The organism is uncultured Methanobrevibacter sp. (assembly GCF_902784195.1).
Taxonomy (GTDB): Archaea; Methanobacteriota; Methanobacteria; order Methanobacteriales; family Methanobacteriaceae; genus Methanobrevibacter.
Map to the genome: position 1 here is coordinate 1 of NZ_CACZTX010000007.1, position 57671 is coordinate 57671.

Annotated in this window: 51 protein-coding genes (1 of these 51 running past the window's edge); 33 read left to right on the top strand and 18 right to left on the bottom strand. The window is 31.2% G+C overall.

Features of this window, described 5'->3' with window-relative positions; genetic code table 11:
* Positions 1-509: 509 nt before the first annotated feature.
* The 3 genes from QZU90_RS06140 to nifU all read left to right on the top strand — a co-directional run bounded on the left by QZU90_RS06140 (position 510) and on the right by nifU (position 3773).
* The gene (locus QZU90_RS06140; RefSeq protein WP_295605939.1) at positions 510-1826 is read left to right on the top strand and encodes an O-acetylhomoserine aminocarboxypropyltransferase/cysteine synthase family protein; all 1317 of its coding nucleotides are present in this window, start codon (positions 510-512) and stop codon (positions 1824-1826) included.
* A 306-nt stretch (positions 1827-2132) separates the two neighbouring features.
* Positions 2133-3338, top strand: coding sequence for a cysteine desulfurase NifS (gene nifS, locus QZU90_RS06145; RefSeq protein ID WP_295605941.1), 1206 nt, complete (start codon positions 2133-2135; stop codon positions 3336-3338).
* Positions 3339-3398: 60 nt separating this feature from the next.
* Positions 3399-3773 (top strand): Fe-S cluster assembly scaffold protein NifU, encoded by a 375-nt coding sequence (nifU, locus tag QZU90_RS06150; protein ID WP_295605937.1) that lies wholly within the window; start codon positions 3399-3401, stop codon positions 3771-3773.
* A 617-nt stretch (positions 3774-4390) separates the two neighbouring features.
* On the opposite strand, the gene QZU90_RS06155 is transcribed toward nifU, so the two are convergent.
* From QZU90_RS06155 to QZU90_RS06165, 3 genes are all read right to left on the bottom strand, one after another.
* Entirely contained in the window at positions 4391-6724 is a 2334-nt protein-coding gene (locus QZU90_RS06155) for a DHH family phosphoesterase (protein ID WP_296856182.1), read from the bottom strand.
* An 87-nt stretch (positions 6725-6811) separates the two neighbouring features.
* Positions 6812-7321, bottom strand: a complete 510-nt coding sequence (locus QZU90_RS06160; protein ID WP_295596904.1) for a hypothetical protein — start codon at positions 7319-7321, stop codon at positions 6812-6814.
* A gap of 262 nt (positions 7322-7583) precedes the next feature.
* Positions 7584-7964, bottom strand: coding sequence for a desulfoferrodoxin (locus QZU90_RS06165; protein WP_295605933.1), 381 nt, complete (start codon positions 7962-7964; stop codon positions 7584-7586).
* Positions 7965-8369: 405 nt separating this feature from the next.
* Between QZU90_RS06165 and QZU90_RS06170 the strand changes: the two genes are divergently transcribed.
* On the top strand, positions 8370-9296 hold the full coding sequence (locus QZU90_RS06170; protein ID WP_295605931.1) for a DUF2121 family protein: 927 nt from the start codon (positions 8370-8372) through the stop codon (positions 9294-9296).
* 78 nt (positions 9297-9374) lie between these two features.
* Positions 9375-10280 (top strand): MBL fold metallo-hydrolase, encoded by a 906-nt coding sequence (locus QZU90_RS06175; RefSeq protein ID WP_295605930.1) that lies wholly within the window; start codon positions 9375-9377, stop codon positions 10278-10280.
* Positions 10281-10441: 161 nt separating this feature from the next.
* On the opposite strand, the gene aroC is transcribed toward QZU90_RS06175, so the two are convergent.
* Positions 10442-11557 carry a chorismate synthase gene (gene aroC, locus QZU90_RS06180; protein WP_295605928.1) on the bottom strand — a complete coding sequence of 372 codons (1116 nt, stop codon included), beginning with the start codon at positions 11555-11557 and terminating at the stop codon, positions 10442-10444.
* Positions 11558-11867: 310 nt separating this feature from the next.
* On the opposite strand from aroC, the gene hemB reads away from it, so the two are divergent.
* From hemB to QZU90_RS06200, 4 genes are all read left to right on the top strand, one after another.
* Positions 11868-12863 (top strand): porphobilinogen synthase, encoded by a 996-nt coding sequence (gene hemB, locus QZU90_RS06185; RefSeq protein ID WP_296856185.1) that lies wholly within the window; start codon positions 11868-11870, stop codon positions 12861-12863.
* A 13-nt stretch (positions 12864-12876) separates the two neighbouring features.
* A complete protein-coding gene (locus QZU90_RS06190; RefSeq protein ID WP_296856187.1) occupies positions 12877-13776 on the top strand; it encodes a triphosphoribosyl-dephospho-CoA synthase in 900 nt (299 codons plus the stop codon).
* Between the two features lie 216 nt (positions 13777-13992).
* Complete coding sequence (locus QZU90_RS06195; RefSeq protein ID WP_296856189.1) at positions 13993-15540, top strand: phenylalanine--tRNA ligase subunit alpha; 1548 nt, start codon at positions 13993-13995, stop codon at positions 15538-15540.
* A 95-nt stretch (positions 15541-15635) separates the two neighbouring features.
* On the top strand, positions 15636-16412 hold the full coding sequence (locus tag QZU90_RS06200) for an exodeoxyribonuclease III (RefSeq protein WP_295605919.1): 777 nt from the start codon (positions 15636-15638) through the stop codon (positions 16410-16412).
* A 129-nt stretch (positions 16413-16541) separates the two neighbouring features.
* Here QZU90_RS06200 and QZU90_RS06205 read toward each other — a convergent pair whose 3' ends face one another.
* Entirely contained in the window at positions 16542-16772 is a 231-nt protein-coding gene (locus QZU90_RS06205) for a winged helix-turn-helix domain-containing protein (protein ID WP_295605918.1), read from the bottom strand.
* Positions 16773-17184: 412 nt separating this feature from the next.
* On the opposite strand from QZU90_RS06205, the gene QZU90_RS06210 reads away from it, so the two are divergent.
* The 6 genes from QZU90_RS06210 to QZU90_RS06235 all read left to right on the top strand — a co-directional run bounded on the left by QZU90_RS06210 (position 17185) and on the right by QZU90_RS06235 (position 22236).
* Entirely contained in the window at positions 17185-17865 is a 681-nt protein-coding gene (locus tag QZU90_RS06210) for a DNA polymerase domain-containing protein (RefSeq protein ID WP_296856192.1), read from the top strand.
* A 171-nt stretch (positions 17866-18036) separates the two neighbouring features.
* Entirely contained in the window at positions 18037-18717 is a 681-nt protein-coding gene (locus tag QZU90_RS06215; RefSeq protein WP_295605916.1) for a TIGR02253 family HAD-type hydrolase, read from the top strand.
* A gap of 463 nt (positions 18718-19180) precedes the next feature.
* Positions 19181-19558 (top strand): 30S ribosomal protein S8e, encoded by a 378-nt coding sequence (locus tag QZU90_RS06220; RefSeq protein ID WP_292787740.1) that lies wholly within the window; start codon positions 19181-19183, stop codon positions 19556-19558.
* A 323-nt stretch (positions 19559-19881) separates the two neighbouring features.
* Entirely contained in the window at positions 19882-20892 is a 1011-nt protein-coding gene (gene hypE, locus QZU90_RS06225; protein ID WP_292777486.1) for a hydrogenase expression/formation protein HypE, read from the top strand.
* A gap of 50 nt (positions 20893-20942) precedes the next feature.
* Positions 20943-21392, top strand: a complete 450-nt coding sequence (locus QZU90_RS06230) for an RDD family protein (protein ID WP_296856195.1) — start codon at positions 20943-20945, stop codon at positions 21390-21392.
* A gap of 151 nt (positions 21393-21543) precedes the next feature.
* Positions 21544-22236 (top strand): Dna2/Cas4 domain-containing protein, encoded by a 693-nt coding sequence (locus QZU90_RS06235; protein WP_295605912.1) that lies wholly within the window; start codon positions 21544-21546, stop codon positions 22234-22236.
* A 222-nt stretch (positions 22237-22458) separates the two neighbouring features.
* On the opposite strand, the gene QZU90_RS06240 is transcribed toward QZU90_RS06235, so the two are convergent.
* The 5 genes from QZU90_RS06240 to QZU90_RS06260 form a co-directional block, all read right to left on the bottom strand.
* Positions 22459-23286: a winged helix-turn-helix transcriptional regulator gene (locus tag QZU90_RS06240; protein ID WP_295605910.1), complete on the bottom strand. Its 828-nt coding sequence runs from the start codon at positions 23284-23286 to the stop codon at positions 22459-22461.
* 234 nt (positions 23287-23520) lie between these two features.
* The gene (locus QZU90_RS06245) at positions 23521-25017 is read right to left on the bottom strand and encodes a DHH family phosphoesterase (RefSeq protein ID WP_296856198.1); all 1497 of its coding nucleotides are present in this window, start codon (positions 25015-25017) and stop codon (positions 23521-23523) included.
* 40 nt (positions 25018-25057) lie between these two features.
* Positions 25058-25390 carry a signal recognition particle subunit SRP19/SEC65 family protein gene (locus QZU90_RS06250; RefSeq protein ID WP_295605907.1) on the bottom strand — a complete coding sequence of 111 codons (333 nt, stop codon included), beginning with the start codon at positions 25388-25390 and terminating at the stop codon, positions 25058-25060.
* Positions 25391-25493: 103 nt separating this feature from the next.
* A complete protein-coding gene (locus QZU90_RS06255; protein ID WP_295605905.1) occupies positions 25494-26642 on the bottom strand; it encodes a glycosyltransferase family 2 protein in 1149 nt (382 codons plus the stop codon).
* A 62-nt stretch (positions 26643-26704) separates the two neighbouring features.
* The gene (locus QZU90_RS06260; RefSeq protein WP_296856200.1) at positions 26705-27481 is read right to left on the bottom strand and encodes a uroporphyrinogen-III synthase; all 777 of its coding nucleotides are present in this window, start codon (positions 27479-27481) and stop codon (positions 26705-26707) included.
* 174 nt (positions 27482-27655) lie between these two features.
* Here QZU90_RS06260 and QZU90_RS06265 point away from each other — a divergent pair, with 174 nt between their 5' ends.
* Positions 27656-29170 (top strand): B12-binding domain-containing radical SAM protein, encoded by a 1515-nt coding sequence (locus QZU90_RS06265; protein WP_296856202.1) that lies wholly within the window; start codon positions 27656-27658, stop codon positions 29168-29170.
* 211 nt (positions 29171-29381) lie between these two features.
* Here the strand turns inward: QZU90_RS06265 and QZU90_RS06270 are convergent, their stop codons facing one another.
* From QZU90_RS06270 to purC, 5 genes are all read right to left on the bottom strand, one after another.
* Positions 29382-30098 carry a DUF4013 domain-containing protein gene (locus QZU90_RS06270; RefSeq protein ID WP_295605899.1) on the bottom strand — a complete coding sequence of 239 codons (717 nt, stop codon included), beginning with the start codon at positions 30096-30098 and terminating at the stop codon, positions 29382-29384.
* Between the two features lie 375 nt (positions 30099-30473).
* A complete protein-coding gene (cobA, locus tag QZU90_RS06275) occupies positions 30474-31187 on the bottom strand; it encodes a uroporphyrinogen-III C-methyltransferase (protein WP_295605897.1) in 714 nt (237 codons plus the stop codon).
* A gap of 92 nt (positions 31188-31279) precedes the next feature.
* Positions 31280-31933 carry a phosphoribosylformylglycinamidine synthase subunit PurQ gene (purQ, locus tag QZU90_RS06280; protein ID WP_296856205.1) on the bottom strand — a complete coding sequence of 218 codons (654 nt, stop codon included), beginning with the start codon at positions 31931-31933 and terminating at the stop codon, positions 31280-31282.
* 70 nt (positions 31934-32003) lie between these two features.
* Positions 32004-32279: a phosphoribosylformylglycinamidine synthase subunit PurS gene (gene purS / locus QZU90_RS06285; RefSeq protein ID WP_296856207.1), complete on the bottom strand. Its 276-nt coding sequence runs from the start codon at positions 32277-32279 to the stop codon at positions 32004-32006.
* A 126-nt stretch (positions 32280-32405) separates the two neighbouring features.
* Positions 32406-33143, bottom strand: a complete 738-nt coding sequence (gene purC, locus QZU90_RS06290; RefSeq protein ID WP_295605891.1) for a phosphoribosylaminoimidazolesuccinocarboxamide synthase — start codon at positions 33141-33143, stop codon at positions 32406-32408.
* Positions 33144-33512: 369 nt separating this feature from the next.
* Between purC and QZU90_RS06295 the strand changes: the two genes are divergently transcribed.
* Together QZU90_RS06295 and glmS are read left to right on the top strand one after the other, a co-directional pair.
* A complete protein-coding gene (locus tag QZU90_RS06295; protein WP_295605889.1) occupies positions 33513-34217 on the top strand; it encodes a hypothetical protein in 705 nt (234 codons plus the stop codon).
* Between the two features lie 314 nt (positions 34218-34531).
* A complete protein-coding gene (glmS, locus tag QZU90_RS06300; protein ID WP_296856210.1) occupies positions 34532-36316 on the top strand; it encodes a glutamine--fructose-6-phosphate transaminase (isomerizing) in 1785 nt (594 codons plus the stop codon).
* 223 nt (positions 36317-36539) lie between these two features.
* Here the strand turns inward: glmS and QZU90_RS06305 are convergent, their stop codons facing one another.
* On the bottom strand, positions 36540-37604 hold the full coding sequence (locus tag QZU90_RS06305; protein WP_295605887.1) for an acyltransferase: 1065 nt from the start codon (positions 37602-37604) through the stop codon (positions 36540-36542).
* Positions 37605-37752: 148 nt separating this feature from the next.
* Between QZU90_RS06305 and glf the strand changes: the two genes are divergently transcribed.
* The 10 genes from glf (at position 37753) to QZU90_RS06355 (ending at position 51326) form a co-directional block, all read left to right on the top strand.
* A complete protein-coding gene (gene glf / locus QZU90_RS06310; RefSeq protein WP_296856212.1) occupies positions 37753-38847 on the top strand; it encodes a UDP-galactopyranose mutase in 1095 nt (364 codons plus the stop codon).
* Positions 38848-38880: 33 nt separating this feature from the next.
* Positions 38881-39672 (top strand): DUF4422 domain-containing protein, encoded by a 792-nt coding sequence (locus QZU90_RS06315; RefSeq protein WP_296856214.1) that lies wholly within the window; start codon positions 38881-38883, stop codon positions 39670-39672.
* 295 nt (positions 39673-39967) lie between these two features.
* Positions 39968-40918: a hypothetical protein gene (locus tag QZU90_RS06320; RefSeq protein WP_296856216.1), complete on the top strand. Its 951-nt coding sequence runs from the start codon at positions 39968-39970 to the stop codon at positions 40916-40918.
* 84 nt (positions 40919-41002) lie between these two features.
* The gene (locus QZU90_RS06325) at positions 41003-42430 is read left to right on the top strand and encodes a flippase (RefSeq protein ID WP_296856218.1); all 1428 of its coding nucleotides are present in this window, start codon (positions 41003-41005) and stop codon (positions 42428-42430) included.
* 107 nt (positions 42431-42537) lie between these two features.
* Positions 42538-44643, top strand: a complete 2106-nt coding sequence (locus QZU90_RS06330) for a pyruvate formate lyase family protein (RefSeq protein ID WP_296856220.1) — start codon at positions 42538-42540, stop codon at positions 44641-44643.
* A 73-nt stretch (positions 44644-44716) separates the two neighbouring features.
* Complete coding sequence (locus QZU90_RS06335) at positions 44717-45952, top strand: MnmC family methyltransferase (RefSeq protein ID WP_296856222.1); 1236 nt, start codon at positions 44717-44719, stop codon at positions 45950-45952.
* Positions 45953-45957: 5 nt separating this feature from the next.
* The gene (locus tag QZU90_RS06340) at positions 45958-46485 is read left to right on the top strand and encodes a flavodoxin domain-containing protein (RefSeq protein WP_296856225.1); all 528 of its coding nucleotides are present in this window, start codon (positions 45958-45960) and stop codon (positions 46483-46485) included.
* Between the two features lie 193 nt (positions 46486-46678).
* On the top strand, positions 46679-48679 hold the full coding sequence (gene tgtA, locus QZU90_RS06345) for a tRNA guanosine(15) transglycosylase TgtA (RefSeq protein ID WP_296856227.1): 2001 nt from the start codon (positions 46679-46681) through the stop codon (positions 48677-48679).
* Positions 48680-48769: 90 nt separating this feature from the next.
* Positions 48770-49114, top strand: a complete 345-nt coding sequence (locus QZU90_RS06350) for a nascent polypeptide-associated complex protein (protein WP_295606067.1) — start codon at positions 48770-48772, stop codon at positions 49112-49114.
* Positions 49115-49385: 271 nt separating this feature from the next.
* Positions 49386-51326, top strand: a complete 1941-nt coding sequence (locus tag QZU90_RS06355) for a YhgE/Pip domain-containing protein (RefSeq protein ID WP_296856229.1) — start codon at positions 49386-49388, stop codon at positions 51324-51326.
* Between the two features lie 93 nt (positions 51327-51419).
* On the opposite strand, the gene QZU90_RS06360 is transcribed toward QZU90_RS06355, so the two are convergent.
* Positions 51420-52331 (bottom strand): pyrroline-5-carboxylate reductase, encoded by a 912-nt coding sequence (locus tag QZU90_RS06360; protein WP_295606071.1) that lies wholly within the window; start codon positions 52329-52331, stop codon positions 51420-51422.
* A 333-nt stretch (positions 52332-52664) separates the two neighbouring features.
* Entirely contained in the window at positions 52665-53516 is an 852-nt protein-coding gene (locus QZU90_RS06365; protein ID WP_296856231.1) for an alpha/beta fold hydrolase, read from the bottom strand.
* Positions 53517-53806: 290 nt separating this feature from the next.
* Between QZU90_RS06365 and QZU90_RS06370 the strand changes: the two genes are divergently transcribed.
* The 5 genes from QZU90_RS06370 to QZU90_RS06390 form a co-directional block, all read left to right on the top strand.
* Complete coding sequence (locus tag QZU90_RS06370) at positions 53807-55027, top strand: FprA family A-type flavoprotein (protein WP_295606075.1); 1221 nt, start codon at positions 53807-53809, stop codon at positions 55025-55027.
* Between the two features lie 440 nt (positions 55028-55467).
* Entirely contained in the window at positions 55468-55788 is a 321-nt protein-coding gene (locus QZU90_RS06375) for a hypothetical protein (RefSeq protein WP_295606077.1), read from the top strand.
* A complete protein-coding gene (locus QZU90_RS06380; RefSeq protein WP_295606079.1) occupies positions 55772-56152 on the top strand; it encodes a DUF2283 domain-containing protein in 381 nt (126 codons plus the stop codon). Before QZU90_RS06375 ends, QZU90_RS06380 begins: the two co-directional genes overlap by 17 nt.
* Positions 56153-56197: 45 nt before the next feature.
* Positions 56198-56431, top strand: a complete 234-nt coding sequence (locus QZU90_RS06385; RefSeq protein WP_296856234.1) for a hypothetical protein — start codon at positions 56198-56200, stop codon at positions 56429-56431.
* A 234-nt stretch (positions 56432-56665) separates the two neighbouring features.
* A protein-coding gene (locus tag QZU90_RS06390; protein ID WP_295606083.1) for a tetratricopeptide repeat protein crosses the window boundary here: on the top strand, positions 56666-57671 show its 5' portion. Its footprint extends 290 nt past the window's final position; only the first 1006 of its 1296 coding nucleotides appear in the window; its start codon is at positions 56666-56668; the stop codon falls past the right edge of the window.

Sequence of the window (57671 nt, forward strand, 5' to 3'; positions counted from 1 at the left end):
CTCGTTTCGATCCCAGAAGTTAAGTCTTTTCGCGTTTTGTTTGTGTACTATGGGTTTCGGTCTATGGGAATTTCATTTAGCTGCCAGCCTTTTTTTATCTAACATTATTTAGTTTTATATTTTGCGAACTTTTTATTATCTTTTTTTATTATCATTTAGTATGATTGATCTACTTTTATTTAATTTCTTAAACGATTTTTCTATATTTTGCTATTGTTTTTTCTTTATAATTTCTAGAATTATCAAAAACTTTATATACTATGTATAACAATTGTTATATAATGAATATTTTTCTTAAAATTTATTTTTAATAATCTCACTATTTTTAATATTTTTTCATTAAGAATAGAACACTTGTAAATATAAAATATAACAATTGTTATTTTTTAATGATTATATTAAAAATATTTCAAAAAGAATATTTTTAAGAATTTTATTAAATGTCTAATTTATTAAAATCCACTAGTATTCATTATATTTATTAATTAATTTATATTATAGGTGATAAAATGACTAACAAAAATTATGGATTAAGTACTTTAGGATTACACGCAGGACAAGAAGAACCAGACCCAGCAACAGGATCAAGAGCTGTTCCGATTTATCAAACTTCATCTTATGTATTTAAGGATACGGATCAGGCAGCAAATAGGTTTGCTCTTCAGGAATTTGGTCAAATTTACAGTAGATTAACTAACCCTACTAGTGATGCATTTGAAGCGAGAATTGCTGCAATAGAAGGAGGTAATTCTGCAATATCTGCTGCTAGTGGTTTAGCTGCTATTACTTATGCATTATTAAACATTACCCAACCTGGTGATGAAATAGTTTCTGCAGATAATTTATATGGTGGAACATACCAATTGTTTGATTACACTTTTAAAGATTTGGCACGTAATGTTATCTTTGTAGATTCTCAAGATCTTGATGCTTTTGAAGCGGCTATAACTGATAAGACAAAAGCAATTTATGTGGAATCTATCGGAAATCCAAAATTGGATGTTCCTGAATTTGAAAAACTAGCTGAAATCGCTCATTCTCATGATATTCCATTAGTGGTAGACAATACTGCTGCTGTTGGATTAGTAAGACCTTTAGAACATGGAGCAGATGTAATTGCAGCTTCTGCAACCAAGTTTGTTGGAGGTCATGGTACTGCTATAGGAGGATATATTGTCGATAGCGGTAAATTCAATTGGGGAAATGGTAAATTCCCTACCCTTTCTGAACCAGACCCAAGTTATCATGGTCTTAACTATTGGGAAGTATTCGGTGATTTCCCAGGTCTTGGAAACATTGCTTATACTCTTCGTATAAGAGCAAGATTATTAAGAGATTTAGGTGCAACACTTGCTCCTGTTCACAGTTTCATATTCTTGCAAGGTTTAGAAACTTTATCTATCAGAATGGCTAAACATTCTGAAAATGCATTAAAAGTAGCTAAACATTTAGAACAACACCCTGCAGTAAGTTGGGTAAGTTATCCTGGACTTGAAAGTCATCCAACACATGAAACTGCTAAAAAATACTTAGGAGACCAATATGGTGCTTTATTGACCTTTGGTGTTAAAGGTGGTCTTGAAGCAGGAAAAGAATTCATTGATAATCTTGAATTGTTATCTTTACTTGCTAATATTGGTGATGCAAAAAGTTTGGTTATCCACCCAGCTTCCACTACACACCAACAATTAACTCCAGAAGAACAGGAAAGTACTGGTGTAACTCCTGACTTGATTAGAGTATCTGTAGGTCTTGAAGATGTAGAGGATATCATTGCTGATATTGATCAAGCTTTAGAAAAAGTCACTGCTAAATTTGGAGAATAATTTAATTCTCCAATTATTTTTAATATTTCTATACCCTTAATTTTTTATTTTTTTTTTAAATTTTTGTATTTTTTCAATTATATTTTTCACTTAAATTTTTCAATTTTTATAATGCTCTTTTTTAAAAAAGTTAGTTAAACCTAAACTTTATATACTAAAACTTACTAATAATAAATTAGGAAATATAACTATAGTTATATTTTTTAAAAAATTATAATAACGTAGTTATTTTATCTTTAAAATAATTAATATAATTACTAAAAAAATAATTTTTATTTAGAGAAAAAATTGGGAGAGCTAATTATGATATATATGGATAATTCTGCTACTTCTCCAGTAAAAGAAGAAGTATTTAATGCAATGGTACCTTATTTGAAAGAAGAATTCGGTAATCCTTCTACTTTTTATAAATTAGGTAGGAATGCTAAAAAAGCGGTTGAAGAAGCTCGTGAACATGTAGCTAAATTAATTAATGCTGATACAAGGGAGATCATATTTACAAGTGGAGGAACTGAATCTGACAATATGGCTATTAAAGGTGTGGCTCTTAAATTTGAAGATAAAGGTAAACATATTATTACTACAGAAATTGAGCATCCTGCAGTATTAAGAACTTGTGAATTCCTTGAATCAAGAGGATATGAAGTTACTTATTTGCCAGTAAATGAAAATGGTATAATCAGTATAGAAGATTTAAAAAATGCAATTAGAGAAGATACCATTTTAATTTCTGTCATGCATGCAAATAATGAGATAGGAACTATACAGCCAATTGAAGAGGTAGGTAAGATTGCAAAGGAAAATGGAATTATCTTCCATTGTGATGCAGTGCAATCTGTAGGTAAGATTCCAGTGGATGTTAAAGAAGCAAATATTGACTTATTGTCCATTTCTTCCCATAAGATTTATGGTCCAAAAGGTGTTGGTGCAATATTTATTAGAAAAGGAGTTAGATTAGAATTATTGATTCATGGGGGAGGTCAAGAGAACGGTCTTAGGTCTGGTACTGAAAATGTTCCAGGTATCGTAGGTTTTGGTAAAGCTGCTGAGCTTGCTTATGAACATTTGGATGAAAACATTGCAAAACTTACAGAATTAAGAGATGCTCTTATTGAAAAGATTAGTGATAGGATTCCAGAAGCTTACTTAAATGGGGATAGAGAGAATAGACTTCCAAATAATGTAAACTTTAGATTTGCAGCAATCGAAGGGGAAGGTTTGATCTTAAGATTAGATGCTAAAGGAATCAATGGTGCAACTGGTTCTGCATGTTCATCAAAAAGTCTAAAGGCATCCTATGTATTAAGTGCTTTAGGTTTGGAAGATGCTGAGATTCACGGTTCCTTAAGATTAAGTTTAGGTACTGAAAATAGCTTAGAAGATGTAGATGTTGTTGTAGATGCATTGGATGAAGTTGTTTCAGGATTAAGAAGAATGTCCCCATTATGGGATAATGAAAATAATGAATCTTTAGAATTAGATGAGTCTAAGTTTACAGACCCAGATCATTAAGTAAAAATTTAAATATTAGGATTATTTAAAAAGATAATGTAAAGAATAAGGTGATAAGATATGTACAGTGAAAAAGTTATGGACCATTTTGCAAATCCAAGAAATTCTGGTATTATTGAAAATGCAAGTGGTGAAGGAACTGTTGGAAACCCTACTTGTGGGGATTTAATGACTATTTACATTGATGTTGATGACAATGATGTAATTCAAGATATTAAGTTTGAAACCTTTGGTTGCGGTGCTGCAATAGCTACAAGCAGTATGATAACTGAAATTGCAAAGGGAATGACAGTTGATGAAGCTTTAGAGATCACTAGAAATGATGTTGCTGATGCATTAGATGGTCTTCCACCAATCAAGATGCATTGTTCTAACTTAGCAGCAGATGCATTGACTGAAGCAATCAAAGATTACAAATCTAAAAAAGCTGAATAAAAATTTTTATTATTAATTTTTAAATTTTTTATTCTATTTTTTTATTCTATTATTTATTCTATTTTTTATTTTAATTTTTTTCAACTATTTTTTTATAATAATTTTTGAAATTATTTTTTATTCTATTCTTTTAAAACTATTTTTATTTATTTCATATAATTTTTTCAATTTCAATTTTTTAAGATTTTTGTTTCATCTCTTTAAAACTTTTTTTTAAATTTTTTTATAATTTTCATAAAAATCCACATTTTCAAAAAATTTTGATAAAAATTTTCCCAATTTTTCACAATTTCATTTTTGTGCAAAAATTATATAGTAACATTTCATTAAATGATGGTTTATTCAAAATGAATTAATTTAATTAATCATAAAATCAATTTAAATAAATTATATCTTCTGAGTATAAAAATGAATTTAGTATATCTACATCTAACAGTTTAAAAATAATGATTTAATAAATTTTTAATTTTGAGTTATCAGAAAATAGAAATTTTAGAAAAAAGTTAAAAATTATAAAAATTATAAAAATTATAAAAATTAGAAAAATAGAAAATTGAAAAAAAATAATTCATGATAAAATTTATCAAAAAATTATTTTTCTATTGAAATTATTTTTTTTATTCATTAGTCATATTTTGGATTTCACTTAGAAGTTGATTCAATACTTCCTTACCAAGACCTTCAATATATTTTATTGATCCTGCACATTCGTGACCTCCACCATCAATACCTGCTTGAGGTATCTTATCTGCAAGACTAATGACTATATTATTTACATTAAATCCAAAGATCTTATGGACAGAATCAGTTGCCCTTAAAACTCCAAAGTCAGGGCCATGTCCAAGTGTAATGATTGGCTTATCTTCACCAATCTCTTTAACAATCTTATCATGGACAAATCCACAGGTTTTTCCAGGAGCAGGGAATGTAAATTTATGAGCATATTTTTCAACATCCAAAACGTTGAAGTAGATTCCATTTTCCAATTTCACTCTTTTTATATTAGGCAAAGCCGCTTTCATTTGGGTATCTACACGTTTTAGGTATTCTTTATATAATGCTTCAACCATCTTAGGATGCTTGTCAAGATTGTCTACGCCTAAAATGGTATCAATTATGCCTCTACCATTCATGAATCTAAGGAAGTAAGCTTCAAAATCGATACATTCAGCAATCTCCTTCAACTGCTCTCTATCATATCCTTTCTCAGATGCAAGATTTACATATTGTTCCACTTCATCTGCTTCTGCACGGTCTCCTAAAACTGCTATAGCCGGCAAGTGTTTTACTAAATCTTCAACATCTGGATTTATGATGTGTGCAACTTCAGTAGCTAATGCTCCAGCAGTTATTTGTGAATCTCCTCCAACAAGATAAGGATTTACATGAGTGTCAACGTATTCATCCACTGCAACAGTACCTGCAATAATGTCTTCATTGTTGCACTCTGCACTTCCATCAATTGTTTCTCCATTTTTCAATGTTTTTGTAATCAATTCTCCAGGGAAGTGATGGTCAATAACAACTATTTCAATATCATAGATTTTTGCCTGCATCAATGCTACAATGTCTTCCTCAGTGGAACCATTGTCCAATAACACAATCAATGGCAATTTTTGCCCATGTCTTTCAAAGTCTTCCAATGCAAAGGATAAGTCCTTAACCACATCTTCCAATTCATAGAATGGCGCTTTACTAGGAGAACGTTTGAAGTAGTGATATTCTGCATCATTATCCGGATTGAACTCTTTTAATAAGGGGATCACTGCTTTTTCCATTGCAACTCCTGCACAAATACCATCTGCATCTGCATGGTGTCTAACAAGGATAGATCTTCCGTCTAAAATTGCTCTTCTGATAACTTTTGCAGCTTCTCTCATTTTAGGTTTTAACCTATCTAAAACTGGGCTTTGGATTAAGAAATCAACATCATCAGGTTCTGCTTTTTTATCTAAAGCAATATCAATGAATTCCTTCATTTTGTTTGCTTCTTCATCTCCAAGCTTTTCAATGCTGCTTGATTCTATTTGAATTTCACCATTATGCTTATTGACTTCTCCAATTACCTCTACAATGTCCCCTATTTCAATTTCAGGGTACATTCTAACTCCAGGTTCATTAAATGCTGCAGCCCAGGTAATTGCAGTTTCATCAGTGATTGTAAAAATAGTTGGTCCAGATGTCTGTTGGATTTGTATAACTTCTCCATAGACTTTAACGACATTACCCATTGAAGAATCATCAAGTGTTTCGATTTTGGTTCTTTTGATGTTTTTCTTGACTTTTTTAATCACATATTCCCCTTTGAAAACGCTTGCAGGAGCCATATCCACTTCACGTTTTCTCTCTTTGATTTGGGTGATTCTTACAAATACATAATCTCCAACTTTATTTGTAGAATTACGTGTTCTCATGAGTCCCCAAACCTGATTGTTTAAGCTAACAAAAAGACCATATCTTTCCACTCTTGTAACTTTACCTCTATAGATGGAATTAAGCTCTAAGTCACTCATTTCGCATAATCCATCTAATTCATAAACAATTTCCTTTCCAGAAATATCTGATTCCACAACAATTTTTTCTGGATTTTTCTCTCTTTCCAATTGTTTTTTCATTTTTTCCTCTTCATGTTTTTCTGCACATTCATCACAGTAATTCTTATCAGAGTCAATACGTTTTCCACATTCATTGCAAACAGTAATTTCACCAGTTCCATTACAGTAGGAACAGTCTTCCAAAACATCTACCATTCCCTTTCCATCACATACTTCACATGGAACATCCTGATCTGCATCTAAATCAAACTTAGCTCTAGCATTACTGTTTACACCTTTAAAGTGGTTTTTCATTTCAAATGTATCTACATAACCGGTTCCATCACAATTTTCACATATTTTTGTATCTACAGCTATGGAACCAGTCCCATTACATTTTGGGCATGCTTTTTTCATTTTTCCCCCTCATAGATCTTTCTAATAAATTGAATAATTCAAATAAAAATATAAATTATTATGTTGAATAATCCCTATTTTAGATTATTAGATTATTCCTGCTTTTTTGAAAATTTCTGAGTTTTCTTCTACTAATTGATTTCTTTCACCTTGAAGTATCACTGCTTTTTTCATTAGATTATTAGCTGATTGAGCATATGAATTTCCTGAATATGCATCATTATTTGCATAATATTGAATAGCTAAATAAAGCTCATCACTTGCCTGTTTCTTTAATGACACTTCTTCTTTAATCAAATCAATGTACTCTTTATATACACTTTCATTTAAGTCATCTTGATAGTCTTCAATTTCTGAAAGTTTTGTTTCTGCATCATTGAATTTTTCCTTTGCAATTTGAATGTTATTGTTTCCACTTGCATAATCACGGCTATTTATGGAGCTGATTGCAGCATTATAATCGTTATCGCCTTCAGTAATATCAGTGTTCAAATCTTTCATTCTATTGTTTATATTATCAATAGGACTGTTAATGCAACCGCTTATACTAACAACTGCTATCAATACTAAAACAATTAATATAATATCTTTTCTCATGCTATCAAAATTTAATTTTTTTATTTAAAAATTACAGTTAATTATTTTTAGTTTTTATTATAATTTTATTATAGTTAATAATTTTATAAATTTTACTTATATAATATTAATATTATGAATTTCATATTTTATAAAATTTAGTAATTTGATGAAAAATAAGATTATTTTAAGATTATTAAAATTAGGAAAAATAGAGAAATAATTTAAAAAAATGTTTTAAAAAAATAAAAAATAGAAAAGTATTATTTAAAATAAATAATACTTAGGAATGCCATAAACCGTGGATGTTACAATATTCAATAGCTTTTACATCTTCAACTTCTGCATTTACATCGAATACTGCTTTAGGTTCATCACCAGGTTTTAAGTTTGCACGGTAAACTTGGTCTCCTACAATTAATTCAACAAAGTTAATGTAATGTTCCTCTAACATTGGGTGAGCTTCTTCTCCCATAGTTACGACAATTTTGCCGTCTTCTTTAGTGATAACTGGGATGTGTTTTACTCCACCTTCTGGTAATTGTCTAGGTTCTAAAAGTTCCATTGCTTCTCCACAGCATACTAATTCTCCAGCACCTTCAACAATAACTTCTACCATGTTTCCACAGTGGTTACATCTGTAAATTTCATTGATTTTAACCATATTATTACCTCCAAATAATAATTAATTCTACTTTGTCCCTTTCAATATATAAAGTTTTATATTATTGAAACATTTAAGGTTTATGGGTTAAAATTTATGAGATTTTACATTTTTTAGTTTAAATGAGTTCAAATTTTAAAATATTTTATAAAAACTTTTTATATTTGTAAAAATATAAATATATAATAAGATATTAAATTTCAAAAAAGTTTCAATGGAGGTAAAGTTAAGCCTTTCATTTTTAATGTTTTTTATAAGATTTTCAACACTTTTCTGAAATTTGAAATTTTTAATTAATTTAAGAAAATTTAAAATTTAATAGGCATAAGTTGAAAGTATTTGGATTGTAAAATTTGGATTGTAAGTTAAATTTAAGTATGCCTAATGTTTAAGCGATGTGAGATTATGAGTTTAATTATTGCTTATGTAGGAAAGAAAGGATGTGTAATGGCAGGAGATAAGAGAAGAATTGCCTATTTCGGTTCTAAAGAGGAACGTGAACTTTTAGAACAGGAAATTTACACCGGTGAAATTACCAGTGATGAAGAATTATACGCAAGAGCCGAAGAGCTTGGGATAAGCCTTAAAGTTACAGATGATGCAACTAAAGTAAAAAGTGTAGAAAATGTAGCTGTAGGAGAGGTCAGTTCAAGAGGAACTATGGAAACCAAAAGGAAAAGAATTTACGGTACAACCAACGGTTTCCAGATTATTGAGTTAACTGGATCTGAAATAGTTAATTCAAAAAAAGGAGAGTCCTCAATTATCGTATTTGGTAATAAGATTACAAAATCATTAGCTAATGAAATGCTTAAGAAAAGATGGAAACCTAGTTTTAGCTTGAAATATATGGGAGATATCTTCGGTCAAATCATAGATGATATTTCTAAAAAAACTCCTTCTTTAGGTACTAAATATGATGTTGTCATCCAACAAAACAACTTGTCTAAAGACAAAGTTCAAGATTATTTAGATGAAGTAATTGAAAGAGATGTAAATCTTTTAGCTAAGTTTAGAACAAAACTCCGAGAGGATTTATTAAAACAAAATGAGACAATTAAATTAGCATCTACAATAATAGATGAGGGTCCTGTTGGAATTGTTGATTCAATTGATGATAAGATGATTCAAGTGAAATTAAATCCTGATGTAAGGGCATTTGACATCAATTGGAAACTTCTTGCAAAACCTAGTGAAAATGTTATCATGTTTGTTGAAGGTGAAGATGATGCATTATTAAAGGACCAAGTTGTTATTGAAAATGAAGTTTTATGCATTAAACGTAATAAGGCTAATTTAAAATGTGATATTATTTTATGTCATCTTGAATAAATAGTGTTTATTGTCGATTAAGTATTTAGATTGATTGCATTTAGAGTTATTTTATATTTTTTATAAAAGGTGACAATAATGAAAATTACATTTTTAGGCTCTGGAGGTGGTAGATTTGCCACCATCAGTCAGAAAAGAATGACTGGGGGCTTTAGAATTGATGATTTCGGAGGAAAAAATTATCAAGTCGACCCAGGTCCTGGAGCATTGGTCAGATCGTATCAGTTTGGAGTAAATCCAACAAAAATTGATGGGGTTTTTATTTCACATTCCCATACAGACCATTATAATGATGCTGAAATATTTATTGAAGCAATGACAAGGGGAATGACAAAGAATAATGGTATCATCATGGGGAGCCAAACCGTTTTTGAAAAGTTCCAACGTTGGGGTCCTGCTATTTCAAGTTATCATAAAAGCAATTCTAAAAATCTGATTTTAACCCCTAATAAAATAGCACGTTTTCCTTCATTTACCATTAAAGGTACTGAAACAAGGCATGGTGACCCTACAGGTGTTGGTTTCCAAATAGAGAATAATGGCTTTAAGATTTCATATACCTCTGACACTGAATATTTTGATGAATTGCCTAAATATCATAAAAATGCAGACATTTTAATAGGTAGTGTTTTAAGACCAGGCCCAAGATCCATTAGGGGACATATGTGCACTGATAATTTCATTGATATTGTTGAGCAAGTCAAGCCAAGTTTAGCGATTATGACCCACTTTGGTTTCAAGATGATTGCGGCAAATCCAGTTGAAGAGGCAATAAGAGTCTCTAAAAAGACTGGAGTTAGAACATTAGCTGCTTTTGATGGTATGAAAGTGGATATCAATGAGAAATATCCTGAACGTTCTAAAATGATTCGTCTTAAGGACAGGTTTGCAAATCGCATAAAACAAGAGGATGTATATTCCCTTAATTTCGAATCAAAACCCAATAAAAAAAGGAATAATAAGAAAAATAATTATAATAATTAAATTAATTTTCTTATTTTATTTTTTTAATTTCTATTTCTTTAATTTCATTTTTTAATTTCTATTATTTTTCTATTTTTTTAATATAATAATTTTTTATTTTTCAGCTGTTTTTTTTCATTTCATGTAATTTCAAGATTTCTACATGAGATTCCTATTTTGATTTAAATGGATTTATTCAAGTTTGTTGGATGAATAAATCCGCTACTAATCATATGGTCTGCTAAAATTATAGCTGTAGCTGATTCGGCAACTGCAGTTACTCTTGGACAGATACATGGATCATGTCTGCCACTTATTTCAATTGTTGTGTTTTCTCCTTTTTCCAAGTCAATTGTATTTTGGATTTTAGAGATTGAAGGTGTTGGTTTAACTGCAATTCTTGAAACGATTGGCATGCCATTGCTCATGCCTCCAAGGATGCCTCCAGAATTATTGGTTTTAGTTTTTATGCATTTTGCCCCATCATCATTTTCATCATAGCAGAATTCATCGTTAATTTCTGAAGCGGAATATTTTGCACTTTCAAAACCTAATCCTATTTCAACTCCTTTAACTGCATTAATGCTCATTAATATTTGTGCTAAATCACCATCAAGTTTTCCAAATACTGGTTCACCAAGTCCTGCAGGAAGTCCTGTTGCAATTGTTTCAACTATTCCACCAATTGAATCTCCTTCCTGTTTTTTAGAAAGAATCAATTCTTCCATAAGTTTTGCAGCTTCTGCATCGCCACATTTAACGTTGTTTTTTTCAATTGTGTCTTTTAAGTTTTCATAATCTATATTTTTTGCTTTGATATCTCCGATTTGAACTACATGAGATATTATTTCAATGCCTTGGGTCTTCAATAGTTTCTTTGCAATAGCTCCTCCAATAACATGTCCTATAGTGATTCTACCGCTTCCACGACCGCCTCCATTGTAGTCGTAAATTCCATACCTTTCCATCCAGCAGAAATCTCCATGTCCTGGTCTTGGAGTGTTTTTAATGTTTGAATAATCCTTAGATTTCTGATTAGTGTTATAAACGATTCCAGTGATTGGGGTTCCATCTGTTTTGCCCTCAAATATTCCAGATACTATTTCTATTTTATCTCCCTCTTGTCTGGATGTTGTGAGTGCACTTGTTCCAGGTCTTCTTTTATTCAATTCAATTTGAATATCCTCTTCGCTAAGTTCCAAATTAGCCGGACATCCATCTACAACTGCTCCAAGTGCTTTTCCATGACTGGAACCGAAACTTGTAATTGAAAAGATTTTTCCAATAGTGTTTGTCATATTATTCCTCAAAATATTTTATTAATTATTATAAGTTTGTTCACTTTTCCCAATTTTAATTTTCTAATATTAAATATTTTTATTTCCATTAATATAGTTTAAGTTTTTATATGGTTTATTTTAAAATTATTTTAAAATCATTTTAAATTATTTAAAATTATATTAAAATTTATATTAGTAATTTAATATATTAATATATGAATAAGATTAAGATATGAATAACTTTAATTAATGCCTAAAATTGTTCTATTTTAATCAAAATTAAACTAACAATAATTTTTTTATTAACATAATCATTAGAAGTGAAATCATGAATTTTCCAATTACAAGAATGAGAAGATATAGGAAAAACTCTAAAATTAGAGACATTGTACGTGAAACTAAATTGAATAAAGAGGATTTGATTTATCCAATTTTTGTTAAAGAAGACTTAAAAGATGGTGAAAAGGAAGCTATTTCCACAATGCCTGGAGAATATAGATATTCTTTAAATGACTGTGTGGAATATGCAAAGGAATTGGAAGCAAAAGGCTTGAAATCAATCATTGTCTTTGGTATTCCAAGCCCAGAGAAAAAGGATGCAATCGGATCTCCTGCTTTTGCTTCAACAGGTATAGTTCAAAGAACTGTTCGCAAGCTTAAAGAGGAAACTGATTTGGTTATCATTACAGATGTCTGCTTATGCCAATACACTTCCCATGGCCATTGCGGTTTGATTGAAAAGAATGATGACACTGACTTCGGCTTTGAAATCTTAAATGATGAATCCTTGGAATATCTTGCAAAGGTTGCATTGTCCCATGCAGAAGCAGGCGCAGATATTGTAGCCCCTTCTGATATGATGGATGGCAGAATCCAAGCTTTAAGGGAAATCCTTGATGAAAATGGCTATTACAATACAATGATTATGTCCTATTCAGTTAAATTCGCTTCTTCATTCTATTATCCATTTAGAGAAGCAGCATGTTCTTCTCCTTCAGCAGGAAACAGAAAATCATATCAAATGGATCCTGCAAATGCTCTTGAAGCAATTAGGGAAGCGGAACTTGATGTCATTGAAGGTGCTGACTTTTTAATGGTTAAACCGGCACTTCCTTATTTGGATATTATTAAGACAATTAAGGATGAGTTTCCAATGCCTTTAGTGACTTATAATGTAAGCGGGGAATATTCCATGATTATGGCGGCTATTGAAAACGGATATTTATCTGAAGAAGCAATAATGGAATCATTATTATCCATAAAAAGAGCTGGAGCTGATTTGATAATCACTAATTTTGCTCCTTATGCTTTAGACCACTTATAATGGGGGAGTGTTTGTGGAAGCAAAAGAAATTGCTAAATTGGCTCAAATTGCATCTGTTCTTGAAGTGAGTGGTTGGCCAAAACCTGGTAATGTTCACAGAACTCGCAATTTTGATGATATGGTATTTCAGGACTTTGCAATAAGCGCTGTAGTTATTGGAGATACTATGGAAGCTGTTGCAAGTCAAGCTAAAAAAATTGATGATTTGTCCAAAGCAGAATTAGGAAAATACATTTTCCAAGCTGTTGATGAAACCAACAGATGGATTGAAACCAACACTAATTTAGGCATTATGATGATGTGCATTCCAATTGCTGCTGCAGCTTCAATAAGCGATAGCTTTGATGAAATTCAAGAGAATGTAGGTCGTTTAATGGATGCTACAACTGTTGAAGATGCAGTAAACCTTTATGATGCAATCAATGTTGCGGATGCTGGTGGAATGGGCGATCAAGATGAGTTTGATGTTATGAGTGAAAAGGCTAAGGATGAATTGCGAGCAAACAATCAAACAATGTTTGATGTTTTGGAAATCTCCGCAGGTTGGGACAGATTAGCAAATGAACTTACCAATAAAATGCCTGTTTGCTTTGAAATCGGATATCCTTGCTTTTCAAATTTTTGGAAAACCTCTGATGATGTTGATGTAATTAATAAGGCTACAGTTTTAACATTCATGACAATCCTATCTCAAATTCCAGACACTTTAATCTCAAGAAAATACGGCAATGAAGTGGCAGAAGATGTGTCCCAAAAGGCAAGTGAGATTTTGGAATTCAAGGATGATGATTCATTTGTAGAAAAACTATTGGAATTTGATGATTATCTTTATGATAATAAGTTAAATCCTGGAACAACTGCTGATTTAACTGCAGCATCCATATTCTTATCATATCTTGCAGATAATTTCTAATTTCTATTCTTTTTTTATTTTCTTATTTTTCTTATTTTATCCATTTTTTAAAATTTAAAATTCCTATTTTTGAATATATTTATTAATTAGATTAGAGATATATTATAATATTATGAAATGATAGATATTTTGTATAATTTTTCAATTAAATAATCTATAAAATATAATCTATCAATTATTCTTATCAATTAATTATAAAAAACATCTGGTGTTTAGATGAGTGAAGATATTAATAAAATTATTAATGAATTACATATTTATGAAAAAAAGCTATTAAAAGAGTTAGAAATTAATGAAAATGCAACTCCTGATGAAATAGCTGAAAATACCGGTTTAAATATTAAATCAGTAATGAGTGCTGCAGGATCATTAGCTTCTAAAGGAATCATCATTGTAAACAAAGAGACAAAAGAGAAATTTAGCTTGACTGAAAATGGTAAAAAATATGCTGAAATAGGCCTTCCTGAAAGGAGAATCCTTAAGGTATTGCAGGATAAAAAGCAATTGGCCATGAAGGATTTGGCTAGTTTAGAAGGGCTTGACAAGAAAGAAGTCAACATATCCATTGGTTGGCTGGTTCGTAAAAGTTGGGCAAAAATGGATAAGGGAGTATTATCCATTACTGATGTAGGGGAATCCAGCAAAGAAAAATTAGGTGATGATGAATCATTATTAAGAACCCTTATTGAAAAGGCACAAGTGTCTAAGGAGCAATTGGATGAAGATATGGCTAAAGGTTTATCTGCACTTAAAGAGAGGAAAAACCTTATTGCTGAGCAAAAGACAACTCTCCATAGTTTTGAATTAACCGATTTAGGTCGTGAGATTTTAGATATTGGATTCACCATTGAAGAGGAAGCTACTCAATTGACCCATCAACAGCTTAAGGAAGGATCTTGGAAAGACTTAAAATACCGGCCTTATGATATCAATGCAGAGTATCCTATATTCTTCCCAGGTAAAGAGCATCCTTTAAGAAGAATCATTCAGGAAATTAGAGAAATCTTCTTGAATATGGGATTCACTGAAGATAAAGGCGATTATTTGGAGTCTGCCTTCTGGAATTTTGATTCTCTTTTCCAACCTCAAGATCATGCTGCAAGAGAAATGCAGGATACATTTTATGTGAAAAATCCTTTAACTTGTGATTTGCCAGATGATGAGCTTGTTCAAAAAGTAGCAAGAACTCATGAAGATGGTGGAAATACCGGTTCTGAAGGTTGGAACTATGATTGGGATGAGGATATTGCTCGTCAATCTGTTTTAAGAACCCACACTACAGGAATTTCCACTCAAAGATTGGCAAAAGGTGAACTTCCTATTAAGATGTTTTCAGTAGGAAGAGTATTCAGAAGAGAAACCTTTGACTACAAGCATTTGCCAGAGTTCCATCAAGTTGAAGGGCTTGTTGCTGCTCCTGGAATCAATTATCAAAACTTATTGGGTACTCTAAAGGAATTCTATAAGAAATTAGGTTTTGAAGTAAGATTCAGACCAGCTTATTTCCCTTACACCTATCTTTCAACTGAGTGTGAAATCTACTTGGAAGAAAAGGAAAGCTGGATTGAACTTGGTGGTTGTGGAATGTTCAGGCCAGAAGTTTTAGAGCCTTTAGGCATTAACACACCAGCTTTAGCATTCGGTTTAGGTATTGAACGTCTTGCAATGATTAGATATGATTTATCTGACATTAGAATGCTTTATAAAAGTGACATTAGCTGGTTAAGAGAGGTGCCTTTAGAAGAGGGAGTAAAGTTTGATTAATTTCAAGCTTTTATCTTTTTATTTTTATTCTTTTTTTATTTATTTTACTTAATTTTATTTTTTATTTTTCAATTATTGTTTTTAATGTGATTTTTATGACAGATGTTAGACTTATCTCATGGAATGTAAATGGTATTAGGGCTATTCATAAAAAAGGCTTTCTTGATTGGTTCAATGAGGAAAAGGCAGATGTTATATGCCTTCAGGAAACCAAGGCTCAAATAGACCAGTTGCCTAAAAAATTAGTTAATGTTCCAGGCTATACAAGCTATTTCAATTCAGCAGAAAGAAAAGGATACAGTGGAGTAGCCACTTATACAGCTATTGAACCTAAAGAGGTTTATTCTGGAATGGGAATTGAAAAGTTTGATATTGAAGGAAGACTTCAAAGATTGGATTTCGAGGGATTCACTCTTTTAAACATTTACTATCCTAATGGGGGAAGTGGTGATGAAAGATTGAAATATAAGCTTGATTTCTATGATGCATTCCTTGATTATACTAATGATTTAAGGGATAAGGGTCACAATTTGGTGATTTGTGGTGACTTGAACACTGCTCATAAGGAAATTGATCTTGCAAGACCAAAAAATAATGAAGATGTTTCAGGTTTCTTGCCTATAGAAAGAGAATGGGTAACTAAATTCCTGGATAATGGTTATATTGATACATTCAGAATGTTGCATGGAGATGAAAAGGACCAATATACATGGTGGAGTTATAGAACCCGTGCAAGAGAAAGAAATGTTGGATGGCGTTTAGATTACTTCTTTGTAAATGAAGAATTTAAAGACAATGTAAATGCATCATATATCAAATCTGATATAATGGGTTCTGATCATTGTCCTATTGCTTTAGAAATAGAAATATAATTTTATTTTTTAATTATTTTTTTATTATTTATTATTTAATTATTTTTTTATTATTTATTATTTTATTATTTTTTTAATATTTTATTTTTTTTAATTTTTTTACTATTTTTTTTTTAAATTTAATGAATCCTAATTTTGTGATTTCATTAAATTTAAAATTTCTTTTCCATAGTCTGTTAATTCGTATAATCTGCCTCGTTTGGTTTCAGGGTTTAATAAACGAACTAAGTTTTTCTCTCGCAATTGACTTAGAATGCGACTTACATTGTTACTATGGATATTTGTCTTTTTGCTTATATCTGTAGGCTTTAGAGTTTCACCATCTAATGCTTTGAATATTTTCTCTCGATTTTTTGACAACTTGATGAATTCTATAATAATTTTCTCAGAGTCTTTCATAGCAATCCCTTTATCTGTTTTTATTATATTAAACTGTTTTTATTATATTGAACTTTATTATATATATTTTTTATTAAGAATTCAAATTTAGTTTAATATATATTACTATTCTTAATATTAAGTTAGATATTAAATATTAAATGTTTAAGTTCATAATATCTATTTGATAGATATTTGATAGATATTTGATAGATATTTAATAGATATTAGATAGGTATTTGATAGATATTAGATACTTATTATATAGATAAAATTTAGAACATATTTTTGAACATGATTTTCAAATTTAAGGATGATAAATATTAAAAAGATTTATTAAAAAGATAAAAAAGATATTATTGTATATAATATATAATTAATTTTAGGTGTAAAAATGATTGAATCCCCTGAGCAAATAGCTATTGAAAATGAGATAAAGGTGCAAAAGGATAAGTTTTTATCTTATTTCAATGGGTCTTTACCTGATACAATGGAATTGGAATTTGAAGGATTCTATAGAAGAGGGTTCTTTGTAAGCAAAAAAAGATATGCTGTTATTGAAGATGGTAAGATCATTGCAAAAGGATTGGAACTTGTTAGGAGAGATTGGGCTCCAATTGCAAAGAAAACTCAAGAAGATATCTTAATGGCTATTTTAGAAGAGGGTAATGTTAAAAAGGCTGAAAAAATCATCAGCAAAGTTCTAAAGCAAATCAAGTCAGGTAATCTTGATATGAAGGAATTGGTTATCCATACTCAAATCACCAAAAATCTTGATGATTACAAACAGGTTGGCCCTCATGTTATTGCTGCTCGAGAGATAGAATCTCACGGAATCAAGGTAGGTAAAGGAACCATTGTCCAATACATTATAGCTAAGGGAAAAGGTTCAATAAGTCAGAGAGCAGTTCCTTATGAATATAGTGAAGGAATAGAATATGATAAGGAATATTATATTGAAAATCAGTTGATTCCTGCAGTTTCAAGGATGATGGAACCTTTAGGTTATGACAAGGATAGATTAAGGGAATTATCTTCCAATGAAAGGCAACAAAGTTTAGATGCTTTCTTTTAATTCCTAATGAATTAAAATTTACAAATATTTTGCTATATAAATAATTTTCTTTAGGAATTTTTATATAATAATAAAATAAATATATAATTAGAATATAATTAAGAAATTAATATTAAGAAAATGAAATTTCAATGCTTAATTGCTTAAAACATTTTAGTATTTGGTGTAATGATGACAAAAGCAGTATTTTTTGATATTGATGATACTCTTGTAGACACTTCAAGTTTTGCAGATTTGGCAAGACATGCAGCTATTGAAAGTATGTGTAACAATGGTTTACCTTTAGAACCAGAGGAAGCATATGATTTACTAAAGGATATTATTAAAGAAAAAGGTTCAAATTATTCCAGACACTTCAATATCTTAACAGAAGAAGTTTTAGGAAAGGAAGATCCTCTTTTAGTAGCTATTGGAATGACAACATATCACAATGTGAAATTTGCTCTTTTAAGACCATTCCCTAGAACAAGTGCAATATTGATTTACCTTAAAAGTAAAGGATATAAATTAGGTGCAATCACTAATGGAATCACCATTAAGCAATGGGAAAAATTGGTTAGATTGAATTTATACCACTTTTTTGACATCGTAATCACTTCAGAGGAAGTTGGAGTTGAAAAGCCAGATCCTGAAATATATATAGAAGCATGCAGAAGAATGGCTTGTGATGTTAAAAAAAGCATTATGATTGGAAATAAATTGGATGTTGACTGTATGGGTGCAGTTAATGCCGGAATGAGTGCTATTCTTGTCAATTCAACTTTAGATGAAGATGAAAAAGAAAGAGTTAATGAAGAGGATATTGATATCATTGTACTAGATAGTATCTCTGATGTTGATACTGTTTTATAAGATTTTTTATCTTTTCATTTTTTTTATTTTATTTTATTTTATTTTTTGCTCTGTTCCTTTTTTAAATTTTTTAAATTTTTTAAATTATAATATTTTTGATATTATTCTTTAATTTTAAATTTTTAAAGGACTGAAAAATAGTTACCTTTATATATAGTTTTGAATATAAATATATACATTCTTATTTTATCTTGCAGTAAGAATCATTAATTAACTTGCTTATTTATGAGAATTTTATTCTCAATCTTTAAAAAAATAAATCAAAAATAAATTTAATAATTATTGAAAATAAATTTTTATTGAATTTATCTCTTATCAAGCAAAGCGGAAGCTTGTTTTTTGAGTTTCATATTTTAAAAAATTCATTCCATTAGATTACTTTATGTAAATTTAACTTGGATCTTATGGAAAAAATTTAATAATTACATAGGTTACGGAAAAAATAATATAAGGAGATATTGTTATGGCTATTTGTCAAGGAAAATCAACCAGATCTCCATCTGGTGCTAGAAGAGTTGCAAACCGTGGTAAAAGGAAATCTGAATTAGGTAGAGAATCTGCAGAAACCAGATTAGGTGAGAAAAAATTAAGAAAAATCAGAACCCGTGGTGGAAACGAAAAACACAGATTAGCATTCGAAAACCAAATCAACGTTATCGATGCTGACGGTAAAGCTCACACTGTAGAAATCTTAAACGTAATTGAAAACAGTGCTAACCCTAACTACGTAAGAAGGAACATCATCACCAAAGGTGCTATTGTAGAAACCGAATTAGGTCACGCAAAAGTTACCTCCAGACCTGGTCAAGATGGTGTTGTTAACGGAGTTATTGTAGAATAATTCTGTTATTCTATCTTTTTTTATTTATTTTTACTTATTACCCTTTTTTTTACTAATTTTTACATTTATTACTTTTTTTAGTTTATTTTACTTTTTTAGCTATTTTTTAGTTATTTTTTAGATTGCTTTTTTAACTAATTTTTACTTTTTTTCAAATAACTAATTTATTTTTATTTTTTTAAAATAGCAAATACTTATTTAATATTAATTAGATATATTATAATGTTATAAACTATTGAAGATATTACGAATCTTTTATAAGTTTGAGCAAGATATTAATTTTGCTTGTTATTTATTTTAATTATTAACATTAAGGAGATAAAATGAAGATAGGAATGTCACATGGTGCTGGTGGAGAAGTAATGGGAAATTTGATCTCACAGACCATTCTAAATAATTTATCAAAAAAATCAGTTGAAGGAGGATACGGCTTAGATGCATTGGATGATGGTGCAACAATCCCTCTTGGAGATTATGAGATTGTTGTAACAACTGATGGTCATACCGTAAACCCATTGTTCTTCCCTGGTGGAGATATTGGAAGAATTTCAGCAGCAGGAACTATAAATGATGTTTCTGTAATGGGTGCAAAGCCTTTAGCTATTTCAAATGCAATGATTTTACAGGAAGGTTTTCCAATTGAAGACTTGGATAAAATCATAAAATCTTTAAGCGATACCTGTGAAGAAGCTGATGTAGCAGTCATTACTGGAGACACTAAAGTAATGGAACAAGACAAGCTTGATGGTATTGTTATTGTAACTACTGGTATTGGAATTGCTAAAAAAGGAGAAGTAATCAAGGATTCCACTTTAAGTGTTGGAGATAAAATCATAATCACTGGTAGTGTTGGAGACCACGGAATGAGCTTAATGTCCTTTAGGGAAGGTTTCGGATTTGAAACTGAATTGAAATCTGATGTAGCTCCTATGTGGGGAATCATTTCCAAGGCTCTTGAAGTAGGTGGAGTAACTGCTATGAAAGACCCTACCCGTGGAGGACTTGCAAACTGCATAAATGAAATGGCTCGTAAATCCGGTGTTGGAGTCATGCTTAAGGATGAAGCTATTCCTGTTAAAGAGGCAGTTAGAGCAGCATCTGATATGTTAGGTATTGATCCATATGAAGTTGCTAATGAAGGAAAAGTTTTAATGGGTGTAAAAGCTGAAAAGGCTGAAGAAGTATTGGCAGCTATTAAAACCGACAAATATGGTAAGGATGCAGCCATTATCGGTGAAGTTATTGATGATGATAAAGTATTGATTGAAACAGGCATTGGTGGAGTTAGAATCCTAGAAACCCCTATAGCAGATCCTGTTCCAAGAGTATGTTAAATTAAGATTTTAAATTATAGGTTTATAATAAATAATCAGATGGTGATTTGATGGACTTATTCGGTAAAAGAGTTGTAGCATATATTCTCGATTTCTTTGTAGTTTCTGCATTTATGTGGATTATTTCCTATTTCGCATATTTCTTTATAAACTACTTCAATATGTTCCAAATTTACCATTACTTTGTATTTATTCTTCCATTCCTAATTTTAGCGTATTTTACAATTTTAGAGAAGAATATAGGTGCAACTGTTGGTAAAAGATTGATGTTTATTGAAGTTAAATCAGCGGTGCCAAGAAGAGGCAGGCTTGGAAGGGATTATTCCATTACCTATTCTCAAGCATTGATCAGGTCTCTTTCTAAAATTTACTGGTTCCCAATAATTATTGATGTAATTCTTGGAAGAATTGCAGGTAAAACCAGACTTTTAGATGGCATTACCAGAACTACTGTTATTGAAGAGAATACTGATGTATTTTTTAGTAGAAGAAATTATTAATTATTTAATATATTTCATAATTATTTAATAATTATTTAATTATTCTTTAATAATTATTTAATTATTCTTTAATAATTATTTTATTTTTTTCTTGTTTTTTTAAGATTTTTTAATTTTATTTTTTTAGATATTTTTATTATTAGGGGATTCTATGGAAAATAAACTTATTATAGACGAATTCAATATTTTAGATTTTGAACGTCATGAAAATTATAAGATGGTTCGAATTATTGATGAGAAAGCTAATTTTCCAATTAGCTGGCTAAATACACAAGGATATTGCGAATACAGTTTATACCTTGAATATTGCCAAGGAGTTAGCACTGCACCAACTCAAGAAATGCTTGAAGGAACTGAAGGACATTCCCGCTTAGAGGAAAAATTCAAGGAAACCGCTCAGCCATCAACTTTTCAAGATGCTTTTGAATTGTCTAAGGAAGAGGAAATCTTGTCTCGTGAAATGTTTGTGATTGATACTGAAGATGGAATTCGCGGTTTTATTGATGAAGTTAGAATGACTCCCGATAAGATAATCATCATTGACGATAAACCTGGAAACAGGGCTTATCCATCAACAATCAATCAAGTTCGCGCTTACTGCTTGGCATTTAAAAACATGATTGGAGATGATAACCGTACAATCATTGCTGCATTAAGGCAAAGGGGAACAGACAATATATTCTGGAGTGAAGAATTCAATGAAAGCAATGAACAGAATATTAGGTACACAATCAATTTTTTACATAGATTAATTGATGATAAAAGAGACCCGATACCTACTAAAAACCCAAATAAATGTAGAAAATGCAGATTCCAAAGTTATTGTGAAGAAAAAGCTATTTAATTTCTAAATAGTTTTTTTACTTTTTTTTTTTTTTTTAAACTGTAAATATTTTTTAAAAATAGTTTTTTTTATTTTACTTTAGAAGTTTTTTTAAAAATAGTTTTTTTACTTTTTTTAAGATTTTAGAAAATTTTTTAAAAGTAGTTTTTTTTTTTTTTTTTATTGAAAATGTTAAAATATATAAAAAAAGAAGAGAATTTAAAAATATATAAAAATATATTCTTAAAGTTCAATAGTTGATTTTTTAGCATCTATGACTTGATATGGCACATTAGCTTCTTCCAAGTCTTTTGCAATGTTTTTGCTCATATCTCCGATTGAAAGGATCAATACATTCAATCCTTTTCTAACTGCAGATTGAGCTGCTTCACTCACTCCAAATTCAATATCTATTGGCATGCCTAAAGCATTAGCTATTACATGGGAAGTGGTTCCAATTGCTGCAACCTTGTCAATTGAGCTTAAGCCATAGTTTTCATATTTTCCATCATAGATTTCCTTAATCAAGTCGATATCTGCAGACCTTGATCCTCCTTGTTTTATTGGAGGCAATGTAATTATAAGGATTTTACTTTCCTTGATTTCAATGGTTCCCTTAAGATTGGTTAAAGCAACATCAAATCCTTTTTTAGTATCCAATATTACATCAGCGTATGCATCAGTCTGTGCATTGATTGAAGCGTATAATCTGCCATCTTCCATAAATAAACCTACTTCGTCACCTTCCTTCAAGTCTTCCTTAGCAATTGCAGGCCAAGTAGATTTATAATAGGTCATGGTTTCAAGAACACTATCAGAATACTTTCTTAAGGTAATTGCATCTTTTTTTACTTTAGCAATTCCCTTTTGGGTAATCTTATATGGTGCTCTACCATCTTTAGATGTGATGTATTCAAGTTCAGTCAATGTTTTGATGTTTTCAGAAACCGCTTGAATTGTAATTCCTAAACGTTCAGCCAAATCCTTTTGCTTAAGATTTGGTTCTTGCTTAGAGATTTCCCCTAAAATTTGAAAATGAGTCAATGCTCCTCTTTTTTGTAAGATTTCCATAATAACCACTTAATTTATTTTATTGAAAGAATTAATTATTTCTAGTTAATAGTTACTTTGTCATTTATAATATTTAAAGTTTATTTTACTTTTTTATAAAGTCTATTTGAATGTAAAATTTATTTAAAAAATTTACTTAAAAAAATAGTTTTTAAATGAGTATAAATAAAAATAGTCTTAATAAATGCATATATAAAAAAATAGTGTTGGTATTAATAAATTGGCATTGAAGGATTAATCAAGTACCAATTTACCTTCCAATTCCTTGTTCATCATGTCAAAGAATTCCTCTTTTTGGTCTTTACGGATATAAGCACCACAAGCTACATCGTGACCTCCACCGTTTCCACCTAAACTCTGAGACACTTTTCTGATTATTTTCCCAAAGTGAACTCCATCATAAGCGAGTAGCTTAGAGCAACGAAGTGAAATCTTCAAATCATCATTCTCTTCACTCACTTGGGTAAATGCAATAATAGGTTTTCTCCAATCTCCTTGACTTAGGACCATTCCAGCAATTGTACCTACAACATTGCTTCTTATGCCTTCCCCATCGAAATACTGGATATTTTCCATTTGCACTATAGAGTCAGATTCACCAATGGTCTTAATGTTCTGTGCCAAATAGAACCTATGGGCTTTTGAAATCTCTTCAAGTTCATCTAGCACCACTGCCCTATCGCTTTCAATATCTACTGAAACATTATTGTCACTTAAGATTTCGTTTCTTCTTATTGTCAAATCCAATAGTTTCAAAGCAACTTCAGGCCTTTCATTTCTAACGCATGCATTCATTGCTGTAGAAAATTCTGATGCATCCCTTAAGAAGGTGTATTTCTCCTCATTTGCAAATTCATAGCTTTCTCCCATAACTAATTTTGGAGCATGAATTGCATATCTGCTAGGGATTTCCTTTGTAATCATGTTAATTAATTCTTTGATTAATTTGAATTTATCGTTTTGGCTTAAATCACAGGATCTGATGGATGTGTCATTTACAGGGTTTCTGGTATTTATGCCAAGTCTTTTTAACAAGTCCAATGACCTGTTCTGGTCATTTGTGATTTCCAAGTTTACATCGCTGAAATAGGATAATGCAACAAACAACGGTCTTGTTTGTCTGCCGTATAATGATAGGTCATTTTTGATTACATTAACTAATCCCTCGTCTTCAGCATCCTTAAGGATAGTTCTATTCATTCCTTCCAATTTTCCAGTTTTACCGTTTTGTATGTCTCCAATAGCTGCCAATATTCCAAGCCAGCTTAAATCGGTAAAACCGAATTCCTTAGCAAGAAGGTAACATAGACCTCCTCCACAAATTTCTCCAGATCCGTCTATTCCATAAAAAATAGGATTTATTTCCAAATAGTCATAATCTACTGTATCGCAGTAATCAATGTCTCTAAGTGGAGGGTGGTGGTCGAGAATAAGTATTTTGGAATCCTTATTTGCATTCTTATCAACAGGCTGTCCAGACCCAAGGTCAGAAAATATTGTCAATTCATGTTCAATTGGAACATTTTCCAAAACATCGAGGTTAACGATTTCAATTTCAAAATCCTCGCCTAATTTCCTTCCAATCTTTTTTAGGATTCCTGTTAAGATTGCTCCTGATGAGATTCCGTCGCAGTCAGTATGGCTGTAAATCTTAATGTCTTTTGAAGATTCTATAAGTCTTCTAGCTTCTTCATATCTTTCTTTCATTTCTGGTGGTATGTTTTTTGTCATTTTAACGCCTTTTTATTTTTTTCTTACTGTAAATTGAATTTTATTTTCTTCTTTTTCCTTTTTTGCCTTTTTTATTGCCAGGCCTATTTGATTGTTTGGCTTCTCTCATTTGTTTGATGGTGTTTGATAAATTGATTAGAATTTCCTTTTTGCTGTCATCGCTGGTGATGATGACTCTTCCGGATTTATTGTACCATTCGCCAGGATATGCCTTATCCTCTTCAGCATAATATTTGTATCTTAATTTTTGAGTAGCCTTTACAATTTCCTTAATTCTTGGTTCAGAGACGGCATATTCTTTAGATATTTTTCTGCCTTCATTCAATGATTTTCCAGCATCAAGATATATCGGCCAAATCATAACGTCTTTCATTTTTTCACCTCTTCAAGATTTTTCTCTTCTTTCTTATTTATAATATGTTAGCATAATATTTAAAAATTATTTATTTTGATAAGCAATTTTTTTAAATTACTCATTATTTGATTTTCAATAGGACTTTAATGAATTTTAGAATTAGCTTGTATTTCAATCCATTCTTCTTGCCATGTTCCATCATTTCAATCTCATTAAGGAATACCTTATTTTCCTCTTTTGAATTATCCCTGCTTAACCATAGACTAATCCAATTCAATAGGTAAGGATTCAGGAAGAGATCTTTATTCCTGATGCCATATTCATCAGAAAGCTCTGAAGACAATCTGTAGGCTTTCAGTGAATCGTGCACTAATCTGAAGTTAATGTTTTTTGTAATGGACTTGTCTTCATCTTCAAGTCTCATGAAATAATTGTAAACAATCTTATTGTTTAAAAACAGAATTCCTTTTTCGCTTTTGATATATGATTCCAATAGGAAGTTCAAGTCCTCAGCAGAGATGCATTCTGGAAACTTGATGCCATTTTCCCTTATCAGTTCGGTTCTGTATATTTTAGACCAGAATGATGGCAAGATCTTTAAAATAGCTATTTCATCATTCTTTTCCGCTTTGAAATCCTTAATGAATATCTCTTCATTGTTTTCCTTCTTAATGGATTTACCATAAAAGAATCTGCTCATGATGTTTTTCCAGAGTGAACCTATGAATCCATTTAAGTTAGAACCTTTAACCAAATCATCAAGGTAATCGACATATGGCTTTTTTAAGCTGTCTACGTATGGAGTGTATGACTTTCGAATGATATTTTTCTCTGGATAATGCCTCAAGTATCTTCCAAAGGCAATGTCGCATTCATATTCATTGATCTTATTGTATAATGTTTCACATGCATCCAAAGGATAAGTGTCATCTGAATCTATGAACATCAGATATTCTCCATTCACATGGTTCAATGCTATGTTTCGAGGACCAAATGCCCCACCCATGTTTTCCACAAGGTGGATTGACTTAATGGTTTCCTTATTAGTCTCATTGTTGATTCTTTCCTTATAATCTTCAATTATCTGCTTTGTATTGTCTGTGGAACAGTCATTAGCTATTATTATTTCCAGGTTTTCAATTCCTATTGTTTGATTGATAACTGAATCTAAAGTAATTGGAAGATATTTCTCTCCATTGTAAACAGGTATGATTATGCTTATTTTAAATTGGTTGATAGAAATTCCCCCTTGTCTTAGATTATTATTCATATATTTTCATATATTTTCATATATTATTGATAAAAAGCATCATATTATGGCATTGCTTTTATCTAATTTTGATTGTTCAATTCCCTAAACATCAAGTCAATCATGTCTTTGACTGTGTATCTTTCAGGATAGATGTGCTTTACATTATAATCGTCAAGTATTTTTCCAGTTATTGGTCCAATGGCTACTGTAAGTGTGGAACTTGATAACTTTTCAACAAGTTCATCCTTTTGATCATCTTCAGCTGTCTTGAATAGGTTCACCACAGTAAGTGGACTTGTAAATGTTATTCCATCTATCCTTTCATCTATGATTTCTTGAATTAAATTTTCAATGTCTTTTTTGTCATCTGGAATGACTGACTTATAGCTTTCTGCCAAGATGACTTCAGCCCCCATGTTTTTGAGTTCTTCAGGTAAAATAGTCCTTGCAGAAAATGTACGGGGAACGCCAACAATTTTATTATTTAAGTCGATTCTTTTAAATTCTTCAATGAGTCCTTCAGCAGTATAATCTTTTGGTATGATATCTATATGGAGTCCTTTATTCATAGCTACTTCTGCAGTTTTTGTGCCAATAGTAGCAATTTTGCAATCAGGATTTAAAGTTTGAGCAAAGTCCGGATAAAACTTGAATATTGAATCGATTGAACTGACTGAAGTGAATATTAACCAGTCCAATTCTCCAAATCTGCCCATCAATTCCTTTAGTGAATCGGTATTTTCCAGTTTCAATTCCAATGTTGGCACTATAACCGCTTCTCCTCCATAGTTTTCTATGAATTCCTTTGCAGCTTTAGATCTTTCCTTAGGTCTTGTGATAGCTATTCTCTTTACCATATTTCCACATCTTGAGATTATAATTAATAATATGTTTTTGAAATATTTATTGTTTTATAAATCTTATTTAATACTTATTTAAATTTATATAATACTTATATCTAAAATTATATATGTAAAAAAATATGTATAAATTTTATCAATTTATTTAAATTATATTTATCCGTGATATTAATGAAGATTTTATTTTTGAACTTGCCCTATGAATTCAATATAAGCAGGGCAAGCAGATGGCCTGAAAAGACCAAATCAGGCACTTTGTACTATCCCTATTGGTTAGCATACTGTGTTGGAGTGTGTGAAAGGGAAGGATTTGAATGCAAGCTTGTTGATTGCATTACAAAGGCATACTCAATTGAGGATACCGTCAATGAAGTGAAGGGGTATGAACCTGATTATATCATGGCTGAGATTACAACCCCTACCTGCGCTTATGATTATAAGGTTATCAATTCAATTAAGGAAGCTTATCCTAAAGCTAAAATAATGATTGGAGGAACCCATGCAACTATCTTGCCTGATGCAGTTCTTAAAGAATGCTTAGGCATTGACTATATCCTTCGTCAGGAATATGACTATACAGTTGGTGAACTTATAATTTCTGATGATGTGTCAAATGTCAAGGGAGTTTCATATAGGGTGAACTGCGATGGTGATGATATTGCTGCTTTAGATGATGTTAATCTATTAGCTGATTCCATTGATTTTGCTGTCAAGCATACTGAAGATAGAGAGCCATTAGATGATTTGGATAGCCTTCCTTATGTTTCCAAGGTTTATGAGAAATACTTGAACTTTGATGATTACGCTTATGCATTTGCCCAAAAGCCAATGATTCAAATCGTTTCATCAAGAGGATGTCCAAACCAGTGCAATTTCTGCAGCTATCCATCTACAATGGGTGGAAGGATTTACAGGACAAGATCTGTCAGTGACCTTGCAGATGAGTTCGAATATATTCTAAATGAGCTTCCGGAGATTAAGGAGATCTTCATTGAAGATGATACATTCACTGTAAACCAGCCAAGAGTCATTGAGTTCTGTGATGAAATCAACAGAAGAGGTTTGGAGCCTGTTTGGTCCTGCAATACAAGAGTGGATTTGACTTTCGAAACCATGAAAAAGATGAAGGATGCAGGTTGCAGATTGCTTGTTTGCGGTTATGAATCTGGAAATCAGGAAGTTTTAAATGAAATCAAGAAAGGTATCACTCTTGAGCAATCTAAGGCATTTGCGGAAAATGCAAGGAAATTGGACATTAAGGTGTTCGGATGCTTTATGATTGGCCTTACCGGTGACAGTCTTGAAACAATCGATGAAACCTATAAGTTTGCTCAATCAGTTTATCCTGACATGTGTTTCTTCCAGCAAGCGGTGCCTTTCCCAGGAACCGGATTCTATGATTGGGCTAAAGAGAATGGTTATCTTATTACAGAAGATTATTCCAAATGGCTAAATGATGACGGTTACTTGAATTGCCTTGTAGATTATCCTTATGCTGATCATAAGGAGATAGAGAAATTAAGGGACAATTTGATGAGCAAATATTATTTCTCATTTGCATATATTGTGAAGACTTTCTTGGCAAATCTTGATTGGGCAGAGTTTAGACGTGTAATGCGTGGAGGAACCCAATACATTGCATTTAGAGTAAAAAAAGCTTTGAAAAGGGCAGATAATTTAGATTGATTTCCAAACTTTTCTAAAAAGAGTTTATTAAAATTTCTTCTTTTTTAGCACTATTTTTTAATTTTTTAAAAGGAGTATTTTTTGTGCTGATTTTTATGATTGTTTAAATCCTATTTTTAAAAAAAGAAAAGTATTAGTTTAAGAGTAAAAACTCTAAACTAACTTAAAATTTTTGCTCAAATTTTGACCGAAGGTCAAAACTTGATTGGTTTTATTCTGCATCGGAATATAATAAACCGTATGCTCTGCTTTGTAGGAATGCAGTATATATAGTAACGATACCAGATAAAATTGCCCCAATAATTTCAGAGAAATTTCCAATTCCAGTAGCTATAGCAGATAAAACGTAAGAAATGATTCCTATAATAATGATTATTGCAAGGACTTTTACAATTCCGATTTCTTTGAGGTCATTGATTACTTCACCAATGTTCAAAGCTTCTCCTAAACTTTCGGTTTTTGCAAATCTACATTGGGCAATTACTAAAAGTATATCAAATACAATCAATAATATGAATCCTAAAATTAAACCTAAAGTTTCATTGATGGCAGATAGGATAACCATTATTATGATTGGAATTATCATGTAAATTATTGCTAAAATAAATAATTTGATACCATTGATAATTTGTCTTACAGGATCAATTTCAGGAGCGCTATCTTCTCTGTTGATAGCTATTTTCACAACATCTAACATATATCCAACAATCAGTGCGAATATTGCTATTGCAATGATGATTCCAACAATTCCTAAAATCCCTAATCCTCCGGATAATAATCCAGTAGCTTCACCAGCGCCAATTAATCCAACACCAGTAATGATTAATGCTAAAAATGCAACAATACCAAGCACCCCATAGATTACAAGTGCTTTTACGTTATTAATAGGATACATTGCAGCATCACTAATAATTTCACCGATTTCCATAATTAAACACCTCTTTTTTAGCAATTCACTCAGACACTATATAAAGTATATTTGAGTTGATATTATGTTTATCTTTAATAATATATAAATTTGATGTCTTTTTTAGCTTATTTTTCTTTATTTTTGATTTTAAAAATTAATTTAATCTAATTTTTCATATTCTCTCAATAAATTTAAGTTTAATAAATTTTAAAAATAGATTTTAATTATTTTAGTTTTTTAATTAAAATAACTCATTTTTCAAAGTAATACTCATTTGGATTTATGATAATATTTTTATGAAAAATTTTCGTTAAAGTTTGAAAAAAGCTTTTGAAAGCTGAAAAAAAATAGATTTTAAGTTTTTGAATAATAAAAATAAGATAAATTAAAGGATTATTCAATTCCCTTAATCTCTTTAAATACGTTAATCACATCACCAATCACAAGTATTGCTGGTGTGTTGATTTCCTTGTCAGCTATTGTTTCAAGGGTTCCAAATACGACCCTTTCATTTGGTAGTGTTCCGCTTTCAATAGCGCATGCAGGAGTTTTAGGGTCTCTGTATTTCATGATCTCTTCAGTGTTTTCCTTAATGTTTCCGATTCCCATAAGGATGATTAAGGTATCTGCGGTGTAATCCCATTTAACCTGCTTGTCCTTTTTGGTTGGGTCCTCATGACCTGTTACAACTGTAAATGAGGTTGCAACTGCCCTATGTGTAATTGGAAATGCCATGCTTGTAGGTGCACCGATAGCTGAGGTAACTCCAGGAATAACTTCAAAGTCTATGTTTTCCTTTGCAAGGGCCAATAGCTCTTCTCCACCTCTGCCGAATACAAATGGATCTCCACCTTTCAATCTGATTACATTTTCATTCTCTTTAGCTTCTTCAATGATCAATTGATTGATTTCATCCTGTGTCTTATAATGTTCTCCTGCTTTTTTACCTACATAAATGCGTTTTGCATTTTCTGGAGCATGCTTTAGAATCTCTTCATTAGCAAGATAATCATATAAAACCACATCTGCTTTGTTTAATGCTTTCACAGCTTTTAAAGTTATTAAATCAGGGTCTCCCGGACCTGCACCTATTAAATATACTGGCATGTTATCTTCCTTAATTTATATTTTAAAAATGAGTTTGTAAATTTTTTTCAATTGATTTAAATGGATTAAAAAATTTAGTATATTTAGATAGCTTAAATACTATCTAACATACCTTTAAAGAATTCAAGACCGTTATCTGAACCCAATAGTTTTGTGGTAGCCCTTTCTGGGTGTGGCATCATTGCAAGAACAAGTCCCGATTCATCACAAACACCAGTAATTGCTTCCATAGACCCATTAGGATTTTCCTCTGCAAACTGAAGAACGATTTGATCCTGGTCTTTCATAAGATCAATGTCTTGAGTGTAGAATCTTCCTTCAGCGTGAGCTATTGGAATGTCAATTACTTGGCCTTTTTCAAAGTTTTTAGTGAATGGGGTCTTATTGTTTGCAACTTTCAATTTAGACCATTCACAATTGAATTTAGGTACTTCATTAGTAATGAACAATCCTGGAATAAGTCCAATCTCTCCAAGAATCTGTGCTCCATTACATATTCCGAGAACTGGCTTTTCCTCTTTTACAAGTGCCTTTACTCCTTCCACAACAGGAGTGTTTGAAGCTATTGCTCCTGCACGCAAGTAATCTCCGTAAGAGAATCCTCCAGGTATAACAATTCCATCATAATCAGTTAGATCTTCATTATTCCACCAGATATACTCTGCTTGGCCGCCTGCAAGTTCAATAGCCTTATAAACATCACGGTCGCAGTTAGTTCCAGGGAATCTTATAATTCCAATTGCCATTTTATCACTTTATGAATAAATTTTAGTTTTTAAATTGTCTTTTTTGCTTAAGATATTTCAATTATTCCATCTATTCGCATCCGCATCCGCAGCTTAAATCCATTTTAATGATTTTTATAGTGTAATTGTGGATAATTGGGTTGCATAATAGTTTTTGACACATGTCATCTACTTTTTCTCTTGCATCATCTTCGGAATCCGCTTCCATACAAAAAGTAATGATTTCTTTTGTTTTGGTTCCTTTTACTTCATATCCTAAAAGAGCAAGGGATCTTTGAATAGTGGTTGCTTCTGGATTTAACATTCCCGGTTTTAAGGAAACTTTAACTTCCATGTCATACATCATTTTCAATCACCTAAATTTAATTTTATTACTTTGATTTATATTTTAATAATAGTTCAATATTTTGATTATAATTATTATCATTTTAATATTTTAAATTCTTTAGATTAATTTAAATTCTTAGATTATTCAGATTCCCCATTTTTCTTTATCTGCATCGGTTAAGAGTCTGTTGAACACTTCTTCATATGCATCGATGACCTCATCATCCTTTCCTTGTCTGAAGAGTTCCTTATCAAGCATATCAAGGGTTTCAGCATCCCATAATCTGCAGCTGTCAGGGCTTATCTCATCACCTAAGATAATGTTTCCATCCTTGTCCTTACCGAATTCGATTTTAAAGTCTACAAGAATGATTCCAATGTCCTTAAACATTTTGCTCATGACTTCATTTACCTTAAGAGCAAGCTCTCTTAATTTGTCTAAGTCCTCTTTGCTTGCTATTCCAAGAGCAATAGCTATTGCATCGTTCAACATTGGGTCATGGAATTCATCGTCCTTAAAGTCCATTTGTATAAGGGGTGGGTTGAATGGAGCTTTATCTTCAAATGGGAATTTCCTGATAATGCTTCCAGTAGCTATGTTCCTAACTATAACTTCTATAGGAATCATATCAAGTTTTTTAGCTTTCATGACACAAGGTTCGCATAGTTCAATCAATTGTGTTTCAACTCCAGCATCTTCAAGAGTTTCAAAGATCTTTGCACAAATAACTGAGTTAATGTAACCTTTTTGCCCCATGCTTTCTTTTCTAGCACCATCTCCTGCAGTCATGTCATCTCTAAAGTCAATTATGACTTCATCAGGATTTTCGCCTTGGAAAACGCTTTTTGCTTTTCCTTCATAAAGTAAATTTTTAGAATCCATTTTAATCATCGTTTAATAATTATTTTTGAAAATAATTCATTAATTGAACTTAATAATTATTTTAAAAAATTTATATTTTATAATATTTAATTTTATATTTATTATCATTAATAAATATAATTAATAAATATAATTTAAATTTCACCAATTTTTTAATTTTTTTTATCTTTCTCTTTCTCAATATCAATTTAATAATATTTATGTTAACTTGATATTAGAATTAAAAAATTTTTTATTTTTCTTTGATTTTTATTTTAATTAATATTATTAAAAGAAAAGAATATATATACTTAAAAAAATAATATTATTAAGAAAAATGGGGATTTTTCTTAAATAATATGTAACTTAAAAATATTGAGGATTGTTTTTATGGAAAATAATTCTCTCAATAAGGCTAATGGCAAAGCTATGTCTAAAGAGGAATTATCTGAATATATCTTATCAGCTTATGATTCAGGCAAGACCATGCTGGACATTGCAAAGGATGTTGGCAGAAGCAAAATATATGTCAGCAAGATCATCCATCAAGTTTATGATGATGAGGAGATTAAAGTTCGCCAATACAATAAATTAAGAGGTCAAAACAAGTTTGATTTTTCAAAATACAAGAGCACCTCTGGAATTTATAGGGTAAGCTTTGTTGAGAACAAGAGAAATGGAAATGACTATTGGTCATACCAATATTATGAAAACAGCAAGCTAAGAAGAATTGTTTCTGTAAATCTATACAAATTAAAGGTAATCGTTTTGGATAAAGGATTGGATTGGATAGAATTTACAGATGAGGCTAGTGATTTGGTCTTGAAATATAGGGAAACCTATGATGAGTCTTCATTGGAAAGACAGAACAAAACAGGATTTTTCAGAGTGACAAAGCGTAAAACCAATACCAAACAAGGTTTTACTTGGGCTTATTCATTTAAAGAAAACAATCAACTAAATTTCGTCAGTTCAGTAAATATCAGCACTCTTAAGGCTAAGGTTTTAGCTAGAGGATGGCAATGGATTGAATTGACTGATGAAGCAAAAAGATTGGTTGAGGAAAATTCTAAGAAACTTCAAGACAAAAACTAAGTCTTTTTAATATTTGCTCTTCTTTTTTAATGTATGCACTTATTTTTTTTAATTTCAACTACTTAATTTAGTTAATCATGTTAAATGATTTTTTCTTTTTTTTCATTATTTTTAGAAATATTTAATTAATTCATTTTAAATATATAACATTAATATTTAATTTTTAAGTAAAAGATTTAAATAAAATAAACTATAAATGATTTATAATTATCATAAAGATTTATAATTATTAGAGATTTATAATTATCATAGATTAATTTACTCAAAATGTAAAATTTATTAATTATTATTTCATTACTTTATTTGGTGATAATATGTGTGGAATTGTTGGATGTGTATTGAAAAATGAAAATGTGGCACCCATTCTTTTGGATTCCATATCCAAATTGGAATATAGGGGATATGACTCCATTGGTTTAGCTACTGCTTGTGATGGTAAGATTAATCTTAAAAAGGATGCCGGTAAAATAGATGAAGTTAATGCTAAATTAAACTTTGAAGAAATGCCAGGCAGCTATGGAATTGCCCATGTAAGATGGGCAACTCATGGAGATCCAAGCAAGGAAAATTCACACCCGCATTTGAATTCCGCAGGAACTATCGCTGTAGTTCACAATGGTATCATTGAGAACTATTTGGCAATCAAGGAAGAACTAATCTCTGAAGGATATGAATTTAAGTCAGACACTGATACAGAAGTAATTCCACACTTGCTTGATAAATTCATGAAAGAGGGATTGGATTTAGAAAAAGCTGTTCGTAAGGTTATAGGCATTATTGAAGGGGCTTATGCTCTTGCAGCTATTTGTACAGATGAGCCGAATAAAGTTGTAGCTACCCGTAAGGACAGTCCTTTAATTGTAGGAATTGGTGAGGATGAATACTTCGTTGCATCTGACTCTCCAGCTATTTTGAAATATACCAACAATATAGCATACCTTGATAAGGGGGATATAGTTATACTTACTGAAGATGGCGTTACCTTCAAGGATGAAAATGATAAGGTGATCAAAAAGGAAATTGATGTTCTTGATTGGTCTCCTGAAATGGCTGAAAAAGAAGGCTATGACCACTTTATGATTAAGGAAATCAATGAGCAGGATGTTGCAATCAAAAATACTTTAGCTGAAAAAGATAAGGTTAAGGCTATTGTCGATGAAGTTAAAGGAACAATCAACAGGGTTGTTTTTGTTGCATGCGGAACATCTTACCATGCTTCATTGACTGGAAAATATCTTATCGAGTCTTTGGTAGGCATACCGACTGAGGTCTTGCTTGCTTCTGAGTTCAAGTATTCAGCTAAGGCATTGAATGACAAAACCCTTGTAATATTCATTTCACAGTCAGGTGAAACTGCAGACACTTTGAAGGCATTGGATGCTGCTAATGAAGTGTCCAAAACTTTAGCAATTGTAAATGTAAGGGGAAGTTCCGCTACAAGAAGAGCGGATTATGTTATTCAAACCCAAGCAGGTCCTGAAATCGGTGTAGCAGCTACAAAAACCTATGTAAGCCAATTAATAGCTATTTACTTATTCTCTGCACTCCTTGCAGATGATGAGGAATTGCTTAAAAGATTGGAAAAGGTTCCTGATTACATTGATGAGGTTCTTAAGAAGCAAGGAATCATTCGTGAAATTTCTCATTTATACAAAAGGGATAAGGATGCATTCTTCATTGGAAGAGGTTTCTCTTACCCTATCGCTTTAGAAGGAGCTTTAAAATTAAAGGAAATTTCCTATATTCATGCTGAAGGTTATGCTGCAGGTGAACTTAAGCATGGTCCAATCGCTTTGATTGATGAGCATATTCCTGTAGTTGTAGTTGCACCTCCAGGAGAAGATTATAAAAAGATCATGAGCAATTTGCAAGAGGTTAAGGCAAGAGGTGCTGATATATTAGGTATTGGTGCCATAGGAGATGAGGATTTAGTGTCTGAATCTGATAATGTATTCTTAATTAATCCGGAAGTAGATGATATCTTAGCTCCGCTTGTTTATATAGTTCCACTTCAATTATTAAGTTATCATGTGTCTGTAATTAGAAAATTGGATCCTGATAAGCCTAAGAATTTGGCTAAGTGTGTGACTGTAGAATAGTCCCCCCAGCTTTTACTCGCCTATGGCTCGTAAAACCTGGACCAAAATTCTTTTCTATAGTTGGGGAGTGAATCTTTTAACTCCTTTTTTTATTTTATATTTTTAATTTAATTTATCTGTTTTTAAACTATTTTTTCTATTTTTAACTATTTTTAACTATTTTTAAAAAAAGAATTATTTATCTATTTAATCCTAAAAAATTATAAAAAAAGAAAAAATGAGCTTATTTTCTTCCGCTTCCTATTTCAAGAATTGGAATTTTGCTCATTGTAAATATGAGTAACCAGCTTAATCCAATAATGATTACTGAACTGACAGGTAACCAAAGGTAAGCGTTGGTTTTTACTATTGGAGCTAAAAAGCTTCTGGTTGTCAAGTATTGCAATAAGATATAGTGTGAGAAGTATATTCCAAAACTGCATGATGAGAATAAAAGAATTACTTCACCTATCTTTCTTTCCCTAATCATTTTTGCATCTTTTTTAATCCATTTCACACTTGCATACTTGAATGCTATGAAGAGTCCAATGGTTTCCATAATTACAAAGATGTCAAAGAAGTCTATTGGGGCAAGACCATATCCTCCAAGTCCCTTTAGGTATATCTTTGTAAAGTGGCCAGCTATACCAATAAGGAACACTATGCATCCTATAGCAAACATCTTCTTGTCAGAGTACTTGAACTGCTTGTTGTGGATATATGATCCCATAATGAAGTATCCTAGAACAGGGAAGAAGTTGAAGATTACCCTGAAATTGTATTTCATTTGAGGATAGTCAAAGAATCCAACAGTGTACAATATGGAGAGAATGAATGTAATCAGTATCAAGTATTCTGCTCCTTTCATTCCTTCTTCACGGATGAAACTGCCTATAACTGGAATGAGAAGATAAACTCCAATCAAGGACCAGATAAACCAGAATGGTCTTGAATAGTCCTGTACACCAAATGCAGTATCAATAAAATAAGTTATTGTTGGCTGGTAATGCCATATGAGAATTCCCGCAATAATGTACACTATAATCCAAAATAAAAATGGCAGGAATACACGCTTGAAACGCTTTTCAAGAAATTTCTTTACTTCATATTTTCTTGTCAAAAGAAGAGATCCACTAACTGTAAAGAAGAGTGGAACGCCAATACGTGTAAGTGAGAACACGCCACTACAGAATAGCCAGCTATAGAAATCATATGAAAACAATCTGGATACGTGTCCGATTACAACCAGCATGATTGCCAATGAACGAACTTCATCTAGATACAGTATACGCTTGGGACTAATGCTCATTTTTTATCACTAAGATTATATATTTTTGTTCGTATTAATAAAGATATTTAATATTTTCAAGTATTCCTTTGATTTTTATTAAGTTATTTATAATATAATGACAAATATAAATAATAATTAAAAATTGATTTTTATTATTGGTGTATTCATGAAATATGATTATTTAATTGTAGGATCAGGTTTATTCGGCTCTGTATTTGCATATGAAATGACTAAAAGAGGCAAGAAATGTTTAGTCATTGAAAAGAGAGACCATATTGGAGGAAATGTTTATACTGAAGAAGAATATGGAATAAATGTTCATAAGTATGGAGCTCATATATTCCACACAGACAATAAAGAGATTTGGAATTACATCAATCAATTTGCTGACTTTAACCGTTACACAAATTCCCCTGTGGCTAACTACAAAGGCGAATTATACAACCTTCCTTTCAATATGAACACATTTTATCAGATGTGGGGAGTGAAGACTCCTGAGGAAGCTAAAGCAAAGATTGAAGAGCAAAAAAGTGAAGCCAATATCAGTAAACCGAAGAACCTTGAAGAGCAAGCTATTTCCCTTGTCGGACAAGACATCTATGAAAAGCTTGTAAAAGGATACACAGAAAAGCAGTGGGGAAGAGACTGTACAGATTTGCCTGCTTTCATCATTAAAAGATTACCTGTAAGGTTTACTTTTGACAATAATTACTTCAATGATTTATATCAAGGAATTCCAATTGGAGGATACACCAAAATAATTGAAAAGATGCTTGAAGGTGTTGAAGTAAGATTGAACACTGATTTCTTTGATAATAAGGAAGAGTTTTTATCAATGGCTGATAAGGTTCTCTTTACAGGAATGATTGATCAGTATTATGACTATTGCTTTGGAGAGCTTGAATACAGAGGGCTTGACTTTGAGTTTGAAACTCTTGATATGGAAAACTATCAGGGAAATGCTGTTATCAATTATACTGATAGGGAAACTCCTTTTACAAGAATAATTGAACATAAGCACTTTGAGAATGCTATTTCTGACAAGACTGTTATTACAAGAGAGTATCCTAAAGCATGGAAAAAAGGAGAAGAAGCATATTATCCTATGAATGATGAAAGGAATAGTGAACTCTTTGCTAAATATAGAGAATTGGCAGATAAAGAGGATAAGGTTATCTTTGGTGGAAGACTTGGAATGTATCAATACTTTGATATGTGGAAAGTCATCGAAGAGGCTTTAAAATTAGCAAATAGTTTATAATAATGAAAAATATATTTTAATTAGGAAGAAAATATGAAGATTCAAGTTTATGTAGTATCACATAGTGAAGAAGATATTAGAGATATCGATGCAAATGATGTTTATGTACCTCTTTTTGTAGGAAGGGATGGAAAGGACAACCTTGGTTTTGTCAGTGATGATACTGGAGACAATATTTCAAACAAAAACTCTTCCTATTGTGAACTGACCGGTTTATACTGGATGTGGAAAAATAGTGATGCAGATATTATTGGTTTGGTTCATTATAGGCGTTATTTTGCTAATTGGAGATTAGGAAAACGTCTTGAAAGAAAGGATTTGGAAAAGATTTTTGAGGAATATGACATTATTCTTCCTAAAAAGACAACTGCCCTTTTAGGTTCAGTTTATGAAGATTATGATCATTGGAATTATGCAAAAGACCTTGATTTATGTGAAGAGGTAATCGCTGAACAGTGTCCTGAATATCTTGAAAGTTATAAAAAGGTCGTGAATGGTAAGGAACTTTATTACTACAATATGTTTATAGCTAAAAAAGAAGTCATTGGTCCTTATTGTGAGTGGGTTTTCCCAATACTTGCTGAAGTTGAAAAAAGAGTTGATATGACTGGATATGATGATTATCAAAAAAGAATTTACGGATTTTTAACAGAAAGGCTTTTTGATGTTTGGATGGATAAACAGAACCTTAAAGTTAAGGAATCTGATCTTAAATTGAAAGGTTTAAGGTTAATTGTTTATATGTGGTTTGTGAAAATACCTATTGTCAGATGGGTTTATGTGCATATTTATGCTGGTTTGTTTCATAAAGCTATGAGGCGTTAGTTTTTTTTCTTCAATTTAATATTTTTTACAGATTATTTAATGAAAAGGTGTCCTTGTCTTCATATAATAATGTTTTTGCTATAATTTTTAAAATTCTTTAAAAATGGTTTAATAGGGATTTTTATTTTAAAAAAGATAAATTTCAGTGCTTATAGTTAAACTTATAAGGGATTATTTAGAAAAAATTAACTAATATTATTGTTGGAATATCTGCAGAAAATTTGTTAATTAAGTAATTTATCATTATGCAGAGAACTTTTTTAATTTATTAATTATTTTTTCAGGGTTGGATGTAATGATGGAAATGGATTTTCTGAAGGAACTTTTAAAAGATATTTTAAAAAAATCATTTTTTAAATTTATAAAATTGACTTCTTTTACAAGAAGATATCAGTTTGAGGACAGATCTAATAATTCAGATACTTTATGTATGATTTTAGCGGGTTATAAAGAGTTTACATGGGATATTGTTTTCAAAAGAATAAAAGAATTTTCAGATGAAAATATGGATATTTGCATAGTTTCTTCAGGTTTGTATTCTGAAAGATTAAGTAAAATTGCACAAGAGAATGATTGGTCATATATTTCAACTAAAAGAAATTCCATTCCTTTAATTCAAAATATGGCATTAAAACTTTTTCCCAATGCAAAGTATATTTATAAGTTAGATGAAGACATTTTTGTGACAGAAAACTTTTTTAAAACAGTTAGGGAAACTTATGATAATGTTCAGGAGAAAGGCGAATATAATGTGGGATTTGTAGCTCCAATCATTCCGGTTAATGGTTATGCTCATGTGAAATTACTAAAAAAATTAGATTTGGTAGATTATTATGAAAAACATTTTGAGAAAATCAAATTTGCTGCTGGTCCTGATAGATGCATAGAAACAAATGTGGATGTGGCAAAATTTATGTGGGGTGAAAATGGTTTAGTTCCACATATTGATGATTTGGATAAAATGTTGCATGATATGCCTTTTAACTATTCTGCATCTACTGTAAGATTTAGTATTGGGGCTATTTTTTATCATCGAGATTTATGGGAAAAATTGCCCTATTTTAGAGTGGATATCACTAAGGGTTTAGGTGTAGATGAAGTTCAGTTATGTTCATTTTGCATAACCCATTCTAAAGGAATGATTATTTCAGAAAATACTGCTGTCGGTCATTTATCATTTGGTCCACAGAATCAAGAAATGGAAAAGTTTTTCAAAGAAAATCCCGATAGGTATCTTATTAAATGATAAAAATTTGATGAACAAAACAATTCATTATTTTATAATAACTTTAAGTTTATAAATTTCTAAATTAATTCTGCATGTGAAAATATGAATCAGATAAAAACTATATTTAAAAATGTTAGTTGGGTCACTTTATCTCAAATAGTTACAAATGTTTTTGCATTTTTTTGGACAATCCTCATTGCAAGATATTTGGGAGTAACACAATATGGGATTCTTTCATTTGTGCTATCTTTAGTAATGATTATTGGAATTGGTGAAGACATAGGTATTACAACATACACCACTCGAGAATTAGCACGTAATAGGTCACTCACTCAAAAATTTATAAATAATATTTTGCCAATAAAATTAATCTTATCTTTAATTTTACTAGTATTAACAATAGTTTCATTACATCTGTTAGGTTATGATTTATTAACTCTTGAATTAACGTTCATTATATTCTTTGAAACAATATTCTTAACTAATGCTAATTTTTTATCAGGAGTTTTTCAAGCGCATGAAAACTTAAAGCCAAGTTCTATTGGATCAATAATATGTAGTTCAGTATTGCTTACTTCAACTGTTATAGTGGTGATATTCGATTTAGGGGTTGTTTGTATAGCTATTTCTTATGTATTAGCGAATTTATGTTTCTTTGCCTATTTATTTAAAAATATTTGGGATGTTTTCGAATTTCCAAAATTTGATTTTGATTTTGATTTTTGGAGAAAAGCTATTCTAAAATCATTACCCTTCGGTTTAACTATGTTTTTTTATGGTATTTATTTCTCTATTGATGTTGTTATGATTTCTTGGTTGGCAAATGATTATGCAACTGGATTATATAATGCAGTATATAAAATTATTTCTGTATTTTCAGCATTTTATTTAGTTTATCAATATGTAATTTATCCATTAATGAGTAAATTATATTCTAAAGATCCAAATCTTTTAAAATTAAGTTTTAATCAATCTATTAAATATTCATTATTGATTTTATTGCCGATAATTATTGGAATGTATTTCTATTCCCCATATCTAATTGATTTAATTTATACTAATCAGTATGCTTTAGCTTCTCTGGCTATGCAAATACTTATTTGGGCAGTCATATTTTTATTTATTAATGGTGTAGCAACATCCTTGCTAAATTCTATAGGAAAAGAATTCAGTGTAACAAAGATTTATATCATAGCTGCCATATTTAATGTTGCTTTAAATTATTTATTAATTCCGAAATATACTTATATCGGTGCATCAGTAGCTACTGTGTTAAGTGAAATATTAATTTTAGGATTAATGTTGCATGCAATATCTAAAACTGACTATAAGCCAGATGTTTCCTTATTAAAAACAGTTATAAAATTAGTCATTAGTGGATTAATTCTTGCTATTGTTTTATATTACATTAATGTTTCATTATGGTTAGCAATCCCAATCGGTCTTGTGGTATATGTATTTGCTTTATTTATCACTCATTCTATTGATGATACTGATAAATACATAATCAAAGAGTTACTAAATAGGTAATTTTCTATTAAAAACTATAACTATTTTATAAAAGAATTATAAATAATATTATAGTAATAAATTTATCTAATTTTTTTCATTTTTAATAATACTTTAGGAGTTAAATCATGGGTCTATTTGATAATATTAAAAGCATTACTGGACGTAAATCAAAGGAAGGTTCAGTCAATAGTAGGCCTATCATTTATTCATCCACTTTCAATAAACTAAACAGAAGATTTGGAAATAGGGAAAAGGCAACTTCTTATTTGGCTTCCAATATGCACAATTTTTACATTTCCTCATCCAAATTTGATAAAGGGATTCAAATAAAGAATCTTTTTAGAAAAGTGGAGATTGATATTCCTAAAGAAGGTTTCATATACTTTTTAGATGAATTGAAAAATCTAAATTTTGATGGAAAAGTCATAAACGGCATTTCACCGGATTATTCAAAGTTCCTTCACAGTTCCGTTTATACATATAATGAATTCTATTTCCATCCCAAATCAGGTCGCGGTTTTGCACGTGATTTAAGTTCTGATTTCATTAAAAACCAATTGGATGCATTGGATGGAATTGAATTATTCATTTACAGCATAGTGAAGAAATTAAGAAATTCCAATCATAAGGATAGGGCTAAATTTGCCCGTTACTTTGAAAATATGATTGATGCTCCTGCAGAACACTTTGAAGAGGCATTGCAGAGAATTCTTTTCTATAATCAAATCTTATGGCAAACTGGCCATTCTGCAATTGGTTTAGGCAGATTGGATAAAATCCTTGAAGACTTTTATTTCGATGATCTTAACAGCGGATTTGTCACTCAGGAAGAAGTGTATGAAATTATAAAATCATTCTTAAAGACTTTACATTCTTACCAATGGTATAAAAGCGATGCATTTATAGGAGATACTGGTCAGGTAATTGTTCTTGGAGGTAAATATGAGGATGAATATGGTGAATATTACTTCTACAATGACTTGACTTACATGTTCATTCGTGCCATCGGGGAATTGAAATTATATGAACCTAAAATCGTGCTTAGGATAAGCAATGAAACTCCACGTGATTTAATAGAATTGGCTTTGGAAACCATCAGCAATGGAATTTCCAATATAATGTTCTCAAATGATGAGATAGTGATAGATAAGATGGTGGAGTTTGGCTATGAAAAGGCAGATGCTACAAATTATTCAGTTTCCAAATATTATGGTCCTGCAACTGTGGGAAAAGGATTGGAACAGAATAATATGGCTTGCATTTCATTTTTAAAACCTCTAAATGAGTTTTTTGATAATGAAACTCCTCAAGTATTGGACATGCTTGACAATTATGGAGAGCTATTTAATTCATATAAGTATTATCTCAAGAAAGAGGTTGAATCTGTAATTGAAACATTGGATGATGTTGTATGGAATGAAGATCCTTTGCTTTCATTATTCATTGATGATTGCAATGACAATCAATTGGATATATCCAAGGGTGGAGCTAAGTACAATCATTATGGAATCACAACAGTTGCACTCGAAAATACTGTAAACAGCTTGTATAACATTAAAAAGCTTGTCTTTGATGATAAGAAATACACATTGACTGACTTAAACAAAATGAGAAAGAATAACTTTAAAAAAGACAAGTATCAGGATGTTTATAAGATTTTAAGGAATATGAAGCCTTGCTTTGGTATGGATGATAGAGAAATAATCAATATTACAAATGATGTCATTCAATTATTAGAGGACTGTCTAAAAGACTACACTAATGAGTTTGGTGGAAAAATCAAGTTTGGCCTTACCAATTCTTCTTACATTTTTTCAGATGATGAAATATCTGCTTCATTCGATGGAAGAAAAGTTGTGGAGCCATTCAATCCTTACATTTCTTTAGATACTGAAAAGGATTTCACTGAAGTATTGCGCTTTGCATCAAAAATTGATTTGGACGGATGCAAATTCAATGGAAATGTGATTGATCTGATGTTTGCACCTAATTTCATCAAAAATCATTTTGATGTGCTAACCGATTTTGTCATTTCAAGCATTCAATTAGGATTTTTCCAAATGCAATTTAATTTGGTTAGCAGCAAAACTTTAATTGAAGCAAAGGAAGAGCCGGAAACCCATCCAAATTTAATTGTGAAATTTTGCGGATTCAGCACTTACTTTAATGATTTGCCTAAAGGACATCAGATCTTATTAATCAATAGGGCATTAAAGAATGAAGGCAAATAGATTTTAGAAATTTTTTTAGATTAAATAATGATTAATTTTTACTTTTTATAATTATAACAATTCAAGTGATTAAATGAGCTATGTTGAAGAGTCTACTGTAATTGATGAAACCATTTATGATTTAATAAATGAAGCATTTGACAATGAGAGAGAATACAAGGATGCCAAGTATAGAAATTCCATATTCTCTAAATATAATGACTATTTTGTGAAAACAGATGATGGATCATACAGCATCAAGTCAAAGGAAATAAATCATAAAGTCGAAACCCTGCATACATCAACAGGTGCAATCAGTGAATCATTTGAAAAGTTCATAAAGCCATTAAAGCTTGATTATGGTGAAGACATAGCTATTCTAGACATCTGTGCAGGACTTGGATACAATTCATCTGCAGCTATTGATGACTTCATGAAAAACAGTGATAGGAATCTTCACATTGACATGCTTGAAATATCCAAGCCAACCCTTGCAGCTGGATTGATGGTTCCTTCTCCAATAGAAGCTCATGACATTACCAAAAAGGCAATAGAGCAATCATTAATCGATTGTGGATATGCATCATTGGAACTTGAAAGCACTGAAATTCCATCAAACATTGACTTGAAGATTCATATTGATGATGCAAGGCAAGTCATACAGAAACTCCCTGACAAGACTTATGATGCAATATTTTTGGATCCTTTCAGTCAAAATATGTCTCCTGAGCTGGTCTCATTAGAATTTTTTAAACAATTTAGAAGAGTCATTAAAGATAATGGAATAGTCTGTACATATACTTCATCTTCTCCGGTAAGAATGGCATTTATTGAAGCGGATTTTTATGTATCCTTAGGTCCAATCTTCGGACGTTTTCAAGGTGGAACATTGGCTTCACCAAATCCTAAGAATCTCACTAAATCACTTCCAAAGAATGATGAGATAAAGATGGCATTGTCTGACGTTGGAATTCCATTTAGAGATCCAAATCTCAATCTTTCATCACAAGAGATACTTGATAATAGAACTGAAGAAAGACATATTGCACGTCATAACACTAAAATATCATCTGCAGTCAAGACTCCAATATTTTTAGGCCAAGAGATGGATGACGAGCCACTCAAAAGAAGAGTAGAAAGGAATTTAGCTAAAATGAACATTCCTGGAGTTTTATCTGAAGAGGCATTATATATTGTAGGGCCTGAAAATGACTATAAAGAGGAATATCTTGAGGATAACAATACCAGAACACGTGTTTTGGAAATGATGAAACGTTTGGATGAGATTAAAAATAACAGTAAACTCTCTCTTAAGGAAAATGGGGAATGAATACCATGAAAATAATAATTTATGCGTCTCAATACGGTTCAACAAAGCAGTATGCTGATGAGTTGTCTAAAAGAACAGGTATTGAAACAGTGGAATACACTGAGATTACAGACATAAATCAGTATGATACAATAGTTTATCTTGGACCTTTATACGCTGGAAGCGTCATGGGTCTAAAAAAGACCCTAAATAAAATCAGGGATGTTCAAGATAAGAAACTTATCGTTGGAACCGTTGGATTGGCAGACCCTAATGATAAAAAGAATAGGGAAGAGATCATGAATGGAATAAAGCAGCAGGTTCATGGATGCATTTATAATAAGGCAAGAGTATATTTCTTGAGAGGTGCAATAGATTATTCCAATCTTAATCTAAAGCACAAAACAATGATGGCATTTATCCATAGGAAAGTAAAAGGGATGAAGGAAGAGGAAAGGACCGCAGAGATAAATGCAGTAATTGAAACATATGGAAAGAATGTCAGTTATATTGATTTTGATACTTTGAATCCAATAATCGATGAAATTCAATAGGATATTTTGATGCTTTGAATCCAATAATCGATGAAATTCAATAATCTATTTCATTAAAAAACTTTTTAAACTAATAAGTTAATATAAGATATATAAATCTATTTTTTTATATTTTTAAAAGATTTTAGCATATTTACCAATTTTAAAGATTTATTAAATTTACTTTTTATTATTTAGCAAGGATGAGAAAATCATGTTTGAAATTAAAGCAAAAGATATGAGAGGAAGAGTGGGAGTCTTAAAGACAAAGCATGGAGATGTCAAGACCCCTAACTTGATGCCTGTAATCCATCCAAGAAAGCAAACCATAAACGTTAAGGATTATGGTGCAGACATAGTAATCACAAATGCTTATTTGATTTATAAGGATGAGGACTTAAGCAAGAAGGCATTGGATGTTGGATTGCATGAACTAATCAACTTTGATGGTCCAATCATGACTGATTCCGGTTCATTCCAATTATCCGTTTATGGTGATGTGGACATTACAAACAAGGAGGTCATTGAGTTTCAGGAAGCTATTGGAACTGATATAGGAACTTCCCTTGATATTCCAACTGGCCCTTATGTAGATAGGGAGAAAGCTGAAGAAGACCTTGAAATCACCATTGAACGTGCTAAAGAGGCTATCAGTTTTGTTAAGGATAATGATTATGAAATGAAAATTAACTCTGTGGTTCAAGGATCCACATATCCTGATTTACGTGAATACTGTGCAACTGAGCTTACCAAGCTTGATGCAGACTTGTATCCGATTGGTGCAGTTGTTCCGCTAATGGAAATGTATCACTACAGAGACCTTGTTGATGCAGTAATGCATTCAGTCAAATGCTTGCCGGACTCTAAGGCACGTCATTTGATGGGTGCAGGACATCCTATGATCTTTGCACTTTGTGTAGCTATGGGGTGCGATTTATTCGATTCTGCAGCTTATATATTATATGCTGAAGGTGACAGATTCCTCACTACAAGAGGTACAATTAAGCTAGAGAACATGACAGAAATGCCTTGTTCCTGTGAAGTCTGCTGCAAATACACTCCAGATGACTTAAGGGCAATGGATAAGGAAGAGAGAGTTAAACTTATAGCTCAGCATAACCTTCATGTAAGCTTTGCAGAACTTAGACTTATCAGACAAGCCATTGCTGAAGGAAGCTTGATGGAACTTGTAGAGGAACGTTGCAGAGCTCACCCTATGCTTCTTGATGCATTAAGGCATTTAGGTGAGTACAGTGAAGACTTGGAAAAGTATGACCCTAGAAGCAAAAAGTCTGCATTTTTCTACACTGGCCCTGAATCTTTGAAAAGAGCAGAAGTTACAAGACATCTCAAACAATTGGAAAACATGGACAAGAAGAAAAATCTTGTTGTTCTTCCAGCTTATAGAAAACCTTACAGCAAGTATTTATCAAATACTTTTAAGGAATTCCTTGTTTATGCAAAGGATGAATCCAAAGGTGAAGATGAACCTTGCCTAATTGATAATAAGGAAACCGATTTTGCTGTTTTGGATATTCCATTCTGCTTGATTCCACTTGAATTGGATGAGGTTTATCCATTAAGCCAAAGTGATGCCCCTAAGATTCATGATAAGATTGCCGTTGAGTTTGTAAGAGACTTCCTAGTTGATTTTGCAGAAAATTATGATAATGTATTGATTCATCCTAAGGTTTTGGATGAGCTTGAACTTGATTTCATTGAAGAATACGCACATCCTGAAGAAATCAAGTTTGAAAAGGATGACATCAAAAAATTAAAGGCAATTGCTGATTATCAATTTGGCCATGGTGCTGGAGATGCCTTATTCACTGGAAAGATTAAAATAGAAAAGAGTAAGAAAACAGGCAAAATAAGGCATGTATTTGATAAGAATCAAAATATTGTAAACATGAGAGCTTCTGACAGTTTCCTGATTCTATCCAAATTAGGTGCAAAAAGACTTGCAACTCTTGAAGGAATGAGAAACAAGGTCATGATTGATAACAGTGTTGAATCATTTGCCCGTGATGGAAAAAGCGTTTTTGCAAAGTTCATTAAGGATTGTGATGAGAACATCAGATCCAATGATGAAGTGTTGATAGTGAATGAAGAAGGTGAACTTTTAGCATTTGGTAAAGCACTTTTAAATCACAAAGAGATGCTAGACTTTAAAACTGGTCAAGCTATTAAAACAAGAAAAGGATTTAAAAAATAAAAATTATTATATATTCTAATTAATAGAATATAATTAAATAAAAATTCATAAGAACAATTATTATTTTAATAAAATTTCAGAGGTAATATTATGATACCTGGCATGAGCCCAAAACAAATGAAGAATATGCAAAGACAAATGAAGAAAATGGGTATGGACATGAAGGAAATTGAAGGTGTCCAAGAAGTTATTATTCGTTGTGATGATAAGGATTTAATCATTTCACCTGCAGATGTAAGCTTAATGACTGTTATGGGTCAAGAAACATATCAAGTCACTGGAACTGCAGTTGAAGTTGAAAAGGAAATTGAAATTCCACAAGAAGACATTGAAATGGTTGCCAATACCGCTGGAGTAAGTGCCGCAGATGCTGAAGAGGCATTAAGAGAAACCGGTGGAGACTTGGCAGAAGCTATTTTGAAATTAAATGGATAGCTTTATTATTTCAATCTTTTCTTTTTTTATTTTTTAATCTTTTCATATCATTTAAGCTCTTTTTAATATTAACTTTATTTATCATGTTTGGATATGATCTTTTTATAATCTTTTCAGTTCTTTTTAAATATTAACTTTATTAATAATAACTTACATATACTTAAAGTATACAAATTTAATACATATTGCAGATTTTTATTATTTTTTCATTTTAAGATTTTACAGAATTTATTCATAAGATTGTGATAAATTAAATTTTTTGAGGTTAAACATGACCGAATTTAGAATAGTAAGAAGGATAAATCCACGTAATGTAATGGAAGTTCTTAAAAAGGATTTTAAGGATGTATTCACTAAAAATCCAATTGTTGTCTTGACATTGCTGGCAATTATAATTTTACCTTCTTTATATGCTCTTATAAACATTCAAGCTTGTTGGGACCCTTACGACAATACTGGAAATCTTGAATTTGCAGTTGCCAATTTGGATAAAGGCGCAACATTTGAGGGTGAAGACCTTAATGTAGGGGACCAATTGGAAGATGAATTGAAAAGAAATGATGATTTTTATTGGACATTTGTAAGTGAAGAAGACCTGCGGGAGGGGGTTAACAATGGAACGTATTATGCTGGAATAGTCATTCCAAAGAATTTCAGCAGTTCAATCAAATCCATTACATCTGACGACCCTCACTCTGCAGAATTGGAATATGTTGTCAATAGGAAATCCAATCCAATGGCTTCAAAATTAAGTGACTCTGCAGCAAGAGCAGTTTACAATAAGATCAATGCAAAAATTGTCCAGTTCATTAATGTAGCGGCATACGGAAAATTGGGAGAATTGCAGTCTGCTCTTGCATCAGGTGCAAGCCAAATGTCTTCTGGTGCTGATCAATTAAGTGCTGGTGCAAGCCAAGTTTCCTCCGGTGCTTCTCAAGTGAAATCCGGTGCAAATGATTTGGAAAAAGGAGCAAGTGACCTTTCATCAGGTGCTTCTCAAGTGAAATCCGGTGCAAGCCAAGTTTCTGCTGGCGCTTCTCAAGTGAAATCCGGTGCAAGCCAAGTTTCTGCTGGCGCTTCTCAAGTGAAATCCGGTTCATCCCAAGTTTCATCATCTGCTGATCAGATTTCAGCAGGCGCTTCTCAAGTGCAGGAATCTGCAAAGCAATTGGATAGTTCAGTTGATGAAGGATCATTGCCTGATCAATTAAAGCCGGTTGTACATGGCTCAAAGGAATTAGCTAATGCAAGCTCTGATTTGGCAGGGGCTTCAAGCAGTCTTGCTCAAGGTTCATCAAAATTAGCCAATAGCTCTGTAGATTTGGCTAATGGAGCTTCAGGTGTAGCTGATGGGGCATCAGGTGTTGCTGATGGCGCTTCACAATTGGCAAATGGTGGATCTCAATTGGCTGAAGGTTCTGTAAGTTTAGCTGCAGGTTCTGCATTGCTTGCAAATGGCGCTTCTTCCGCATTGTTTTCAGCTTCAAGCGGTCTTTCAGGTGCTGCAGATTCCCTTTCCAGCATAACTGGTGTGAATGAAAGTGAAGTTGGAGAGTATATTTATTCTCCAGTTGTCTTAAAGGAAAATGAATTATATGCTGTTCCAGATTATGGTTCTGAAGTCGCTCCGTTCTATTTGGTTTTATCCATGTGGGTGGGGGCAATTATCACTTGTGTGATGCTTAGAACTGGCCAGTCAACAGGAACCAAATACACTCCATCTGAAATGTACTTTGGAAAGCTATTGATATTCTTGGTAATGGCAATTTTAGAAACTACTGTGACTCTTATCGGTGCATTTATATTGGGAATTAAGATGGCCAATCCGTTGCTCTTTGTGCTTTCGGCTTATTTCATTGCCTTGATATTCATGCTGATTTGCTATTCCTTGATTTCTGCATTAGGTCATATAGGAAAAGGATTAGCTGTAATTTGGCTTGTATTCCAAATTTCAGGTACTGGGGGTATTTATCCTATTCAATTGATGGGACAATTCCTTCAAGCAGTCAGCCCATATATGCCAATGACCCATGGAATCACTTTGCTAAGGGAAACCGCATTAGGATTGGTTTGGTCTAATTACATTCCATCATTCCTGATATTGATAGCTATGGGTGTTATAACCTTGGTTTTAGCATTAGTGATTAAAATGTTTGCAGATAAAAGAGCACATTGGTTTGAAGAAAAATTAAATGAAACTGATTTGTTTTAAAACAAGTCATTTTTATTTTTTTTAAAAAGAGTTTTTTTTATCTATTTTTTCTATTTTTTATTTTTTAAAAAGAGTTTAAAAGAACACAATTTACTATTTTTTAAGATATGTTTTATCCATATCCTTATAAACTTCATCGTATCTGTTTAATAGTGTTCTGATTAATGATTTGCTTATTTTATGGAATTTCTTATCCAATAAATCGACTCCCTCTTGGGTGATTCCTTTTTTAGTGGCTACCTTATTGATAATGTCATTATTGGATAATCCTTGATCATCCTTTAGCATTGCAGTACCAATAATTGTCTTTAGGATCATATCCTCTATTTCATCTTTAGGCATGTTTGAGGAGTCACTGCAAGTTTGAGCGAATGTATCGATCATCATGGCAATGAATGCAGGTCCGCAACTGCTGATGATTGTACTCATTTCCAATTCATTATCTGCAGGATGGAGATTATCCTCTTCTTCCTTGAAGTATATTGGATTGTCAATTTTTCTGACATAACTGAATTCATTGAATAGGTCTTCAACGAAGAGTCTTTCTTGCAATTCAACTTTAGAATTGTGTTTTACAAGGGTAACTCCTTTTCTTCTTGCCAGTGAACTTATTGAGTTATTTGAAGTGACAGTTGAAGCTAAAGTAGGAATTACTAAACTTAATTTTCCATCGAATAATGGTTTGATATGGTTAAAGTTAAGTCCTGCACAGGTGTATATGATGTGTGTTTTCTCATTGATGAAAGGTTTGATTTCTTCAATGATTTCCTTAAATTGAGGAGTTTCGACGGAAATAAGGATCTTTTCACATTGTGTTGCGACTTCTTTGTTATCTGAAGTAATGTTTAGATTTTCTTCTGGATATTCTTCAATTAAACTTTCAAATTTATTAAGGTGTCTATTTGAAACAATTAATTCTTCGTCATCTAATAGTAAATTAAGTTTTAGTATGTTATTTACTATCATTGATCCCATATTTCCGTATCCGATAACTCCTATTTTCATAGTTTCCCTTTCACTATGTGTTTTTTTAATTATGATAATGAATTTCTTTGGTCCGAAATTATGCATATTATGGATTTTAAGAAAAGTCAAATCTTAATTAAAAAAATTTATTAAAACTATATCGTTATAAAATAATTTAAAAATTATTTATAACTAATATAATTTATTATTTAACTTATTAATAAACTTTATAGTTTTATTTTTGGATTTAAAGCATTTATTCAACTTTATTTTAGAGTTATTAAACTTTAATTTAGTTAAATATAATTTAGAATATATCAAGTGGTTTTTAGGTTTCAATTTGATGGGATGGTTTTTAATTGGTCTTAGGAGTTATTCTAAAATCCTTATTTTTGGATTTTCTCCAATGTTTCCAGATTTAATGAAATCAGATATGGTGGTGTTGAACAATTCATAATCGATTATATTCCAGAGGTGGTTGCCTTTTATGATTTCAACTAATTTTGCATTAGTGAATATGTTTTTCAAATCTATTGCAGATTTTGTACAGTTCAAGTCTTCTTTGCTTCCATAGATTATGAGAACATTGTCCTTTTCAATGGTATTTTCATTGTTCTTTAAGCTTTCAGGGATTGTGTAATTCAATGATTCAAAAGCTATTTTCCTTTCGTCGCTAATGCTAATGTCTAAAATCCTTTCAACATCGTTGTAGTGTTCCTTGCTGATTCCAAAATATCTTAAATAGGCCTTTGTAATGAAAATGTCTGATTTTTCATTTAGGTATTCTGATTGTGCCTTTGCAAGTCCATTTGCAACGCTATCTAATTCGCTTTCTTTATAATCTGCTATTTCAAGCCCAGATAATATGAGATTGTCTATTATTTTTGGATTTTCATTTAGGATTTCAATAGCTATTGATCCCCCAATTCCTAAAGCTACAATATTTATCTTTTTGATATCTTTATGGTTAAGAATATGAGCTATGAATTCAGATATTTCAATAGAGGATTTTTCTATGCTGAATTCTTGTTCGGATTTGCTGTCACCATGATTTGGAAGATCAAGGAATATGCAGTGGAATCCTTTGAAGTATTTATCATAGTCTTCCTTTTGCTTTTTCCAAATCCATTTATCTAATAATTTAGCATGCAAAAACAGTATTGTTTCACTGTTTTCCTCTCCAATCTCATAATATGCCAAATTATTGTAATATCTTAAAGTCATTTTATCATTTAGTTAAATTTTAATCTTTAAATTATAAATTTTAATCTTATCTTAATATTAACTTATTTAATTAGTTAAATTATAAATTTTAATCTTATCTTAATATTAACTTATTTAATTAGTTATTATTTAATTAGTTAAATTATAAATTTTAATCTTATCTTAATATTAACTTATTTAATTAGTTGTCCTAATATCGAACAAAACATATATATTTATTAATGTTAATGATTATATATTATATTAATTCTTATTATAATTTTTTAATCTAAAAAAGGATTAGTGATAGAATGAAGGCTGATGCATACAAAATCGTAGATAATGTTTACTGGGTAGGTGTTTTAGACTGGGATATCCGTGACTACCATGGTTATACCTTAAATGGAACTACCTACAACTGTTATTTAGTATTTGGGGAAGATAAGGTAGCTTTAATCGATAATGTTTATCCTGGAAAATCTGAACAGTTCTGGGGAAGAATCAAAGATGCATTTGAGAAGGAAGGAAGGGAATTCAAAATCGATGTCGTTATCCAAAACCACATTGAAAATGACCACAGCGGTTCCTTAGGTGAAGTTGTTGCAAAATTCCCTGATGTTGAAGTATACTGTTCCAAAAAAGCTGAACCAGGACTTAAGAACCATTTGCCTGAACTTGCAGACTTTGAATTCAATACAGTAAAAACCGGTGACTCATTGGATATTGGTGGAAAAACTTTCCAATTCGTAAATGCACCTATGCTTCACTGGCCTGACAGCATGTTTACAATGTTGATGGAAGATGGAATATTGTTCTCCAACGATGCATTCGGTCAGCACATCTGCTTGTCTGAAAGATTGGATAAGGATGTAGACCCAGTTATCTTAACTGAAGCTGCAAGAAAATATTACGCTAACTTGATTACCCTTTCATCTCCAATGGTTGGAAGAAAAATTGAAGAGCTTGCAAAATTAGGATTAGTGGACATTCTAAAGATGATTGCTCCATGTCACGGTCAAATCTTCACCGACCCTAACTTCATCATTGACCTATACACAAAATGGTCTACAGGTACTTATGAAGGAAATAAGATTACCTTCATTTACGACACTATGCACCATTCAACCCAAAGAATGGCTCATGCTATGGCTGAAGGTGTAATGAGTGAAGGGGTTGAAGTCAAGATGTACTTCATGCATGATGATGACAAATCTGATGCTGTGACTGACGTACTTGATTCAAAGGCAATCTTTGTAGGAGCTCCTACCATGATGAACAATCCTTTCCCAGGTATTGGGGATGTAATGTACTACTTGAACTGTCTCAGTTTTGGAAACATTGAAACCAAAAAGGCAGTTGTCTTCGGTTCCAAAGGTTGGGCAGGAGGTTCTGCAAGAATCTTGGCTGCAAACCTTGAAGGAGCAGGATTTGAAGTCGTAGAACAGATGGAACTTGACTTCAAGCCAACTGAAGAGCAACTTGAAGAATGTTACGAATTAGGTAAAAAAGTAGCTCAAATGATTAAAGAATAGTATTTCACTATTCTCTTTTTTATTTTTTTTTTATTAATTTACTCTTTTTTTTTAATCAGTTATTTTAATTTTTTAAATTTAATTTTTTTTTAATGGTTTATTCTTTTTTTTAGTCAGTTATTTTAATTTTTTAAATTTAATTTTTTTTAATAATTTCTAATCACTTTTTCTAATTTTTTAAATTTAAATAATTCATTATTTTTTCAATATTTTTAATATATTAAACTATTTATGTATAATTCTAACGATATGGAATCAATTTTTTAATATAACATCAATATTGCTTTTATTTTTAATAAAAAGTTTATATATTAGTTTAAACATAAAATCAATTGAATTTTAGCGAGTTTAAATGATTTACCATATGTTTTTCATTGTAAACTTCTAAACAACAATTTTTAAATAGAGTTTTAAATAAAAATAAATTTATACGTGGTAGTTTGAGAGATTATAATATAAATGATTTAATTAAGATATTGAAATGTCATAATCCTAATGAAATATATCTTAGTCCCCATGTCTTAGAAAACTGTTTTGAACGTGATTATTCTTTAAATTATGTTCATTCCTGCCTCTTGGAAAAAATTCCCTTATCAATTAGTAAAACTTCTGAAAATCGTTTTTTATTAATTTATCCTCATGAAACGATTAAATTTCAAGATCTTTATATTGTAATTGAAATAAATGATGATGAAAAAATAACTGTAGTGACTGTTTATTGTTTTGATAAAAGGAGAAGAGAACGTGAAGTCAAAAGATAATATATTTGAAGTTGAATATTTTTATAATGAATCTATAGATACTTTAGGCATAAAAGTCAAGAGAGATTTTCAGTATATGGAAACAATTGAAATGGATGAAGGCATTTTATTGGATTTTGATATCGATAACGTTCCAACTGCATTGGAGCTGCTTAATGCTTCAGAAAAATTAAGGGTTCCTAAAGAAAGCTTTGAAAAGATTCATTGCTTTAAGATGAAAGTTTGTGTTGATAAAGATTCCATTCTAATGTGTGCAATATTTGGATTTATGGTTCCAAATAAGGATGATGAATATGAATTGAATTATTTCATTGAAAATAACTTTGATCTTATTCCTACTGAAACTGAATTGGTGATAGCTTAATTTGGAGTCTCATTTTAGGATTTCAATTTCTTATTATGTGTTTAGGTGATTTCTATTAGTGAAGAAGATGATTTGAGAATGATTGAGGAACATAATCAAAAGTCAGTGGAAGAGCTGGTTGAAAACTTTGCTTATGTCTATGTCTATCTGGCTGATGGAAGGTCCTATACCATTACAAAAGAAAACAGCTTTGAATTCAAGGATGGAAAATTCCATATTTACGATAAGGATATTGAAGTTGATATAGTAGATATTGAATTGATTGAATTTGCAGACTAGTTATTTTCTTTTTTTATTCATATTTACTATTCTGATTCTTATTTTAGCAAATTTTAAAAATGATATTTTCTAAATATTCTGATTCTTATTTTAGCAAATTTTAAAAATGATATTTTCCAAATGTTCTGATTCTCATTTTAGCAAATTTTAAAAATGTTATTTTACATATGTTCTGATTCTTATTTTAGCAAATTTTAAAAATGATATTTTCCAAATAGATATTCGAGGATTATCATGTCAGATAGGGATTTCAATAAGGATGGACAGACTTATTTTGAATTGAAGGAATACAAAAAGGCCATTGAATGCTTTGACAAAGCCATAGAAATCAATCCAGAAGATGAGGTGGCTTGGTTCAATAGTGGATTTGCCTATTTTAAACTAAAGGATTATACTAATTCAACCAATTCATTCAAGAAGGCAATTTCCATTTTTGATAGCATTCTAAATGAAAATCCTGATGATGGCATGGCTCGAGAGGGAAGATCTTTGGCAGAGCATATGATTAAGCAAATCTCCTCAAAAGAAAATAGGAATATTGAATACATGAATCTTGTAGGTATTGTTAGAAAAGTACATGACCCTATGGAACTTAAAGAGTCAGAATACCTTCAAATCATTGAACTCTCTGATTCCTCATCAGCAATAAGGGCAATTCTCTGGAATGAAAACACTGCTTTAAACATTAACAAGGGAGACATAATTGGAATAGAAAACGGCTTTGTTGAATATGACAGTCAAGAGTCAGTTGGATACAGAATCAATACAGACGAAACCTCAAAAGTGGTTGTCAACCCTAAAATCGAAGAGGGTTTGCTTCAGTTTTTAAAGGAATCTGTTGACATTTCATTGACTGACATCGGAGATATTGATGAGGATTCAGCAGAAATCGATATTTTGGCTAGAGTGGTCACATTGTTTGAAACTTATTCATACAAGACAAAGGAAGATTCAGGGATTGTTTCATCAGCTATTCTTGCAGACAATACAGGAAGCATTAAGGCATTCTTTTGGAATGGAAAGGCTCAAGTTCCAATCATGTCAAAAGCATATAAGATTGAAAATGCAAGAGCAAGACGAAGTGATGAGGGTATGGAACTTCATATAGGCCAAGGTTCTAGGATGATTGGTGAGGATGATTTGCCTAATGAAGAAAAGGCTAATCTAAAATCCTTTGAAGAGCTTGAAAGTTTATTATATGATTATAAAAAGATAAAAGACTTGAAAGAAAATGATATTG

Excerpts from the sequence above, each read along its gene's own strand:
- QZU90_RS06140 (WP_295605939.1), top strand. The coding sequence starts at position 510 with ATGACTAACAAAAATTATGGATTAAGTACTTTAGGATTACACGCAGGA.
- nifU (WP_295605937.1), top strand. The coding sequence starts at position 3,399 with ATGTACAGTGAAAAAGTTATGGACCATTTTGCAAATCCAAGAAATTCT.
- QZU90_RS06155 (WP_296856182.1), bottom strand. The coding sequence starts at position 6,724 with ATGAAAAAAGCATGCCCAAAATGTAATGGGACTGGTTCCATAGCTGTA.
- QZU90_RS06160 (WP_295596904.1), bottom strand. The coding sequence starts at position 7,321 with ATGAGAAAAGATATTATATTAATTGTTTTAGTATTGATAGCAGTTGTT.
- QZU90_RS06165 (WP_295605933.1), bottom strand. The coding sequence starts at position 7,964 with ATGGTTAAAATCAATGAAATTTACAGATGTAACCACTGTGGAAACATG.
- QZU90_RS06170 (WP_295605931.1), top strand. The coding sequence starts at position 8,370 with ATGAGTTTAATTATTGCTTATGTAGGAAAGAAAGGATGTGTAATGGCA.
- QZU90_RS06175 (WP_295605930.1), top strand. The coding sequence starts at position 9,375 with ATGAAAATTACATTTTTAGGCTCTGGAGGTGGTAGATTTGCCACCATC.
- aroC (WP_295605928.1), bottom strand. The coding sequence starts at position 11,557 with ATGACAAACACTATTGGAAAAATCTTTTCAATTACAAGTTTCGGTTCC.
- hemB (WP_296856185.1), top strand. The coding sequence starts at position 11,868 with ATGAATTTTCCAATTACAAGAATGAGAAGATATAGGAAAAACTCTAAA.
- QZU90_RS06195 (WP_296856189.1), top strand. The coding sequence starts at position 13,993 with ATGAGTGAAGATATTAATAAAATTATTAATGAATTACATATTTATGAA.
- QZU90_RS06200 (WP_295605919.1), top strand. The coding sequence starts at position 15,636 with ATGACAGATGTTAGACTTATCTCATGGAATGTAAATGGTATTAGGGCT.
- QZU90_RS06210 (WP_296856192.1), top strand. The coding sequence starts at position 17,185 with ATGATTGAATCCCCTGAGCAAATAGCTATTGAAAATGAGATAAAGGTG.
- QZU90_RS06215 (WP_295605916.1), top strand. The coding sequence starts at position 18,037 with ATGACAAAAGCAGTATTTTTTGATATTGATGATACTCTTGTAGACACT.
- QZU90_RS06220 (WP_292787740.1), top strand. The coding sequence starts at position 19,181 with ATGGCTATTTGTCAAGGAAAATCAACCAGATCTCCATCTGGTGCTAGA.
- hypE (WP_292777486.1), top strand. The coding sequence starts at position 19,882 with ATGAAGATAGGAATGTCACATGGTGCTGGTGGAGAAGTAATGGGAAAT.
- QZU90_RS06230 (WP_296856195.1), top strand. The coding sequence starts at position 20,943 with ATGGACTTATTCGGTAAAAGAGTTGTAGCATATATTCTCGATTTCTTT.
- QZU90_RS06235 (WP_295605912.1), top strand. The coding sequence starts at position 21,544 with ATGGAAAATAAACTTATTATAGACGAATTCAATATTTTAGATTTTGAA.
- QZU90_RS06240 (WP_295605910.1), bottom strand. The coding sequence starts at position 23,286 with ATGGAAATCTTACAAAAAAGAGGAGCATTGACTCATTTTCAAATTTTA.
- QZU90_RS06245 (WP_296856198.1), bottom strand. The coding sequence starts at position 25,017 with ATGACAAAAAACATACCACCAGAAATGAAAGAAAGATATGAAGAAGCT.
- QZU90_RS06250 (WP_295605907.1), bottom strand. The coding sequence starts at position 25,390 with ATGAAAGACGTTATGATTTGGCCGATATATCTTGATGCTGGAAAATCA.
- QZU90_RS06255 (WP_295605905.1), bottom strand. The coding sequence starts at position 26,642 with ATGAATAATAATCTAAGACAAGGGGGAATTTCTATCAACCAATTTAAA.
- QZU90_RS06260 (WP_296856200.1), bottom strand. The coding sequence starts at position 27,481 with ATGGTAAAGAGAATAGCTATCACAAGACCTAAGGAAAGATCTAAAGCT.
- QZU90_RS06265 (WP_296856202.1), top strand. The coding sequence starts at position 27,656 with ATGAAGATTTTATTTTTGAACTTGCCCTATGAATTCAATATAAGCAGG.
- QZU90_RS06270 (WP_295605899.1), bottom strand. The coding sequence starts at position 30,098 with ATGGAAATCGGTGAAATTATTAGTGATGCTGCAATGTATCCTATTAAT.
- cobA (WP_295605897.1), bottom strand. The coding sequence starts at position 31,187 with ATGCCAGTATATTTAATAGGTGCAGGTCCGGGAGACCCTGATTTAATA.
- purQ (WP_296856205.1), bottom strand. The coding sequence starts at position 31,933 with ATGGCAATTGGAATTATAAGATTCCCTGGAACTAACTGCGACCGTGAT.
- purS (WP_296856207.1), bottom strand. The coding sequence starts at position 32,279 with ATGATGTATGACATGGAAGTTAAAGTTTCCTTAAAACCGGGAATGTTA.
- purC (WP_295605891.1), bottom strand. The coding sequence starts at position 33,143 with ATGGATTCTAAAAATTTACTTTATGAAGGAAAAGCAAAAAGCGTTTTC.
- QZU90_RS06295 (WP_295605889.1), top strand. The coding sequence starts at position 33,513 with ATGGAAAATAATTCTCTCAATAAGGCTAATGGCAAAGCTATGTCTAAA.
- glmS (WP_296856210.1), top strand. The coding sequence starts at position 34,532 with ATGTGTGGAATTGTTGGATGTGTATTGAAAAATGAAAATGTGGCACCC.
- QZU90_RS06305 (WP_295605887.1), bottom strand. The coding sequence starts at position 37,604 with ATGAGCATTAGTCCCAAGCGTATACTGTATCTAGATGAAGTTCGTTCA.
- glf (WP_296856212.1), top strand. The coding sequence starts at position 37,753 with ATGAAATATGATTATTTAATTGTAGGATCAGGTTTATTCGGCTCTGTA.
- QZU90_RS06315 (WP_296856214.1), top strand. The coding sequence starts at position 38,881 with ATGAAGATTCAAGTTTATGTAGTATCACATAGTGAAGAAGATATTAGA.
- QZU90_RS06320 (WP_296856216.1), top strand. The coding sequence starts at position 39,968 with ATGATGGAAATGGATTTTCTGAAGGAACTTTTAAAAGATATTTTAAAA.
- QZU90_RS06325 (WP_296856218.1), top strand. The coding sequence starts at position 41,003 with ATGAATCAGATAAAAACTATATTTAAAAATGTTAGTTGGGTCACTTTA.
- QZU90_RS06330 (WP_296856220.1), top strand. The coding sequence starts at position 42,538 with ATGGGTCTATTTGATAATATTAAAAGCATTACTGGACGTAAATCAAAG.
- QZU90_RS06335 (WP_296856222.1), top strand. The coding sequence starts at position 44,717 with ATGAGCTATGTTGAAGAGTCTACTGTAATTGATGAAACCATTTATGAT.
- QZU90_RS06340 (WP_296856225.1), top strand. The coding sequence starts at position 45,958 with ATGAAAATAATAATTTATGCGTCTCAATACGGTTCAACAAAGCAGTAT.
- tgtA (WP_296856227.1), top strand. The coding sequence starts at position 46,679 with ATGTTTGAAATTAAAGCAAAAGATATGAGAGGAAGAGTGGGAGTCTTA.
- QZU90_RS06350 (WP_295606067.1), top strand. The coding sequence starts at position 48,770 with ATGATACCTGGCATGAGCCCAAAACAAATGAAGAATATGCAAAGACAA.
- QZU90_RS06355 (WP_296856229.1), top strand. The coding sequence starts at position 49,386 with ATGACCGAATTTAGAATAGTAAGAAGGATAAATCCACGTAATGTAATG.
- QZU90_RS06360 (WP_295606071.1), bottom strand. The coding sequence starts at position 52,331 with ATGAAAATAGGAGTTATCGGATACGGAAATATGGGATCAATGATAGTA.
- QZU90_RS06365 (WP_296856231.1), bottom strand. The coding sequence starts at position 53,516 with ATGACTTTAAGATATTACAATAATTTGGCATATTATGAGATTGGAGAG.
- QZU90_RS06370 (WP_295606075.1), top strand. The coding sequence starts at position 53,807 with ATGAAGGCTGATGCATACAAAATCGTAGATAATGTTTACTGGGTAGGT.